Origin of the sequence: Aeromonas sp. 9A (genome assembly GCF_963900955.1) — a bacterium.
Classification (GTDB): domain Bacteria; phylum Pseudomonadota; class Gammaproteobacteria; order Enterobacterales; family Aeromonadaceae; genus Aeromonas; species Aeromonas salmonicida.
The window spans coordinates 2,663,083-2,720,753 of the sequence record NZ_CAWRFG010000001.1 but is presented as its reverse complement, the minus strand read 5'-3'; the positions used below and the strand labels follow the sequence as shown (position 1 = coordinate 2,720,753).

At 57.6% G+C, this 57,671-nt stretch carries 50 protein-coding genes (2 of these 50 only partly in view); 23 read left to right on the top strand and 27 right to left on the bottom strand.

Translation table 11 applies throughout. The features are described from left to right. From proQ to rmf, 12 genes are all read left to right on the top strand, one after another. Window positions 1-614 carry the 3' portion of an RNA chaperone ProQ gene (proQ, locus tag AACX78_RS12590; protein ID WP_017412180.1) on the top strand. Its footprint begins 19 nt before the window's first position, so only the last 614 of its 633 coding nucleotides appear in the window; the start codon falls outside the window, past its left edge; the stop codon is at window positions 612-614. Between the two features lie 8 nt (window positions 615-622). Further along, window positions 623-2,638, top strand: coding sequence for a carboxy terminal-processing peptidase (prc, locus tag AACX78_RS12585; RefSeq protein WP_021138725.1), 2,016 nt, complete (start codon window positions 623-625; stop codon window positions 2,636-2,638). 136 nt (window positions 2,639-2,774) lie between these two features. Then, the gene (gene pepN, locus AACX78_RS12580; protein ID WP_159166396.1) at window positions 2,775-5,399 is read left to right on the top strand and encodes an aminopeptidase N; all 2,625 of its coding nucleotides are present in this window, start codon (window positions 2,775-2,777) and stop codon (window positions 5,397-5,399) included. Between the two features lie 113 nt (window positions 5,400-5,512). Beyond that, window positions 5,513-5,734, top strand: coding sequence for a DUF2835 domain-containing protein (locus tag AACX78_RS12575; RefSeq protein ID WP_005315647.1), 222 nt, complete (start codon window positions 5,513-5,515; stop codon window positions 5,732-5,734). Window positions 5,735-6,012: 278 nt separating this feature from the next. Further along, window positions 6,013-10,854: an NAD-glutamate dehydrogenase gene (locus AACX78_RS12570; protein ID WP_159166395.1), complete on the top strand. Its 4,842-nt coding sequence runs from the start codon at window positions 6,013-6,015 to the stop codon at window positions 10,852-10,854. A gap of 46 nt (window positions 10,855-10,900) precedes the next feature. Then, a complete protein-coding gene (pyrD, locus tag AACX78_RS12565; RefSeq protein WP_005315654.1) occupies window positions 10,901-11,911 on the top strand; it encodes a quinone-dependent dihydroorotate dehydrogenase in 1,011 nt (336 codons plus the stop codon). A gap of 87 nt (window positions 11,912-11,998) precedes the next feature. Then, a complete protein-coding gene (locus tag AACX78_RS12560; RefSeq protein WP_021138728.1) occupies window positions 11,999-12,535 on the top strand; it encodes a cell division protein ZapC in 537 nt (178 codons plus the stop codon). A gap of 736 nt (window positions 12,536-13,271) precedes the next feature. Then, a complete protein-coding gene (rlmKL, locus tag AACX78_RS12555) occupies window positions 13,272-15,467 on the top strand; it encodes a bifunctional 23S rRNA (guanine(2069)-N(7))-methyltransferase RlmK/23S rRNA (guanine(2445)-N(2))-methyltransferase RlmL (protein ID WP_165484244.1) in 2,196 nt (731 codons plus the stop codon). Next, entirely contained in the window at window positions 15,467-15,706 is a 240-nt protein-coding gene (locus tag AACX78_RS12550; RefSeq protein ID WP_099993245.1) for a glutaredoxin family protein, read from the top strand. The genes rlmKL and AACX78_RS12550 overlap by 1 nt, the downstream gene beginning before the upstream one ends. A 71-nt stretch (window positions 15,707-15,777) precedes the next feature. Further along, the gene (gene uup, locus AACX78_RS12545) at window positions 15,778-17,688 is read left to right on the top strand and encodes an ATP-binding cassette ATPase Uup (protein WP_087755692.1); all 1,911 of its coding nucleotides are present in this window, start codon (window positions 15,778-15,780) and stop codon (window positions 17,686-17,688) included. An 8-nt stretch (window positions 17,689-17,696) separates the two neighbouring features. Then, a complete protein-coding gene (locus AACX78_RS12540) occupies window positions 17,697-19,331 on the top strand; it encodes a DUF3466 family protein (protein ID WP_159166394.1) in 1,635 nt (544 codons plus the stop codon). 159 nt (window positions 19,332-19,490) lie between these two features. Next, window positions 19,491-19,670 carry a ribosome modulation factor gene (gene rmf, locus AACX78_RS12535; protein ID WP_005315693.1) on the top strand — a complete coding sequence of 60 codons (180 nt, stop codon included), beginning with the start codon at window positions 19,491-19,493 and terminating at the stop codon, window positions 19,668-19,670. A gap of 84 nt (window positions 19,671-19,754) precedes the next feature. Here the strand turns inward: rmf and fabA are convergent, their stop codons facing one another. The 4 genes from fabA to AACX78_RS12515 form a co-directional block, all read right to left on the bottom strand. Further along, entirely contained in the window at window positions 19,755-20,315 is a 561-nt protein-coding gene (gene fabA, locus AACX78_RS12530; RefSeq protein ID WP_005315696.1) for a 3-hydroxyacyl-[acyl-carrier-protein] dehydratase FabA, read from the bottom strand. An 80-nt stretch (window positions 20,316-20,395) separates the two neighbouring features. Beyond that, window positions 20,396-22,372 (bottom strand): Lon protease family protein, encoded by a 1,977-nt coding sequence (locus AACX78_RS12525; protein ID WP_159166393.1) that lies wholly within the window; start codon window positions 22,370-22,372, stop codon window positions 20,396-20,398. Window positions 22,373-22,634: 262 nt separating this feature from the next. Beyond that, entirely contained in the window at window positions 22,635-23,912 is a 1,278-nt protein-coding gene (locus tag AACX78_RS12520; protein WP_159166392.1) for a tyrosine-type recombinase/integrase, read from the bottom strand. A 300-nt stretch (window positions 23,913-24,212) separates the two neighbouring features. Continuing rightward, a complete protein-coding gene (locus tag AACX78_RS12515) occupies window positions 24,213-24,533 on the bottom strand; it encodes a YebG family protein (RefSeq protein ID WP_021138886.1) in 321 nt (106 codons plus the stop codon). Window positions 24,534-24,704: 171 nt separating this feature from the next. On the opposite strand from AACX78_RS12515, the gene AACX78_RS12510 reads away from it, so the two are divergent. Further along, complete coding sequence (locus tag AACX78_RS12510) at window positions 24,705-25,601, top strand: esterase/lipase family protein (protein ID WP_159166391.1); 897 nt, start codon at window positions 24,705-24,707, stop codon at window positions 25,599-25,601. 36 nt (window positions 25,602-25,637) lie between these two features. Here the strand turns inward: AACX78_RS12510 and AACX78_RS12505 are convergent, their stop codons facing one another. Continuing rightward, on the bottom strand, window positions 25,638-27,608 hold the full coding sequence (locus AACX78_RS12505; RefSeq protein ID WP_159166390.1) for an SDR family oxidoreductase: 1,971 nt from the start codon (window positions 27,606-27,608) through the stop codon (window positions 25,638-25,640). A 245-nt stretch (window positions 27,609-27,853) separates the two neighbouring features. Between AACX78_RS12505 and AACX78_RS12500 the strand changes: the two genes are divergently transcribed. The 4 genes from AACX78_RS12500 (at window position 27,854) to AACX78_RS12485 (ending at window position 31,205) form a co-directional block, all read left to right on the top strand. Next, window positions 27,854-28,432, top strand: a complete 579-nt coding sequence (locus AACX78_RS12500) for a phasin family protein (RefSeq protein WP_159166389.1) — start codon at window positions 27,854-27,856, stop codon at window positions 28,430-28,432. A 93-nt stretch (window positions 28,433-28,525) separates the two neighbouring features. Continuing rightward, window positions 28,526-29,710 carry a patatin-like phospholipase family protein gene (locus tag AACX78_RS12495; protein WP_021138890.1) on the top strand — a complete coding sequence of 395 codons (1,185 nt, stop codon included), beginning with the start codon at window positions 28,526-28,528 and terminating at the stop codon, window positions 29,708-29,710. 1 nt (window position 29,711) lies between these two features. Then, window positions 29,712-30,362 carry a TetR/AcrR family transcriptional regulator gene (locus tag AACX78_RS12490; RefSeq protein ID WP_159166388.1) on the top strand — a complete coding sequence of 217 codons (651 nt, stop codon included), beginning with the start codon at window positions 29,712-29,714 and terminating at the stop codon, window positions 30,360-30,362. Window positions 30,363-30,404: 42 nt separating this feature from the next. After that, entirely contained in the window at window positions 30,405-31,205 is an 801-nt protein-coding gene (locus tag AACX78_RS12485; RefSeq protein WP_159166387.1) for a hypothetical protein, read from the top strand. Between the two features lie 80 nt (window positions 31,206-31,285). On the opposite strand, the gene AACX78_RS12480 is transcribed toward AACX78_RS12485, so the two are convergent. Together AACX78_RS12480 and AACX78_RS12475 are read right to left on the bottom strand one after the other, a co-directional pair. Beyond that, window positions 31,286-32,716 carry a WS/DGAT/MGAT family O-acyltransferase gene (locus AACX78_RS12480; RefSeq protein WP_159166386.1) on the bottom strand — a complete coding sequence of 477 codons (1,431 nt, stop codon included), beginning with the start codon at window positions 32,714-32,716 and terminating at the stop codon, window positions 31,286-31,288. A 303-nt stretch (window positions 32,717-33,019) separates the two neighbouring features. After that, window positions 33,020-33,397 carry a polyhydroxyalkanoic acid system family protein gene (locus AACX78_RS12475; RefSeq protein WP_085941456.1) on the bottom strand — a complete coding sequence of 126 codons (378 nt, stop codon included), beginning with the start codon at window positions 33,395-33,397 and terminating at the stop codon, window positions 33,020-33,022. A gap of 230 nt (window positions 33,398-33,627) precedes the next feature. Between AACX78_RS12475 and AACX78_RS12470 the strand changes: the two genes are divergently transcribed. Further along, the gene (locus AACX78_RS12470) at window positions 33,628-34,371 is read left to right on the top strand and encodes an FFLEELY motif protein (RefSeq protein ID WP_159166385.1); all 744 of its coding nucleotides are present in this window, start codon (window positions 33,628-33,630) and stop codon (window positions 34,369-34,371) included. A 75-nt stretch (window positions 34,372-34,446) separates the two neighbouring features. Here AACX78_RS12470 and AACX78_RS12465 read toward each other — a convergent pair whose 3' ends face one another. From AACX78_RS12465 to prpB, 3 genes are read right to left on the bottom strand one after another with little or no spacing between them, the layout of a single operon-like run. After that, complete coding sequence (locus AACX78_RS12465; protein WP_159166384.1) at window positions 34,447-35,892, bottom strand: bifunctional 2-methylcitrate dehydratase/aconitate hydratase; 1,446 nt, start codon at window positions 35,890-35,892, stop codon at window positions 34,447-34,449. A gap of 10 nt (window positions 35,893-35,902) precedes the next feature. Further along, on the bottom strand, window positions 35,903-37,030 hold the full coding sequence (gene prpC / locus AACX78_RS12460) for a bifunctional 2-methylcitrate synthase/citrate synthase (RefSeq protein WP_125598537.1): 1,128 nt from the start codon (window positions 37,028-37,030) through the stop codon (window positions 35,903-35,905). Between the two features lie 11 nt (window positions 37,031-37,041). Beyond that, a complete protein-coding gene (gene prpB / locus AACX78_RS12455) occupies window positions 37,042-37,929 on the bottom strand; it encodes a methylisocitrate lyase (RefSeq protein WP_159166383.1) in 888 nt (295 codons plus the stop codon). Window positions 37,930-38,076: 147 nt separating this feature from the next. On the opposite strand from prpB, the gene AACX78_RS12450 reads away from it, so the two are divergent. The 4 genes from AACX78_RS12450 (at window position 38,077) to rsmF (ending at window position 43,512) form a co-directional block, all read left to right on the top strand. Beyond that, on the top strand, window positions 38,077-38,709 hold the full coding sequence (locus AACX78_RS12450; protein WP_159166382.1) for a paraquat-inducible protein A: 633 nt from the start codon (window positions 38,077-38,079) through the stop codon (window positions 38,707-38,709). Continuing rightward, complete coding sequence (locus AACX78_RS12445; RefSeq protein WP_005311518.1) at window positions 38,687-39,295, top strand: paraquat-inducible protein A; 609 nt, start codon at window positions 38,687-38,689, stop codon at window positions 39,293-39,295. Before AACX78_RS12450 ends, AACX78_RS12445 begins: the two co-directional genes overlap by 23 nt. Window positions 39,296-39,397: 102 nt before the next feature. Beyond that, window positions 39,398-41,950, top strand: a complete 2,553-nt coding sequence (locus tag AACX78_RS12440; RefSeq protein WP_159166381.1) for an MlaD family protein — start codon at window positions 39,398-39,400, stop codon at window positions 41,948-41,950. Between the two features lie 131 nt (window positions 41,951-42,081). Further along, the gene (gene rsmF / locus AACX78_RS12435; protein ID WP_159166380.1) at window positions 42,082-43,512 is read left to right on the top strand and encodes a 16S rRNA (cytosine(1407)-C(5))-methyltransferase RsmF; all 1,431 of its coding nucleotides are present in this window, start codon (window positions 42,082-42,084) and stop codon (window positions 43,510-43,512) included. Window positions 43,513-43,714: 202 nt separating this feature from the next. On the opposite strand, the gene AACX78_RS12430 is transcribed toward rsmF, so the two are convergent. The 15 genes from AACX78_RS12430 to yceD form a co-directional block, all read right to left on the bottom strand. Then, window positions 43,715-43,987 (bottom strand): RepB family protein, encoded by a 273-nt coding sequence (locus AACX78_RS12430; protein ID WP_159166379.1) that lies wholly within the window; start codon window positions 43,985-43,987, stop codon window positions 43,715-43,717. A gap of 169 nt (window positions 43,988-44,156) precedes the next feature. Further along, the gene (locus tag AACX78_RS12425) at window positions 44,157-45,185 is read right to left on the bottom strand and encodes a site-specific integrase (RefSeq protein ID WP_159166378.1); all 1,029 of its coding nucleotides are present in this window, start codon (window positions 45,183-45,185) and stop codon (window positions 44,157-44,159) included. Window positions 45,186-45,477: 292 nt separating this feature from the next. After that, the gene (locus AACX78_RS12420) at window positions 45,478-46,257 is read right to left on the bottom strand and encodes a TatD family hydrolase (RefSeq protein WP_159166377.1); all 780 of its coding nucleotides are present in this window, start codon (window positions 46,255-46,257) and stop codon (window positions 45,478-45,480) included. A gap of 25 nt (window positions 46,258-46,282) precedes the next feature. After that, window positions 46,283-47,230, bottom strand: a complete 948-nt coding sequence (gene holB / locus AACX78_RS12415; RefSeq protein ID WP_159166376.1) for a DNA polymerase III subunit delta' — start codon at window positions 47,228-47,230, stop codon at window positions 46,283-46,285. Next, on the bottom strand, window positions 47,215-47,856 hold the full coding sequence (tmk, locus tag AACX78_RS12410; protein ID WP_059112037.1) for a dTMP kinase: 642 nt from the start codon (window positions 47,854-47,856) through the stop codon (window positions 47,215-47,217). Before tmk ends, holB begins: the two co-directional genes overlap by 16 nt. Further along, window positions 47,856-48,857 (bottom strand): endolytic transglycosylase MltG, encoded by a 1,002-nt coding sequence (gene mltG, locus AACX78_RS12405; RefSeq protein ID WP_021138904.1) that lies wholly within the window; start codon window positions 48,855-48,857, stop codon window positions 47,856-47,858. Before mltG ends, tmk begins: the two co-directional genes overlap by 1 nt. After that, window positions 48,847-49,707 carry an aminodeoxychorismate lyase gene (gene pabC, locus AACX78_RS12400; protein WP_159166375.1) on the bottom strand — a complete coding sequence of 287 codons (861 nt, stop codon included), beginning with the start codon at window positions 49,705-49,707 and terminating at the stop codon, window positions 48,847-48,849. Before pabC ends, mltG begins: the two co-directional genes overlap by 11 nt. A 15-nt stretch (window positions 49,708-49,722) precedes the next feature. Then, window positions 49,723-50,964 (bottom strand): beta-ketoacyl-ACP synthase II, encoded by a 1,242-nt coding sequence (fabF, locus tag AACX78_RS12395; RefSeq protein ID WP_021138906.1) that lies wholly within the window; start codon window positions 50,962-50,964, stop codon window positions 49,723-49,725. Between the two features lie 82 nt (window positions 50,965-51,046). Further along, the gene (acpP, locus tag AACX78_RS12390) at window positions 51,047-51,283 is read right to left on the bottom strand and encodes an acyl carrier protein (protein ID WP_005300909.1); all 237 of its coding nucleotides are present in this window, start codon (window positions 51,281-51,283) and stop codon (window positions 51,047-51,049) included. 157 nt (window positions 51,284-51,440) lie between these two features. Next, a complete protein-coding gene (gene fabG, locus AACX78_RS12385; RefSeq protein ID WP_058394355.1) occupies window positions 51,441-52,175 on the bottom strand; it encodes a 3-oxoacyl-ACP reductase FabG in 735 nt (244 codons plus the stop codon). A gap of 13 nt (window positions 52,176-52,188) precedes the next feature. Then, the gene (gene fabD / locus AACX78_RS12380; RefSeq protein ID WP_159167520.1) at window positions 52,189-53,124 is read right to left on the bottom strand and encodes an ACP S-malonyltransferase; all 936 of its coding nucleotides are present in this window, start codon (window positions 53,122-53,124) and stop codon (window positions 52,189-52,191) included. A gap of 72 nt (window positions 53,125-53,196) precedes the next feature. Continuing rightward, a complete protein-coding gene (locus tag AACX78_RS12375) occupies window positions 53,197-54,156 on the bottom strand; it encodes a beta-ketoacyl-ACP synthase III (protein WP_021138909.1) in 960 nt (319 codons plus the stop codon). A 7-nt stretch (window positions 54,157-54,163) separates the two neighbouring features. Next, a complete protein-coding gene (gene plsX / locus AACX78_RS12370) occupies window positions 54,164-55,183 on the bottom strand; it encodes a phosphate acyltransferase PlsX (RefSeq protein WP_159166374.1) in 1,020 nt (339 codons plus the stop codon). 9 nt (window positions 55,184-55,192) lie between these two features. Beyond that, window positions 55,193-55,360: a 50S ribosomal protein L32 gene (gene rpmF, locus AACX78_RS12365; protein WP_005311492.1), complete on the bottom strand. Its 168-nt coding sequence runs from the start codon at window positions 55,358-55,360 to the stop codon at window positions 55,193-55,195. A gap of 19 nt (window positions 55,361-55,379) precedes the next feature. Then, window positions 55,380-55,901 carry a 23S rRNA accumulation protein YceD gene (gene yceD / locus AACX78_RS12360; RefSeq protein WP_005311491.1) on the bottom strand — a complete coding sequence of 174 codons (522 nt, stop codon included), beginning with the start codon at window positions 55,899-55,901 and terminating at the stop codon, window positions 55,380-55,382. A gap of 303 nt (window positions 55,902-56,204) precedes the next feature. On the opposite strand from yceD, the gene AACX78_RS12355 reads away from it, so the two are divergent. Next, window positions 56,205-56,786 (top strand): Maf family protein, encoded by a 582-nt coding sequence (locus AACX78_RS12355; protein WP_159166373.1) that lies wholly within the window; start codon window positions 56,205-56,207, stop codon window positions 56,784-56,786. An 86-nt stretch (window positions 56,787-56,872) separates the two neighbouring features. Here the strand turns inward: AACX78_RS12355 and AACX78_RS12350 are convergent, their stop codons facing one another. Both AACX78_RS12350 and rluC read right to left on the bottom strand, forming a co-directional pair. Next, window positions 56,873-57,520 (bottom strand): HAD family hydrolase, encoded by a 648-nt coding sequence (locus AACX78_RS12350; RefSeq protein ID WP_159166372.1) that lies wholly within the window; start codon window positions 57,518-57,520, stop codon window positions 56,873-56,875. Next, window positions 57,520-57,671, bottom strand: the end of a protein-coding gene (rluC, locus tag AACX78_RS12345) for a 23S rRNA pseudouridine(955/2504/2580) synthase RluC (protein WP_005311488.1). Its footprint extends 793 nt past the window's final position; 152 of the gene's 945 nt are visible here — the last part of the coding sequence; its start codon lies off the right edge, out of view; the stop codon is at window positions 57,520-57,522. Before rluC ends, AACX78_RS12350 begins: the two co-directional genes overlap by 1 nt.

The window sequence follows — 57,671 nt, the reverse complement described above, 5'->3', positions numbered from 1 at the left end:
TGAAGAACAGTAAAGAGATCGTTGCCTACCTGGTCGAGAAGTTCCCGGCCTGCTTCATCGCTGAAGGAGAGGCCAAGCCGCTCAAGATTGGCATCTTCCAGGATTTGGCCGAGCGTCTCGCTGACGATGCCAGAGTCTCCAAGACCATGCTGCGCTCTGCACTGCGTCAATACACCTCCAGCTGGCGTTACCTGCATGGCCTCAAAGCCGGCCAGGCCCGTGTCGATCTGGACGGCAACCCGGGCGAGCTGCTCACCGAAGAGCACATCGAACACGCCAAGCAAGCGCTGAAAGAGAGCAAAGAGCGTGTCTTTGCCAGCCGTCGCACCAACAATAAAGAAGAGAAGGCCAAGCAGCCCCGTCGTCCTGCCCCGCGCAAGGCTGATGCTGCCGCCAAATCTGACAAGCCCAAGGCCGCACCCAAGGCAGTCGTTGCCGATGCGCCTCTGGTGAAGGTCGATGCCGCCAATCTGAAAGTGGATCAGGGTGTCAGGGTCGTGCTGGGCAAGTCTCCGGTGCCGGCGACCATCAAGGAAGTGACCAAGGATGACGTTCAGGTCCAACTGCAGACCGGCATGATGCTGCGGGTCAAATTTGAGCATCTGGTTCTCTAAGGAGACAAATGTTGAAGCATGGCGTAATTCGTTTTTCCCTCGTTGCCTGTAGCCTGGCGCTTGCCGGGCTTGCACAGGCCATCGAGCCGGTGCTCAAGGAAAGTGATTTGCCTGTGTTGGCTCAAGAGAGCCAACATGCTACGGCTAGCAAGCGAATTGCCAATCTGTTTACCCGCTCGCATTACAAGCAGTTCAAGCTGGACGATGCCTTTTCCTCCGTGATTTACGACAAGTATCTGGAGAATCTGGACTACAGCCGAAACCTGTTTTTGGCCTCTGATATCAGCCGCTTTGAAAAGTACCGTAACGGCTTTGACACCGATCTCGAAAGAGGACGGCTGGCGCCTGCTTACGAGATGTTCAATCTGAGTCAGCAGCGGCGTTATGAGCGGTTCGAATACGCCCTCAAACTGCTCGATACCCCTTTCGATTTTACCCAGCCCGACAATTACCTCTTTGATCGGGAAGGGGCGGCTTGGCCCAAAGATGAAGGCGAACTCAACGAGTTGTGGCGCCAGCGGGTCAAGTTCGATGCCCTGAGCCTCAAGCTCAGCGGCAAGGAGTGGCCCGAGATCAAGGAGCTGCTTGGCAAGCGTTACAACAACGCCATCAAGCGGATGTCCCAGACCGAGAGCGAGGATGTGTTCCAGCTCTTCATGAACTCCTTCGCCCGTGCCATCGAACCGCACACCAGTTATCTCTCCCCGCGCAGCGCCGATCGCTTCAACACCGAGATGAACCTCTCGCTGGAAGGCATCGGAGCCGTGTTGCAGGCAGAGGATGACTTTACCGTCATTCGCTCCCTGGTGCCGGGTGGCCCGGCTGCCAAGTCCAACCACCTCAAACCCGATGACAAGATCACCGGGGTAGGGCAGGACGACGGCAAGATTGTCGATGTGATTGGCTGGCGTCTTGATGACGTGGTCGAGCTCATCAAGGGACCCAAAGGCAGCAAGGTCAAGCTGGAGATCCAGCGCGGCAAGGGCGCCGGCGTCAAGACCGAGCAGATCGAGCTGACCCGCGACAAGGTGCGCCTGGAAGACAGGGCCGCCAAGTCCAAAGTGATCACAGCGGAAGGCAAGAAAATTGGGGTGCTCGAAATCCCGAGTTTCTACGTCAACCTGCACGATGATGTGATCAAGGAGATCTCCAGCCTCAACAAGCAGAAGATCGAAGGCCTGATCGTCGATCTGCGCGGCAACGGCGGCGGTGCGTTGACCGAAGCCTCTGCCCTGAGCGGTCTCTTCTTTGCTGGCGGGCCCGTGGTGCAAATTCGTGATCACATGGGCCGTATCACGGTCAATGGCGATGACGATGGCAACATCTATTACGGTGGCCCCATGTCGGTGATGATCGACAGGTACAGCGCGTCTGCATCCGAGATCTTTGCCGCAGCCATGCAAGATTATGGCCGCGCCCTGATCCTCGGCGAAAACTCGTTTGGCAAAGGCACAGTGCAGCAGCATCGCAGCCTCGCCAAGGTCTATGACTTCTACGAGCAGCCCCTGGGTCACGTGCAATACACCATTGCCAAGTTCTACCGGATCAACGGTGGCAGCACCCAGAACAAGGGCGTCGCTCCCGACATCGGTTTCCCCACTGCGGTAGCACCGGATGAGACGGGTGAAAGTCGCGAGTTCAACGCCTTGCCCTGGGACAAGATTGCCTCGGCCAGTTACGAAAAACTCGGTAACTTCGCCAGCCTCTTGCCCAAGCTGAAAACGGCCCACGAGGCACGGATCGCCAAGGATCCCGAATTTGCCTATGTGATGCAGGACATCGCCGACTACAAGGTGGAGCAGGACAAAAAGTCTGTCTCCCTCAATGAGGCGGAACGTCTGGCAGAGCAGGCCAAGCAGGACGAGAAGGCGCTGTTGCGCACCAACGAACGTCTGGCACGCCTTGGCAAACCTGCGGTGAAGAGTCTCGACGAATTGCCGGCGGATTTTGAAGCCCCCGACGAGTATCTGATCGAAGCGGCCAATATCACGGCGGATCTGGCCAAACTCAGCAAACAAGGCTGACGTTGGCTTGGCAATAACAGGTACACAAGGGCGACTCAGGTCGCCCTTTCTTTTGCCTGAATGCAAACTATTTGACCCTGCCAACCGGTTGTGACAGCCTCTGACACGTCAATTACAAGCGTGGAAGCAAACAATAATGACCGATCACTCCCAGGCCATGACGGCCAAATATCGCCAGGATTATCAGGCTCCGCTCTACTGGATCGACAGCATCGATCTGGATTTTCAACTGCAGGAGCCGCTGACCCAGGTCACCGCCATCTCCCGTCTGCGCCGTAACGGTGAACATAATGAGCCGCTGGTACTGGATGGTGAGGGGCTCTCCCTGCACAGTGTCAGCGTGGATGGCGTGCCTTATCAAGAGCACGAACAGGGGGAGAATACCCTGACCCTGTTCAACCTGCCGGCTGAATGTGTGCTGACCATAGTCACCCTGCTGGATCCTGTCGCCAACACGGCGCTGGAAGGACTCTACAAGTCAGGTGATGCCTACTGCACCCAGTGCGAGGCCGAAGGTTTTCGCCGCATCACCTATTATCTGGACCGCCCCGACATACTGGCCCGTTACAGCACAAGGATCACTGCCGACAAGGCCAAGTATCCCTTCCTGCTTTCCAACGGCAACAAGGTCGACAGCGGTGAGCTGGATGGCGGTCGCCACTTCGTGCAGTGGCAGGATCCCTTCCCAAAACCCAGTTACCTGTTTGCCCTGGTGGCCGGTGACTTTGATGTAGAGCGCAGCCACTACACAACCAAGAGCGGCCGCAAGGTGGCCCTCGAGATCTTCGTTGACAAGGGCAACCTGGACAGAGCCGGTTTCGCCATGGAGAGCTTGATTAACTCCATGCGCTGGGACGAGCAGCGCTTTGGCCTCGAGTACGACCTCGACATCTATATGATCGTCGCGGTGGACTTCTTCAACATGGGCGCCATGGAGAACAAGGGGCTGAACGTCTTCAACTCCAAGTTCGTGCTGGCCAACCCGGCCACCGCCACCGACAGCGATTACCACGGTATCGAGCGGGTCATAGGTCACGAATACTTCCATAACTGGACCGGCAACCGGGTCACTTGCCGCGACTGGTTCCAGCTCAGCCTCAAAGAGGGGCTGACGGTGTTTCGGGATCAGGAGTTCTCTTCCGATCTGGGATCCCGTGGTGTCAACCGCATCAACAATGTGCGTACCGTGCGCGGTCCGCAGTTTGCCGAAGATGCCGGCCCCATGGCCCACCCCATCCGCCCGGATGTGGTGATCGAGATGAACAACTTCTACACCCTGACCGTCTACGAGAAAGGGTCGGAAGTGATCCGCATGCTGCATACCCTGTTGGGAGAAGACAATTTCCAGGCGGGTATGCGCCTCTATTTCGAGCGCTTTGACGGTCAGGCGGTGACCTGTGATGATTTCGTGCAGGCGATGGAAGATGCCGGAGGCCGAGATCTCGGTCGGTTCCGCCGCTGGTATAGCCAGTCCGGTACCCCTGAGCTGACAGTGACGGATGAGTACGATGCTGCCAGCGGCGTCTATCGCCTGCATGTGAGCCAGCACACGCCGCCGACTCAGGATCAGCCGCAGAAACTGCCGCTGCACATCCCCCTCGACATCGAGCTGTATGACCAAAATGGCGCCGTCATCCCGCTGCAATATCAGGGCAAGGAAATAGGCCAGGTGCTTGACGTGCTCGAAGCAGAGCAGACCTTTATCTTCGATAAGGTGCCAGTCAAGCCGGTTCCCTCTTTGCTGCGGGACTTCAGCGCGCCGGTCAAGCTGCATTATGACTACAGCGACGAGGCACTGGCCTTCCTGATGTGCCATGCCCGCAACGAATTTGCCCGTTGGGATGCGGCCCAGATGTTGATCAACAAGGCGGTGATGGCAGGGGTTGTGCAGGTGCAGCACGGACAGGGAGTCGACGTCTCCGAGACCCTGCTGGCAGCCTTTGTCGCCATCCTGGATGACGCCTCGCTGGATCCGGCACTCAAGGCCGAGATCCTTGCCCTGCCGGGGGAAGCTACCCTGGCCGAGCTGTTCGAGGTAGCCGATATCGATGCCATCCATCAGGTGCGGGATGCTATTCATGCTCGTCTTGCCGCCGCGTTCGGCGCTCGATTGGCAACCACCTATGCGAGCCTGCAACTGCAAGGCTATCAGGTGGTGCATGCCGATATGGCAAAGCGTGCGCTCAAAGGGGTTGTGCTCGGTTATCTGGCGGCCCTGGATGCCGCGCACGCTGATGCGCTGGTGCGCCAGCAATACGCCAATGCCGACAACATGACCGATACCCTGGCGGCGCTGCAGGTGGCCAACGGCTATCTGCTGCCGTGCCGTTCCGAACTGCTGGCCGATTTTGAAGGAAAATGGGCCAGGGATGGGCTGGTACTGGACAACTGGCTGCGACTGGTGGGCAGCAAACCGGCGACCGATGTCCTCAGTGAGGTTCGTCAGGCGATGGCTCATCCCACCTTCAGCATTCGCAACCCGAACCGGCTGCGAGCACTGATCGGCAGTTTTGCCATGAGCAATCAGGTGCAGTTCCATGCCATCGATGGCAGTGGTTACCGTTTCCTGACCGATATCCTCATCGAGCTCAACGAGGTCAATCCCCAGGTTGCTTCTCGCCTCATCACACCGCTCATTCAGTTCAAGCGACTGGATGAAGGGCGCAAGGCCCTGATCCGCGCAGAGCTGCTCCGGCTGTTCAGCCTGGACGGACTGGCACGGGATCTGTTCGAGAAGGTGAGCAAGGCGCTACAGCAGTAAGTGTTGACGGGGCAGGGGAGCCTGGCTCTCCTGCCCTTTTTGTTGAAAACACCATCGAGCAAGGCGCCGCAGTGACCGCATCATGGTCGGGCGCTATCGAGAAGGAGTCAGTGTTGAAGCAGTTTACCTTTCGGCTGTCACTCAGTAGCGATGACATACTGTTGATGTATCAGGGGCACGCCAGGCGGCTGGTGGTACGTACCGAACAGGGGCTCACCATAGAGCTGGCCTTGGAAAAAATCCGGCCATTTGTCACTATCAGTGGGGTATACGGCTATTTTCGGCTGAAAACACAGGATGATTATCGCTTTATCAGCCTGGAACGCATAAGTTAACAAAATTCGAACAGGATCCCGAGTAATTATCTGCTTTCAGTCACTATCTATCCGGTAAATCCGTAATCACCCAGTGGGATTTTCTGTTTTTTGCCAAATTGGCAAAATATTTCACAGCTCAAGCCGTGATCTGCCCCTTGTTTTTAACAAGTCGTTATCACCTTTGCTCGCCTTCCTTGATCCAAGACATTACACTTCGCAGCAACTCTGTACCGGTGGGCATCCAGGGTGGATGTCTTTCCGTCGGTGGTTCATGTCGTCCGATAAGGAATATAGCAATGGCATTGAAAGACGCCCCTACCTCAGTTCTGCTCGAAAACGTTCTCAGCCTGATCCATCAGAAGTTGCCCAAGAAGAGTGCCTCCCTGGTCGAATGCTTCGTTGCCAAGTTCTATGGCAACATGGCCAGCACCGATCTGCACGATCGCAATGACAGCGATCTCTACGGCGCCGCGCTCAGCCTGTGGAATGCGCTCAACCAGCGTACCAGCACACAACCCTACATCCGGGTCTACAACCCCGAGCTGACCCGCCACGGTTGGCAATCTCCCCACACCATAGTCGAGATCATACTGCAGGATTCTCCCTTCCTGGTGGACTCCATCCGGATGGCACTCAAGCGTTTGAACATCACGGCGCACATGATGCTGCACCAGCCGCTGCACCTTATTCGTGGCAACGAAGGCAAGATCCGCGCCATTCTGGATCTCGACAATACGGCCGGACAAACCTCGGTCGAAACCGCCTTCCTCATCGAGATCGATCACCTGACCGGTGATGAGCAGATGGATGCGCTGGCTGCCGAGCTCAACTCGGTTGCCGGGGAAGTGGCACTGGCGGTGGGGGACTGGCAACCCATGCTGGGTCGCCTGAACGAGATCATCGACGAGCTGCCCAAGCGCAAGAACCCGGTCAGCAAGGAGGAGGTCAACTCCTGTGTAGCTTTCCTCAAGTGGGTCGCTGCCCACAACTTCACCCTGATGGGATATCGCCGCTATGACGTCAAGGCGGTGGAGGGCGATCACGAGATTCTGCCGCTGCCGGAATCCAGCCTGGGCCTGATGAAGAACTCCATCAAGGATGAGGGGCAGCGCCTTGGCAATATGCCGGCCAGCGCCCGCCATGCTGCGTTGAGCTCCGATCTACTTATTCTCACCAAATCAAACAGCAAGTCCCGCGTCCACCGCCCTGCCTATGTGGATTACATCGGCATCAAGCGCTTTGACGAGCACGGCAAGGTAGTAGGGGAAGATCGTTTCATCGGTCTCTACGCTTCTTCCATCTACAACACCAGTGCTACCCAGATCCCGCTTATCAGCCACCGGCTGGAACGCATCATGGCCTCCTCCGGTCACGAGAAGGGTTCACACGCCTACAAGGCGCTGCTCAACGTGCTGGAAACCTACCCCCGCGACGAGTTGATCCAGGCTCGTGAAGAGGAGCTGCTGGCCACCGGTCTCGGTGTGCTGGAGATGCAGGAGCGGGACATGTTGCGCTTGTTTGTGCGCCGCGACGTCTACGGTCGTTTCTTCTCCTGCATGGTCTATGTCACCAAGGAGCGCTACAACACGGCGCTGCGAGTCAAGACCCAGCAGATTTTGCAGAAATATTTCGGCAGCAGCGAAGAGGTGGAGTTCAACGTCTACTTCTCCGAAGGTGTGCTGGCGCGGACCCAATACATAGTGCGGGTCAACAATAACAACGTGGATGTGGACGTGAACGAAGTACAGAACAACCTGATTGAAGCGGCCCGCAGCTGGGACGACCGACTCGACTCCGTGCTGCTCTCCCATTATGGCGAGGCCCGTGGCAATGCCTTGCGTGGCCGTTTCAGCAGCGCCTTCCCCCGTGCCTACAAGGAAGATGTGCTGCCGGGCTCCGCCGTGGCCGACATCATGGCGCTGGACAATCTGAGCGAAGCCGAACCGCTGGGCATGCTGTTTTACCGCGCTCAGGAAGAAGAGAACGATCGCCGGGTTCGCCTCAAGCTGTTCCATCGCACCGAGCCCATTCACCTCTCCGATGTGCTGCCCATGCTGGAAAACATGGGGCTGCGGGTGATCGGTGAGACCCCGTATCAGGTGCGTACCCCTTCAGGGGATATATTCTGGATCCTCGACTTCTCCATGCTGCTGCGCGGTGAACAGCCCTTTGATCTGGAGCAGAGCCAGCAGCGCTTCCAGGAAGCCTTCGCCGCCGTCTGGAACAAGGGGCTGGAAGATGACGGCTTCAACCGTCTGGTACTGGGGGCCGGCCTCACGGGTCGTCAGGTTTCTGTGCTGCGTGCCTATGCAAAATACATGCGCCAGACCGGTGTCTCCTTCAGCCAGTCCTATATCGAAGAGACCCTCACCCGTTATCCTGACATCGCCCAACTGCTGTTTACCCTGTTCGAGCAGCGCCTCGATCCTGCCAGCAAGCAAGATGCCAAGGTACAGGCCAAGCTCCATGATCAACTGGCAGCCAAACTGGATCAGGTCGCGAACCTGGACGACGATCGCATCATCCGCCGCTTTGTGGAGATGATCGACGCCACCCTGCGTACCAACTACTACCAGCTGGACAAGGCTGGGCAGATCAAGCCCTACATCTCCTTCAAGCTTGCACCGGCCAGCATTACCGACATGCCGTTGCCGCTGCCCAAATTCGAAATCTTCGTCTACTCGCCGCGGGTGGAAGGGGTGCATCTGCGCTGGGGCAAGGTGGCCCGTGGTGGCCTGCGCTGGTCCGATCGCAAGGAAGATTTCCGCACCGAGGTGCTGGGTCTGGTCAAGGCGCAGCAGGTGAAGAACACCGTCATAGTGCCGGTGGGCGCCAAGGGCGGCTTCTACTGCAAGCAGATGCCGGTGGGGGCCGCCCGTGCCCTTATCCAGGAAGAGGGCAAGGCCTGCTATCGCCTCTTCATCCGCGGTCTGCTCGATGTGACCGACAACATTATTCAGGGCGAGGTGATCCCGCCCAAATCCGTGGTGCGTCACGACGAGGATGACTACTACCTGGTGGTGGCGGCTGACAAGGGGACGGCCACCTTCTCTGACATCGCCAACGAGATAAGCCAGGAGTATGGCCACTGGCTGGGCGATGCCTTCGCCTCCGGCGGCTCGGTCGGTTATGACCACAAGAAGATGGGGATCACGGCCCGTGGTGCCTGGGAATCGGTCAAGCGTCACTTCCGTGAAATCGGCATCAATTGCCAGACCACCGACTTCACCTGCGTAGGGGTGGGTGACATGGCCGGCGACGTGTTCGGCAACGGCATGCTGCTCTCCGAGCACACCCAGCTGGTGGGTGCGTTCAACCACATGCACATCTTCATCGACCCGACCCCCGATGCCGCCAAGAGCTTCGTCGAACGCAAGCGCCTGTTCGAACTGCCTGGCTCCAGCTGGGATGACTACAACCGTGACCTCATCTCGGCAGGGGGGGGCATCTTCCTGCGCTCGGCCAAGTCCATCAAGCTGAGCCCGCAGATCCAGACACTGCTTGGTACCGACAAGGCCAGCATGGCCCCGAACGAGCTGATCAAGGCGCTGCTCTGCCTGAATGTGGACCTGCTCTGGAACGGCGGTATCGGCACCTATGTGAAGAGCGCCCGCGAGAGCGACGCTGAAGTGGGGGATCGCAGCAATGATGTGCTGCGGGTCAATGGTCGCGACCTGCGTGCACGCATCGTCGGTGAGGGTGGCAACCTGGGCTTTACCCAGCTCGGTCGGGTGGAATACGCCAGCCAGGGTGGGCGCATCAACACCGACTTCACCGACAACGTGGGCGGGGTGGATTGCTCCGACAACGAGGTCAACATCAAGATCCTGCTTAACCAGCTGGTGGCTGCCGGTGATATGACCCTCAAGCAGCGCAACCAGATGCTGTATGAGATGACCGACGATGTGGCACAAATTGTCATTACCAACGCCTACCGCCAGTCCCAGTCCATCTCGGTCACCAGTTTCCGTGGCACCGAGCAACTGAAAGAGCAGCAACGTTTCATCCAGGGGCTGGAGCGCGAAGGCAAGCTGGATCGGGGGCTGGAGTTCCTGCCCTCCGATGAGGAGTTGTCCGAGCGGATGGCGGCAGGGCAGGGCTTGACCCGTCCCGAGCTGGCGGTGCTGGTGGCTTATGGCAAGATGGTGCTCAAGGAGCAGCTCAACTGTCCTGAGATCACCGAGGAGCCTTTCCTGGCCAACATGCTGGTCACCAGCTTCCCGGCCAAGTTGCAGCAGCAGTTTGGTGCAGCGCTTGCCCAGCACCCGCTGCGTGGCGAAATCATTGCGACCCGGGTGGCCAACATGCTGGTCAACGACATGGGGCTCAACTTCGCCAGCCGGATGAAGGACGAGACCGGTGCCTCTGTGGCGGAAGTGGCTTGCTGCTTCGCCATGGCCCGTAAGGTATTTGGCCTGGGGGCCCTGTGGCGTGACATCGAAGCGTGTGACAACCTGGTGGATGCCCAGACCCAGCTCGAGCTGATGTTCTACAGCCGCCGCATTGTGCGTCGTGCTACTCGCTGGTTCCTGCGTGCCCGCAATCGCAGCTGGAGCATCGCTGAGAACATCGCCTTCTTCCGTCCGGCGTTCGAGACATTGGGCTCGCACCTCTACGAGGTGATGGACGAGAGTGAAGTGGTAGAGCACAGCCAGGCCGTAGCAGCCCTGGTGGCCAGACAAGTGCCCGAGTCCATCGCCCGTCAGGTGGCCCATATGAGCAGTCTCTTCTCCAGCCTGGATCTGGCGCAGATTGCCGCTGAGCACAAGACCGACATACTGCGTGCCGCCAATGTCTACTATCGTCTCGGTGCCAAGCTCGATCTGCACTGGTTCCTTGAGCAGGTCAACCATCAGCCGGTGGGTAACCACTGGCAGGCAATGGCACGGGCATCGTTCCGTGAAGATCTGGACTGGCAGCAACGCAGTCTCACATCTGTGGTACTGGAAGGGTGCAAAGAGCAGGGAGAATGCGCTACCATACTGGCCGACTGGATTTCGGAGCATGAGCAACTCTTGTCCCGTTGGACCCATATGTTGGCCGACTTCAAGACCACGAGTACCCACGAGTTCGCCAAGTTCTCGGTGGCCTTGCGAGAGTTGAACCTGCTCCAGTTGAATTGCCGAACCTCGGCATAACCCCGAAAGCCCCGGCCAGTTGCCGGGGCTTTTTTAAGGAGCAAAAATGTTGTACCCCCTCGCCAGGCATTTCTTGTTCAAGTTCAATCCCGAACAGGCCCACGATCTCTCCATCAAATATTTGCCCCGCCTTCTCGGTACGCCACTTGATTGTTTCTTCCGCCATTCATTGCCCAAACGCCCCGTCACTGTCATGGGGCTTTATTTTGCCAATCCGGTCGGATTGGCAGCCGGGCTGGATAAAGACGGGGAGTGCATCGATGCATTTGGGGCCATGGGGTTTGGCTTTATAGAAGTCGGTACCGTCACTCCCAAACCCCAGAGTGGTAATGACAAGCCCCGTCTGTTCCGGGTTATTCCGGCAGAGGGGATCATCAACCGCATGGGATTCAACAACAAGGGTGTCGATCATCTGGTGGCGCAGGTCAAGAAAGCCAAATACCAGGGTGTCATCGGCATCAATATCGGCAAGAACAAGGACACTCCCATAGAGCAGGGCAAGGACGATTATCTGATCTGCATGGACAAGGTCTATGATCATGCCGGCTATATTGCTGTCAATATCTCTTCCCCCAACACTCCGGGCCTGCGTTCGCTCCAATACGGTGATGCCCTCGATGAGTTGCTTGCAGCCCTCAAAGTGCGTCAGCAAGAGCTGGCCGCCCAATATAAAAAGTACGTGCCGCTCGCCGTTAAAATTGCACCGGACTTGAGTCTGGATGAAATTAATCAGGTCGCGGCATCCTTGATCAAAAACGGGATCGATGGCGTTATTGCTACCAATACCACCCTGGATCGGGAGATGATCTATGACATGCCCCATGCCGGTGAAGCCGGTGGCCTCAGTGGGCGTCCGTTGCAGCACAAGAGCACAGAGGTTATTCGCCAGCTGGCCAAGGCACTGGACGGTGCACTGCCCATCATAGGGGTAGGGGGTATCGACAGCGCCATGGCTGCGCGGGAGAAGCTCGCTGCGGGTGCCAGTCTGGTCCAGATTTATAGCGGCTTTATTTATAAGGGCCCGAGTCTGGTCAAAGAAATTGTGACTCATATTTAAGAAATAAACGGGTGCCCTTTATTTAAAGTTGCTGAAATTCTCGACATGGAATAAAGTCGAGTAACGACTTTCAGTAAGGGCACCCCCATGTGTATCCAACCCAATGACAATTGGCAGTGGCATTATGATGCTCATGATGATCGTCTGATGCTGGATTTATCCGATCGCATGATATTCGCTACTGAATATAAAGGGCGACAATTGGTGCCCAGCTCCTTCACCACCCAGCCTTTTTGTGTGGATGATGCCGCCCTCTATTATCAATTGATGGACAAGGCTGTCGAACTCGACTGGAGTACGCCACATCAGGTCCAGCTGGTACTCAATGCCATCGCTGTCAGTCGCTTTTATAAACCACTGATGCCACAAAGCTGGTTCTTTGGTGAGGTCCACCCTTTTATTATTCCTGAAACTGGATCCTTGGTGTGCATGAATACACCTCATGGCAAGGGGGAGTTCATGGTGATCGAAGCAGGTGAACAGGCCAGCGTGTGCCTCAATCTGACCGAGGATCTGATACTGACTACCAGCAAGATCCTGCCGCGCTTTGGTGTGATCAAGGTGATGAACAACCGCATGACCGCCAGAGTTGCAACCCAGACACAATATCGTCAGGTGAGCTGATACCCATCCAAGCAAATGTGCTCAATATTTAGTCTTTTTTTGCTCGTCCGATATTTTTTGCCCCTTTGTTGTTGCTCCTCAATGCCCCTCCTACTCAATGCCCCTCCTATTTGGTGAATAGCCCTTTTCTGTCGCGCCATAGTACTTTTTGCCTCTCATGTTATGCCCACAAAAAAGCCCTCCTACCAAACATGATAAGAGGGCGTAAAACACACACGACAGAAGGAATGGATGGTTTGTTTCAACAGCCGGGTCATGTTAGAGGGAATTGTTTCTTCTGAAACCTGATAGATATGACAGTCCGGCATAAATAGGCTATCGCTAGCCAGCGCCCCAAAAATAGCCCTCCCGGTTTACGGACGATAACGGGAGGGCAAAACACGGGGTTACAGAAAGGACTTGCTCTGTCGGAAAGATAATAACGCAATGAGTTTTGTTTGACGCCTGTCAGATATGGCAATCCCTGTGAAGAACGGTAGGCCATTCATACCCGGATATAGACGCCATTACCTAGCGTCTTGCTCTGACGAGGCAATGAATATCCGGGACCATCTGATTACCGCTCGTCTATAGCTGACCCACATGAGCATCACATCTCCATCAGGTCCCTATATGTCAATTGGCCAAGCCTTCTTGCGTATGTCAGATAAATGGGGAGTGGGGAGCAGGCTTGCCTGTACCTGTCTGTCGCGCCAGCGCGAAGCTTTTGCTGCTCCGGATCGGCTCTTAAGGTATAATGCGGCACTATTTTTATGGCATCCCCGTGAGCGTGATGAAAGAATTTTTTGCAACCTGCCCCAAGGGGCTGGAAAACCTGTTGGCCGACGAGCTGACCACCCTGGGCGCAGAGCAGGTCCGTGAGACTGTCGCCGGCGTTCACTTCAAAGGCGAACTGGCCATTGGTTACAAGGCCTGTCTGTGGAGCCGTTTTGCTTCCCGCATCGTGTTGGTGCTGTCCGAATTCCAGATGAACGACGATCTGGATCTCTATCTGGGCGCCCACACCATCCCCTGGGAAGAGCACTTCTCCGGCACCTCCACCATAGCGGTGGACTTTACCGGTACCAACCCCGCCATTCGCAATACCCAGTACGGTGCGCTGAAGATCAAGGATGCCATCGTTGATCGCTTCACCAAACGTGGTCATGTGCGCCCGGATGTGGACAAAAAGGCGCCGGATATTCGCATCATGGCGCATCTGGGCAAAGGCAAGGCCAATATCACGCTGGACTTGTCAGGCCCGGCGCTGCACCAACGTTTCTATCGTCAGGGCACAGGTGAAGCACCGCTCAAAGAGAACCTGGCCTGTGCCATGATTGCCCGTAGCGGCTGGGCCGGTGAGCCCATGATGGACCCCATGTGTGGCTCCGGCACCTTGCTGATCGAAGCGGCCTTTATCGCTGCCGACATGGCGCCGGCGCTGCGCCGCGAGCGCTTTGGTTTCGATCGCTGGCTGCAACACGACAGCGAACTCTGGCAGAGCCTGATGATGGAAGCCCAGGTGCGCGCCAAGCGTGGCATGCAGCGTTGTGAAGTGAAGCTGTTTGGCTGCGATGCCGACCCCCGTGTGCTGATGAAAGCCCGCGACAACGCCAAGGCGGCCGGTGTGGCCCACCTCATCACCTTCAAGCAAGCCGATGTGACCCAGCTTGAAAATCCGCTGCCGATGCCGGCCGTTGTTGAAGGGGAAGCGAGTCAGGAGGAAGCCCGTCAAGTCGGCATGCTTATCTCCAACCCGCCCTATGGCGAGCGTCTCGGCGAGTTTCCGGCCCTGCTCGAAGTGCATCAGGCACTCGGCGATGCCTTGCGTCGTGGCTTCCAGGGCTGGCGCGTCTCTATTCTCTCTGCCTCGCCCGAGCTGCTGAGCTGTCTGCGTCTGCGTGCCGACAAGCAATATCGTCTGTTCAACGGGGCGCTTGAATGTCAGCTGCGCAACTACCAGATTGCGCTGGACTCCGTGGCCTCCCAGAAAGAGGTGGCGCAGGACTTTGCCAACCGTCTGCGCAAGAATCTTAAAACCCTCGAGAAATGGGCGAGCAAAGAGGGCATCGACTGCTACCGCCTCTACGATGCGGACTTGCCTGAATACAACGCCGCCATCGACCGCTATCAGGATTACCTGGTGGTGCAGGAGTACGCCGCGCCCAAAGACATCCCCGCCCAGAAGACCCGCCAGCGTCTGCTTGACATGGTGCAGGCAGCCATCAAGGTAACCGGCATGGACGGCGAGAAGGTGATCCTTAAGGTGCGTGAGCGTCAAGAGGGCAAGCAGCAATATCAGAAGCTCGCCGCAGAGCAGCACCGGATGGAAGTGCAGGAGTACGGTGCCCGTCTTTGGGTCAACCTCTACGACTACCTGGATACCGGCCTGTTCCTTGACCACCGTCAGACTCGCCGCATGCTGGGCCAGATGGCCAAGGGCAAGCGCTTCCTGAACCTGTTTGCCTATACCGGCAGTGCCACAGTGCATGCGGGTCTGGGCGGTGCCAGCGAGACCACCACGGTCGACATGTCTCACACCTATCTGAACTGGGCGCAGGACAACATGCGTCTCAACTCGCTGGTGGGCCGTCAGCACAAGTTTGTGCAGGCTGATTGCCTGAAGTGGCTGTCGGAAGCGGATGATCAGTACGATCTTATCTTCATCGATCCGCCCACCTTCTCCAACTCCAAGCGGATGGACGAGAGCTTCGATGTGCAGCGCGATCACCTGCTGCTGATGCAGCACTTGAAGCGTCTGCTGGCGGCCGATGGCACCCTGGTGTTCTCCAACAACAAGCGTCACTTCAAGATGGATCTGGCCGGGCTCGAGGCCGCGGGCCTCAAGGCGCAGAACATCACGAGCAAGACGCGTCCGAAGGACTTCGAGCGCAACCAGCATATCCATAACTGCTGGATCATCACCCACGCCGACGTGCCAGCGGAGGCTTGATGCTGACCCTGTTTCACACCGACGGCTGCCACCTGTGCGAACAGGCATGGCAGCTGGTGGAAGAGGCCGGATTGGCCAGCCAGACCCGCCAGTGCGACATCATCAATGATGCCGAATGGCTCGCCGCTTATCGGGTACGCATTCCGGTGCTGCGCGATGAGGCCGGTCGCGAACTTGGCTGGCCCTTTACGTTGGCAGAGCTCGGTGTCTGGGTAACTGCGCAGGCCAGTCACGGCTGAGCACGAATAGAGAAAAAGGGGGGCAGAGAGTATCTGGCCCCGCTTTTTTCATCAGGTAATAAGGAAGAAACATGGCTTTATTAACATTGCACGGCGCTTGTCTGTCGTTCAGTGATTTCCCGCTGCTCGACAATGCCGAGCTCAGTATTGAGCGTGGTGAGCGTCTCTGTCTGGTCGGGCGCAACGGGGCGGGCAAGTCCACCCTGATGAAGATCATTGCTGGCGAACTGCCGCTCGATGACGGGCGCATGGTACAGCAGCAGGATCTGAAAGTGACTCGCCTCGAGCAGGATCCGCCTGCATCGAGTGACCTCACTGTGTTTGACTACACGGCCGAAGGGCTGGCCGGTGTCGGCGAGCTGCTCAAGCAGTATCACCATATCTCCATGGAGCTGGCCCACGATCCGAGCGATGCCAACATACGCATCATGAGCGATCTGCAAGAACAGCTCGACTATCAAAATGGCTGGCAGTTCGAGACCCGCATCAGCCAGGTGCTGACCCTGCTGAACCTCGATCCCGACGCAACCCTGGACAGTCTGTCCGGTGGCTGGTTGCGTAAAGTGGCCCTGGCCCGTGCGCTGGCCTGCGATCCGGACCTGCTGCTGCTCGATGAGCCGACCAACCACCTGGATATCGAAGCCATCAACTGGCTGGAAGATTTCCTCAAGGATTTTCGCGGCGCCATCGTCTTCATCTCCCACGATCGGGAGTTCATCCACAAGCTGGCGACCCGGATCATCGATCTCGACCGCGGCGTGATCACCTCCTGGCCTGGCAACTACGACGAATATCTGCAAGGCAAGGAAGAGGCACTGCGGGTTGAAGAGCTGCAACATGCCGAGTTCGATCGCAAGCTGGCCCAGGAAGAGGTGTGGGTACGTCAGGGCATCAAGGCGCGCCGTACCCGCAACGAAGGCCGGGTACGTGCCCTTGAGGCGATGCGGATGGAGCGTTCCCAGCGTCGCGAGCTGCAGGGCAAGGCCAAGCTGCAAATGGACGATGTGAACCGTTCCGGCAAGCTGGTGTTCGAAACCGAAGGGCTGGGGCTGGACTTTGGCGATCGTACCCTGTTCCAGGGGCTGGATCTGCAGGTGCTGCGTGGCGACAAGATCGCCCTGGTGGGTCCCAACGGTTGCGGCAAATCCACCCTCATCAAGCTGTTGCTGGGCCAACTCGAGCCCAGCCGTGGTCTGGTCAAGGGGGGCACCAAGCTGGAAGTGGCCTACTTTGACCAGTATCGCGATCAGCTCGATCCCGAGCAAACGGTGATGGACAACGTGGGGGAGGGCAAGCAGGAAGTGATGGTGCGCGGCCGCTCCCGTCACATTCTGGGTTACCTGCAGGACTTCCTGTTTGAACCCAAGCGGGCACGTACCCCTGTGAAAGCCTTGTCAGGGGGCGAAAAAAACCGTTTACTGTTGGCCAAATTGTTCTTGAAGCCCAGTAATTTACTGATCCTCGATGAACCAACCAACGACCTGGATGTCGAAACGCTGGAATTGCTGGAAGAGCTGCTGGCGGACTATCCTGGCACCCTGTTGCTGGTCAGTCACGATCGACGCTTTATCGACAATACAGTGACAGGTTGCTGGTTGTTTGAAGGAGATGGACGTATCAGCGATTACGTGGGCGGTTATGCCGACATGATGGCGACGCGGGCCCAGCAGAGCACTCAGCTGGCGGCAAAAGCGGCTCAGGTCAAAACGCCAGAGCCTGTCGCTGTGGCAAGCCCTGCTGCCTCTAAAGTCAAAAAACTCTCTTACAAGTTGCAGCTGGAGCTGGATAATCTACCAGCCCGACTGGAACAACTGGAGACTGAGCTGAATGCTCTGCAGGCGGAGGTAAACCATCCCGGTTTCTTCGCGTTGCCGAGCGATCAAACCCAGCTCAAACTGGATGCCCTGAATGCAGCAGAGGCTGCATTGGAACAAGCCTTCTCCCGTTGGGAGGAGTTGGAAGCGTTGAAACATCAGGACTAAGGAAGTAGATGAAAAAGCAATTATCCATGCTGGCCATTCTGGTCAGCACCAGCCTGCACGCCCAGGCGGCACAAAGCCCCTTTTTCACCATTGTCGACGGGTCTGACAAGGGATATGCCAGCGCGATCAGTGCCGATGGCAACGGGCTAGTCGGGATCAACACCAAAAACGACATGGCCGAGCACTTCTCGACTGTGCGGTTTGCTGACTTCCTGGTCGATCGTTTCCGTTTTGAGCAGGGCTGCATGCTCTCCAACTCGGTTTGCAACGCCTTCTGGAACGACAAGAGCAACTTTGCGTATCAGTGGCGTGTCGACTTTCTGGCCAAAACCGATCAGCGCAGCAACGTCGGTGACCAAGTCAGCAACGAAACTGATGGCTTGGTTACCGCTTTGGGTGACGTAGCGGGCACTCGCGTGGGCTACAAGATGGATGGCAAGCTGCGCACCGCATTTGCTATCGTCGAGGAAGGCAACGCCGTCAACCTCAAGGATGGCGCCAGCACCCACAGCCTGAGCGTGCCGACCAGCATCAAAAAGCTGGATAACGGCCAGTACCTGGTGACCGGCACCGCTGCCACCGGCAAGAACATCGCCGTCAATTCCGAGACCTACAACTGGTGCTTCTCCGGTAACGACGGCCAGTATGGCGACTACCGCTACTGCCCGGGCCTCAACACCCAGGCCAGCTTCTGGTTGCTCAACAGCACAGGCACCTTCAACAAGCTGATCCAGGCCAACGAGTATTCCCGTGGCCGTAACGAAGTGATCCAGACGGCGTCTGCCCTCGGGGTCGCTAACGTCAATGGCAGTTTGTTCGGTGTGGGTTACTCCTCCACCGGTGAAATTGGCAGCAACTACCTGGATGGCCGCAACCTGGCGGCATACTGGACGCTGGATCTGGCCGGTGGCAAGGTCGGTACCACCCAGACCATACCGCTGGCCGAAGGCGAGCCGGGCAAGGATGACGCCAAGCTGCAACACAGCTGGGCTGTGGGGGTCAATGACAACGGTTATGTGATTGGCAACCAGCGCTATCGCATCAACAAGGGTCAAAACCGCCCGGTCGAGATGTTTGTGTTCAACTTGAACACCAAACAGACGGCGAGTGTACCGTTGCAAGACAGCCCAATCAGCGGTGCAGGCTCGGAAGCTGCCGCCATCAACAACCACAACATGGTCGTGGGCTGGCGTGATTCTCGTCACCAGACCCAACCTGTGGTCAATGGCACCAACCGCATGCAGGAAGGTTTCCTGCTCAACGCCGCGACCGGTAAAAATTGGTATCTGAACGATCTGATTTGTGGTCTCGACGATGCTGGCGCCAAAAAATGCGCCCAGAACGGCTACTACTACCACATCGCGTATGCCAGCGGCATCAGCACGAATGGTACTGTCGCTGCGACGGCTTTCCGCTATAACAGCGAGAGCGATCTCAACAATCGTACCAATTCAACCATCGTCAGCGTGAAGCTGACGCCAGCCGTTGCCGATTACAAGAACGACGAGCCTGCAAGCTATGTGGTCGCCAATGCGCCGGTCAATAACCAGACCGGTCAGGATGGTGGCAGTGGTGGTGGCAGCCTGTTCTGGCTGACGCTGCTGGCCCTGCCGTTTACCTGGCTGCGCCGTTACCAACGATAAAATGGGATGTCACTAAAAATTAATGTGGTTCAGTGTCTTGTGTCACAATGACCGGATAGCATGACATTTTTTGTTTGACCCTGCCCACCTCGTGGGGTAAAGATGAAAGCGACCGATGAAAAATTGGTCGCTTTTTTTGTTCCACGAAGAGGGTCGTAGATGATGAAGAGACAAAAACGGGACCGTCTGGAAAGAGCTCGCGCTCGTGGTTATCAGGCTGGCGTGGTCGGCAAACAGAAAGAAGCGTGTCCGTACCAATGCCTGGATGCCCGAGGGCATTGGCTTGGTGGTTGGCGAGACGCCATGGAAGGGCGGGGTTCAGGCCTCTTCATGAAGTAATTGGTACTTCATCACTCATTACAAAAGGAAAGGGGCCATTGAGGCCCCTTTACGTTATCTCTGCGTTACCACTAAATCAGTCGATCAGAATGCAGTGGTATCTTTGAACAGGCCCACTTTCAGATCGCTGGCGCTATAGATAGGACGGCCATCGACTTCCACGACGCCATCGGCGATCCCCATGACCAGCTTGCGGTTGATGACGCGCTTGAACGTGATCTTGTAGGTCACTTTCTTGGCGGTCGGCAGGATCTGGCCAGTGAATTTCACTTCACCCACACCCAGTGCACGGCCTTTACCCGGACCGCCTTTCCAGCCGAGGAAGAAGCCGACCAGTTGCCACATTGCATCCAGACCCAGACAGCCTGGCATAACGGGGTCGCCCGGGAAATGGCAGTCAAAGAACCAGAGGTCCGGCGTAATGTCGAGCTCTGCCAGGATCTCGCCCTTGCCATGCTCACCACCGTTGTCGTTGATCTTGACGATGCGATCCATCATCAACATGTTGGGGGCGGGCAGCTGACTGTTACCCTCACCAAATAATTCGCCACGGCTGCAGGCGAGCAGCTCTTCACGGGTAAACGAGTCTTTGCCTTGTTCACACAGGGAAAGGCGGGGATCAATGGTGGTATTGTCTACGGTCACGCTGTTTATCCTTCATATGGGTCAAAGCCGGGCCAATTTAGCGTACACTTGTGCGCTAAACAACTCCGATCTCTTCTTTATTACAGGCTGAACAACCGGCCCAGCAGGCGGCGGATCAAGCCCCCCTTGAACGCGGTGCCATTCAGTTCGTCCAGTCGCTGCTGGATCCGGCCAAACAGGGTATCCGGCATGTCCGGCTCACCCGCTACACAGCCAGTCAGCAGCTCGATGGCCTCTTCCACATGGTCCACAGGATGAATGTGGAACTGACCTGCTTCGACGGCGGCAATCACCTCGTCTGAGAGGTTCAACTGCTGGATGTTGGTGCCCGGCAGAATGATGCCTTGCTTACCTGTGATGCCATGGATCTTGCACACCCGGAAGAAGCCTTCAATCTTCTCGTTCACACCACCTACCGCCTGCACATTGCCGAACTGATCGACCGCGCCGGTGACGGCAAAGTGTTGATAGATGGGCTGGCGGGCGAGGGCAGAGAGGAGGGCGCACAGGCCAGTCAGAGAGGCGCTGTCACCATCGATCTCATGATAGGACTGCTCGAACACCAGATTGGCAGAGAGCGGCGAGGGGGTCTCTGCACCAAATTTGTTGGAGAGATAACCATGAATGATCATCATCGCCTTGGCGTGGATATGGCCAGCCAGCTCAGCTTTTCGTTCGACATCCGCAATGTCGCCATCGCCCAGATGCACGGTCGCGGTGAGACGCACAGGTTCGCCAAAATCATAGGGATGACCCGAGACCTGAATGACGGACAGGCCATTGATCTGGCCGATCTCCTCACCATCGGTTTGCAACAGGATCTGGCCGTCAATGACGCCCTGATCAGACTGTTCAACCAGATAATTTAGTCGGTAGTCCTGCTCTTCAAGGGCCAACCGGATATGCTCATCAGTCACGGTTTCGGCTTCCATTTCGCGGGCCAGGCTGTCCGCCATGCGCATGATGGCACCGAGCTGTATCTCGGACAGAGAGAGCCACTCCTGATGGTCACACAGGCGACTGGCATGGCGACAGAGGGCGGCGAGGGCGGCCGGGGTGAAGTCCAGCAGTGTCCAACGCTCACGTAACCATGCCAGATACTGCAGAAATTCGGACAGGTCTTCATCAATGTTGACCTCTGATACCAGATCCGCACGAAGGAAGATGCGTTCGGACATGTCCCTGTCCAGCATCTGGAACTCGGATACCTCGAGGCGGTCACCGACCAGGATCAGCTTAAGCTTGATGGGAGTCGCTTCCGGGGTAAAGAAGGGGGTCAGTGTCTTGCCTTCCTGATAGGCGTTCCAGTCCAGCTCACTTTTCTGAATGGCATTCTTGAGCTTAAACCAGAGGTGTGGCTGATCCAGCAGCTCGTCGAGTTGCAATATCAGATAGCCGCCGTTGGCCTGACGCAACAGACCAGGCTCCAACAGATGCTGGTTGGCATAAACAGAGCCTTGTTCAGTTTGATAGTTGATGGATCCGAACAGGGTATCCCAGTTCAAATCCCGGCCATAAACCACCGGAGCTTCCTGGTCTTCATGGTGGATCAGCAGGTTGATGAGCACGGGGTGCTGGAATTCGAGTCCTTGGGCCACATGGGCCGCCAGATCGGAAAGAAAGTCATCGATCTTGGGATCGTTGTTCTGCTTGCGCATGATGCGAGTGACCAGACGCTCGGCATCCAGATGGTGGCTCATCAGTTTGAGCAGTTCACCCACCATTTCGCAAAACTCGATACCGGTACCAGGTTGCAGACGCAACCAGATCGGTTTGAACGGGTTGTTCAGGTTTTCCGTATAGCAGAGATCAAACAGGTCACCATCCTTGCCATTGGAGGCGGCGATCAATGTCTGGCACACACCTTCATAGTCAGCGCCGGGGAAACCATTGAGCAGCATGACCGGGCAATCACCATCAAAACTGGCGAGGCGCTTGATGCCGGAAATCACTCTGGGTTGCAAGGCGGCGAAGGGAATGGGTTCTAGCTCACTAAGTGTAGGGAACTGTTCAATCGCGAAAGCGGGTTTTAGTTGTTCTGATGTTAATTCAGCCACTTAAGATATCCGGTCGGAGATAGGATCATTTGTTTCCATTATACACAGTTCAATTTATGGGAACAGGAAACAAGATATTCAATTTAACATAATATACATTATGCGCGGTTTTGTTTAAAAGATGAAACACGCTACCGAGTTGGTGCTCATCATGGTTCATGACGTCAGCTCTTGTTCCTATCTGCGCGCGTGTTCGGTTGGCCACTGTATCACTCACATTGATTTGTTATCTCTCACTCTTCATCGACATACCAACACACGTTCATTCATGCAACCTATCAAGCGGTTTATGGTTGGCGCTTTCGTGTCGTTCACTGTTGCCGGTGTGCAGATATTTGGAGGTGGTGTCGATGCTGTCATGACCCGCGTCAGCTTGAACATGGGATAAGGGTCGACCATTGAGATTGATGTCATGGGTAATGCCGGTGTGGCGAATGGAGTGCGGCGTCAGATTGCACATCTCGGCGGCGTCCTGGGTAAAACCATCCTGTTCGGCCAGATTGGCGGCAGTCTGGATCACCGTCATCACCAGTTCACGTAGTTGACGGATACCGAGATTGGCATTGAGCTCTCCCTGTTCACGGCCATGCGCGGCTGCTTTATGGCGTACAAAGAGTGGTGTTTGTTCATTGGGGGCTGGCAATGGCGCTAGCCCCAAAAAAGTGCGATAGCGCTTGAGCGCTTCCAGCAAGGCCTGAGACACCGCCACAGTACGCCGTTTGCCGCCCTTGCTGCGTGGAATGTAATAGCCCCAGACGCCGGTTTTACCGTCACGGCGAAACTGGCCCATGACGGGCGTAAAACCCGGCCTGGCCGCCACCTCCGAGATGCGCAGATAACAGGCGTACATCAGGCTTATCAGGAAGCGGCTGCGCTCGTGATGATCCGGTGATTCGGTTGCCAGTCGCTCGGCCGCTTGCATGACATAGGACCACTGCAGCTCGGTGAAGGCCTGGCCCTGATCATCTGGTTCCTGCTGGACCGGTCGCTTGACTCGTTGCAACAGCAACGCCGGATTCCTGTCCATGTACTCTTCCTGGATAAGAAACTGGAAGAAGGCCGACAAAATGGCGAGTTTGGTCTTCATTGCCTGCTCACTCAGGCGATACGGCAGTTCACGTCCCAGCTCCCGTTTGCCGAGGAACGGCCGCCACAGCGGATTGGGCAGCCGTTCTCCCCACTCCTTGTCGAGGATGAACTGCGCCACATTGCGGTAGGCAATCAGCTGGTCTGGTGGCGCCTGGCAATAGTCGAGATAGCGCATCATGATGCGCCGGGTCAGGTCTTTCGGGCTGATGACCAGCTCGCTGAAACACCAGTGCAGAAATGTCGTCAGCTCGCTACGGTACGTTTTGTAGTTGTTCTCGTTATGGCGTTGCTCCAGCAGCCAGTCGACCGCCAGTTCGTAGACGAGGCCTGCATCGGGCATGTCGTTCAGGCTGAGGTTGGCCAGATACTGATTGACCTGGGGATTGCCCGCCTCCAGGTGAGCCAGGCCGTCAAACAGCGGCATGGCGGGTGGAAGTAACATTGAGGTCATGGTGGCACTTGCTTGGTCTATAGGATGGGAGCCGTGTGCTCTGTTCAAAAGCTGATGCCGATAAATGGGGTTATCGGCATCATGATGTGACAAAAAATCCAGCTGTGTGCGATGCCGCATCGGCTGTTGTAACCCGTTTGGGCGACTTTTTATGTTTATTCAATGGATATGCACCCTTGTTCGAAATTTCTCGGGGTAAATATCCGTAAAATTGACTGTAAATTCTTAAATTGTGAATATCTTGGGGTGTCTGAGCTTGCTGTTTCACTGTTTCAACCTGGCGCCCTACTCCCCTTGCCTTCACGCCACGCTCTTGAGGGATTTTCCCTTGGGTTTGTCAGCGTCAGCCTTCTCTTCCATTGGTTGGGGATCCTCTTTGGTACTCCCCTGCGCCTTGCCACCGCGCAGTACGTTTTGCAGTACGTCACGCTGTTCGGCCAGGTAGAAGGCCAGGGTCTCTTGCTGTTCGGGTTCCAGATTGACAGGTGCCCCCGCCAGCAAGGTCATCAACTCGTCGGCGGTATCCAGCAGCTTGTCATAGGCATCCGCCTCTTTCTTGCTGGCAAAGGTCATCTTTTCCACTCCCCCACGCACGACAACATATTTGATTTCAACAGCCATAATGGCGTCCTCCTCATGATAGTGAACACAAGTATATGTACGGATATACAGTATTGCAAATATCCAGATAAAGCGGGTGATGATGAGAGGCTGTGGCCGATTACGCGGCCATTATCACATTGATGAAAGGGTCATTTGACATCCGCTTTAAGCAAGCTGGATGATGGGCTCATGACGATCACAAGACAACTGCTCATACTGCTGCTGGTTGAGGTGATGCTCCTTGGGGGCATCGCGCATCTGGTCATTGGCCTCTCCCCCCTGCTCTCCCTGCTGTTTGTGGTGTTGACGCTATTGGGGCTGCGCTGCCTGGTGGTATTGCTGACCTGGGGGTTCTCCCGCTTCTATCCGGCACCGGCCATCGGCCTGCGAGCCTGGTTACGCATGGTGGTTTGGGAGATGCTCGCCTATCTGTTTACCTTCACCTGGCTGCTGCCATTTGAGCGGCTGCTGATGGCGCCGGACAGGCTTCCCCCCTCCCCCCTGCCCTTGCTGCTGGTTCACGGTTACGGTTGCAGTCGCGGGATCTGGCGGGTACAAAGAGCCCGTCTGGAAGCGGCCGGTCACGTGGTCGCCACCGTTACCCTGACTCCTCCTTTCGGTCATCTCGATGACATGGTACCCCTGCTGGCCAAGCGTATCGATGAAGTGCTGGCTTCCACGGGGGCGGCTCAGCTGGTGTTGATTGGCCATAGCATGGGGGGGCTGGTGTGCCGTGACTATCTTGCCCTGGCAGGCGGCGGCAAGGTGGCGCAGCTTATTACCCTGGCGACGCCCCATCAGGGCAGCCAGCTGGCGACCATTGCACTGGGTGACAACGCGCGGGAGATGGAGCCAGGCTCCGGTTGGCTGCAACGCTTCGCCGCTGTGCCGCTGTGTGTGTCCGGGATTTCGGTGCGCACCAGTCATGACAACTTTGTGTTGCCCCAGTCCCGTCAGCGGATGGAGGGCATGGAAGATATTGAGCTCGCCGCCCTTGGCCACCTCTCCCTCATCTACTCGCGCCGTACCACGGCCCTGCTGCTGACCCTGCTTGCCCGCTCCCAGCCACAAACGAAAAGGGCCTGATTGCTCAGGCCCCGCTTTATCGAATGCTTCCTCAAATCAGAAGTGAATGCCCTTGATCAGGGTAGATACCGCCATCTGATCCGCAGAGGCCTTGGACTCGCCGCCCTCTTTGGGATCCGAGAAGGTGCGGAAGCTGGTGTTCATGATCACCTGGGCCACCCGTGGTGCCAGGGCATGGATCACCTGACCGAACACCCCGAGACGGGTGGCCAGTCGCACATGCTTGTTGATGATGGTGTCGCACACCAGATCGGCAGCCTCTTCCGGCGTCATCATGGGCACCTGTTCATACACCTTGGTCGGCGCCACCATGGGGGTTTTCACCAGCGGCATGTTGATGATGGAGAAGTTGACTCCCTTGTCGGCAAACTCGGACGCCGCGGTACGCACCCAGGCGTCGAGCGCCGACTTGGAGGCGACGTAGGCGGAGAAGCGCGGCGCATTGGTCAACACCCCGATGGAGGAGATATTGATGATGTGACCCTTCTTCTTCTCGATCATGGTGGGCAGCACCCCCATGATTACCTTGAGGGTGCCGAAGTAGTTGAGTTGCATGGTGCGCTCCAGATCGTGGAAACGATCGAAGGAGTCCTCGATGGCGCGACGGATGGAGCGGCCGGCATTGTTGATGAGGATATCCACCCCGCCGTGTTCGGCCACTATCTGTTTGGTAATAGCCTCCCCTTGGGCGAGGTCCGCCATGTCCCCCTGATAGACCTGCAGGGTCAAGCCTTGCTCGGCAAACTCGGCCTGGGTCTGTGCAATCTTGTGCTCGTCCCGGGCAATGGTCAGCACTGTTGCGCCCGCCTCGGCCAACTTTCTTGCGGTGGCCTTGCCGATGCCGGAGGTGGCGCCAGTGATCAGCACCACCTTGCCCTCGACGCGGCCGCGCAGAGTGCGGTCGATGAACAGCTCGGGGTCGAGGTGACGCTCCCAGTAGTCCCACAACCGCCAGGCGTAGCTGTGCAGCGGCGGCACTTCAATGCCGGTTCCTTTCAGTACTCGCTGGGCTTCGCGGTTGTCAAAGCGGGTGGGATAGTTGATGAGCCGGAAAATATCCTTGGGCAGACCGAGATCGGCGATGGCTGCATCGCGAATGCGGCGCACCGGAGTCAGTGCCATCAGCATGGCCATCAGGTGGCGGGGAATAAAGCTGAACAGGGCCGCATTGATGCGAATGGCGGGCTCGGGCGCGTGGGCAGCGCGGGAGAAGGTGCTCAGCATGTCGCCAACCCGCATCGGATGGGAGTCGGTCAGGTGAAATGCCTTGTTGTCCTCTCCGTCCAGATGGGCGATGTGATCGATGGCATCCACCACGAAGTTGACCGGCACCAGGTTGATGCGACCCCCTTCGACGCCGATGGCGGGCATCCAGGGCGGCAGCAGGCGCCGCAGCTTCTGGATGGTCTTGAAGAAGTAATAGGGGCCATCCACCTTGTCCATCTCGCCTGTGTTGGCATCCCCCACCACTATACCGGGTCGGTAGATGCGCCAGGGGATGGTGCTCTCCTTGCGCACTATGCCCTCGGCCTCGTGCTTGGTCTGGAAATAGGGCATGTCGAGGTGTTCTGCCTCATCGAACATGTCTTCACGAAACAGGCCGTCGAACAGACCGGCCACTGCGATGGAGCTGCAATGATGGAAGCAGCGAGCACCGAGTCGTTCAGCCAGTTGCAGTGCCTGACGGGTGCCCTCAGTGTTGACCTGCTGCTGAATGCCCGCCTTGGCGTTGAGGTCATAGATGGCAGCGAGATGGAGGAAGTGATCGATATTGCCGACGAGAGGTTCCTGCTCGGTGGCGCTCACTCCGAGTTGGGGATGGGTCATGTCTCCGACGATCGGGATGGCCCTTTGCTCGTCGACTCCCCAGTAAGCCAGCAATTCGGGTACCCGCTCAAGATGGGCTGCGCGCATCAAGAAATGCACCCGGCTATTCGGGCGCTGCAGCAGTTTTTTTATCAGTCGGCGGCCGATAAAACCGCTGCCCCCCGTGATGAAATAGTCCATGATATTTATTCCCTTACTGATTGGGCTGTTAGTTGTCGTTAGATATATCACGCTTCAATTGGAAATATGCATTCGAACATCATCTTCGTGACCGAGACCAAAATTACCACGACTGCCTGTTCCGTTATTAGGTAGAACCCTCTATTTTTTCCCCATAGACTGAGAATGAAAGCTCAGTAATGCCACAACGAATGTTCCAAGGTTGTTGTCATTACCTCATCCCACTCTCCAGTAAGGAAACAATCATGGCCAAGAAATTGAAATCGCTGGCAAGCTCGGTGACCGACAACCAGCTCACCTCGACTATCAAAGAATCCACCCAGCAGATCTGGCTGGCGGGCTTGGGTGCCTATGCCAAGGCACAAGAGGAAGGGGGCAAGATCTTCGAAGCCCTGGTGCAGGAAGGCGAAGCATTGCAGACCCGCACCCGTCAGAGTGCCGACGAAAAGATCGCGGCCATCACTGACAAGACCACAGGTACCTGGGGCCGTCTGGAACAAGTGTTCGAGGATCGCGTGGCCCGCGCCGTTGCCAGCCTCGGTATCCCGACCCGCAAGGATATCGACAAGCTCTCCAAGCGCATGGCCGAGCTGACCGAAGTAGTACAGCAACTGGTCGATGCACAGGATGACACGGTTGCACCGGCTGCCGAAGCCAAACCTGCCGCCGCCACTGTCGCCAAGAAACCGGCGGCCAGGAAGCCACCGGTGAAAAAGGCTGCAGCCCCCATCGCCAAGGTGAAAGAAGAGGTCAAGGCGTTGGCGTCCGAGGTAGAGAAAGTCGCCAAGGATATCAAGGAGAAGGGCGAGACCACCCTCTCCTGATCTGACCGGCCAGACCTGCTTGGCCTGGCATAGTGATTGACCGGCCCATGCCCTCTTGCTGGGCCGGTTTTGCTTGAGAAGGGAGGCTGTGTCATGAGCACGATTGCGATTGCCCTCGCCGGAGGGGGTCCTCTGGGGGGGATTTACGAGATCGGAGCCTGCGCCGCCCTGGCTGACAGTATCAAGGGGCTGCGTTTCGAACAGGCTGATATTTATGTGGGGGTCAGTTCAGGAGCCGTCGTTGCCTCGGCGCTGGCCAATGGAATTTCCCCCGACAAGCTGGTGCGGATCCTGCTCAGCGATGACAGCAGCGAGTTTTTCGACCCCTCTACCCTGCTGCGCCCCGCTTTCGGTGAATACCTTGACCGACTGACCTCACTGCCGCCATTGGCGTGGGAGTGTCTGGCCGATTACCTCTCCGCCCCCTGGAACAAAAGCTTGCTCGGCTCCTTGCAAGGCATGTCCAAAGCGATTCCGACCGGTTTGTTTGACAGCCGCGGGGTGGATCGCTTCTTGACCCAATTTTTCTCTCGCCGTGGCCGCAGCAATGACTTTCGCAAACTCAAGAGCCGCCTGTTCGTCATCGCCACCGAGCTCGACACAGGCCGCGCCGTGGCATTTGGCAGCCCGGGGCTTGATGACGTGCCCATTTCGGCGGCGGTACAAGCTTCTGCTGCCCTGCCCGGCCTGTTTCCACCGTCATTGATCAATGGCCGTCACTATGTGGACGGTGCGCTGATCAAGACGCTGCATGCCTCTGTGGCGCTGCAGGAGGGAGCCGATCTGGTGTTTTGCATCAATCCGCTGGTGCCGTTCGATGCGGGGATCGCCAGCGAGCGCCCTGCCAATCTGGTGGACAGTGGTTTGCCTGTGGTACTGGCCCAGACCTTTCGCGCCATCATACATTCGCGCATGCACGTGGGAATGGATCGCTACAAGCATCAGTACCCGGATGCCGACGCCTTGCTGTTCGAGCCCTCCCAGGCTGATGGCGAAATGTTTTTTGCCAATGTGTTCAGCTATCGGGACCGCCGCCACCTGTGCGAGCACGCCTTCCAGCATACCCGTCGTGATCTGTGGCAGCGCCGGGCCGAACTTGGCCCCATCCTCGCCAAACATGGGCTTGAGCTCAATCTGGGGGCGCTGGCCGATCAGCAGCGCTCCCTGCTCACTCCGGGAACTGGCTCGGTAGCGGCACTGGATGCCTCCCTGACCCAATTGCAACATTGGTTGACCCACCGTTATGGCGGCAAGGGCCGCCGGCAACCGAAGGAGTAGCATGGACAGCAAACCAAAGCGGCGAACGCGGGAGCGGATCCTGGCCACCGCCCTCACCCAGTTCAACCTGCTGGGTGAGCCGACCGTCACCACCTCCGCCATCGCGGCCGAGCTGGAGATGAGTCCGGGCAATCTCTATTACCACTTTCACAACAAGGAAGAGATAGTCAACGCCCTGTTCGGCGAATTCGAACAGGAGATGGCTCATCTGCTCGACACCGTCACCCCTCCGCTGGATGAAACAGAAGATATCTGGTTCTTCTTGCACCTGATGTTCGAACTCATCTGGAAATATCGCTTCTTCTACTATGACATCAGCACCCTGATGAGCGGCAATCACAAGGTGGAGCTGCGCTTCTCTGCTCTGCTTCGGCGCAAGGAACAGACCGCTGCTGCCATTTGTCACAGCCTGTCCGGCAGTGGCTTGCTGCAGGGCAGCGATGCCCAGATCGCTGCCCTGGCGGCCAATATCGCGCTGGTGGGCACCTTCTGGATCTCATATCAGCGCGCACTGCACCCGCGGGCCGATGCCGACATCGCCCTCGGGGTGTTTCAGGTAATGCAGCTGGTGGCCCCCCGTCTTCGGCCCAATGCCCGTGCCCATCTGGATGCCATCGCCACCCATTACCAGCCCGCCACGACGGCGGGTTAACAGAACTGTGTTTTTGATTGTGTTTTTAACAGGGAGAATCATATGACCACTTCACAACCCAACTTGTCCGACTTCACCCCCTTCCCCTGGCCGGAGGCGGCCTATGACTATGCCGGGGAGCGCCTTGAGCAGAACTGGGCTCGCCTGCATCAGGGGGATGCCGAACCCTGGCCTCAAGACGCTCAGGTGCAGGCGGCCTGGCGTGCCTACCATGCCGGCGACTTCGGTCAGGCGGTGGCATTGGGGAATGCGGCGGGGGACGCTGGCCTCAACGTGGTGAACAAGGCGCTGGTGATCCACGCCAGCTACCTGCTGGATGACAAGTATGCCAAGCGGGCGGCATTCGAGCTGGCCGCCAGCAACGCCGAACAGTTGCAAAAGCGTCAGCCCGACAACGTCAACGCCTGGTATTTTCACGCCCTGGCGCTGGGTCGCTATAGCCAGGTGATCTCGGTCTCCAAGGCCCTGTCACAAGGGATAGGTGACAAGATAAAAACCAGTCTGGAAAAAGCACTGACACTGGCCCCCGAGCATGCCGAGGCCCACATCGCCTTCGGTGCCTGGCATGCGGAGATCATCGACAAGCTGGGCGCCATGATCGGCGGGATCACCTATGGTGCCAAAAAAGACGAAGCTGAGCGTCACTTCAAGGCTGCGTTGGCCATACTGCCCCACTCCGCCATCGCCCGCATGGAGTACGCCAATGCCATGGTGATGATGCATGGCAAGAGCAAGATGGCGGCGGCCGAAGCGCTCTATGCCGAGGCTGCCGAGTGTGAGCCCATGGATGCCATGGAGCGGCTCGATGTGGAAGCAGCCCGTGAGGAGCTGGAGGACGAATAACGCCGCCTTGTGGCCATGAAAGAGGCCAACCCAAGGGTTGGCCTCTTTGTTTTCCGGTAAGACAGCTTGCTCGGTACGCCTTAGCCTCCTTGCAGCAGTTGCTCGAGTACCTCAGGGTCATAGATCAGATCCGGTTCCATCAGCACCAGCAACAGCAGTTGTTCAAACTCCAGGGCAAAGCGGTCGACGATAAGATCGGGATCCGGCACCCGCTTCTTGTCGGTGATGAGGCCAAGTTGCACCTTGTTGTCATAGGAGAGGATGGAGACACCGACACCTATGTCACCCGCCTGGGGCACCCAGAACAGGGGCTGGCGCAGACGGGCACCGGCCAGATAAAGGGTTTGCTGGGGACCGGGCACATTGGTGATGACGGCGCTGGCCTTGGCCGAGAGAATATCGATGGTCTGCTGTTGCAAGGCCTTGGGGGCCATACCCATTACCTCCAGCAGGTTCAGCACCACGGCTGGTTGCAGGGAGGACTTGAGCGCCTGCATCCGCTCTCGCACCGCATGCAGCCGTTGCAGCGGGTGTTCGATATCCAGAGGCAAGTCCAGGGCCACCAGCCCGAACCGGTTGCCAAGAGCACCGTTGTCGTCGGGGGCGCGCATGTTGACCGGCACCAGTGCCCGTATTGCGACGCCATCGGCGTCATCCCCTTTCTCAATCAGATAGTGGCGAAGCGCTCCTGCTGTGGCGGCAATCAGCAGATCGTTGACCGAACAGCCGAGCACCCGTCCTACCGCCTTCACATCCGGTAGCGGTATCTGTTCAGACCAGGCCACCCGCTTGGTGCAGCCTGTCTCCCCTTTCAGCCGGGTCTTTGCATCGTCGGAGAGGGTGGCGATGGTGTAGAGCTCGGCGGTCACATCCCGACTTATCTTGAGGTAGTCCATCGCCTTGGTGGGATGGGTCAGTACTTCGACATACTTGGACCAGAGGGTGCCGGTCAGCTTGAGACCGGCTCGCAGCAGGCGACTGCCCTGATGAGCGTCGTGGTCGTCATCATGGTCGCTGGCCAGGGGCTCGGGCTGTGGGCGCGGCGCGGACACAGGGCTCTCATCCATCATGGTGAGCAGAGCGCGCACCAGGGAGAATCCATCTCCCATGGCATGATGAAAGCGAACCACCAGCGCCTGACCACCGAGGGAGGTATCCACAAGGTGCATCTCCCACAGGGGGCGCTGATGGTTGAGCGGGGTGGAGGCAAAGTCGGCCACCAGCCGCTCCAGCTCGGCCTTGCCAGCCTTGCCCGGCAGGATCACCCGCTTGAGGTGCAAATCGAGATCGAAATCGGGATCGTCACGCCAGTAGTACTCACCCCCCTCCAGGCTGGCCTTTTGGTGAAATCTGGGCTGTACCCGTATGGTGTACTCGAGACTGGTACGCAGCTGGGCCTCGTCGAGCTGACCGTCAAACATCAGCACACCGACGATTTGCATCAAATTGTTGGGTCTGTCCATCCGCAGCCAGGCGGTATCGACACAGGAGATAAGTTCACACGGTGACATGGTTTTTTCCTACCGTTTCGCTTATTTGTCCGCCATCTTCCCATGAAGACTGCAATATCGATGGCGAACAAACAGGAGTCGTATATGTTGGTGCCAATACGCTTCGATTAATTATTTCTGCCTGGGCAGAATGAAACGTGGCGACGTGAACATGGCATCGTAAAAAAATAATTGTTCCGCTCGTCTTGCCTCCGGTTTATTTGTTATTCGGAGGTCTTCGCATCGTTCATTTAATATACAGATGTGCTGTCTGGCATCTATTTTCGGCGACAGACAGAGCGAGTGTTGATGTTCCTGTGCGGCTTATCCCTGACTGGGACAAGGCAGGCGGTTATCGACATATTCGAGGATCTCCTGCTCCAGCACGCTGCGTACCGGCAGCAGCATCAGGCCGAGACGCACCTCCAGTTGCAGGTTTGTGTCGGTCAGGCAGAGAAAGCCATTGACCCCGGCACCGCGAAACAGCAACCGGGTCTCTTCCTCATCTTCCCATTCACAGTCGAGTTGGTACTCCTCGCTCATGTCTTGTGCAATGGCTTCGGCGGCGAGCCGCACACCGGCCAGCCCCAGGGGGTGCTGGCGATTGACCTGGATGGTCGACAGGCTGCTGCCGACAAGGGGATCGTATAGGAACATGCTAACTCTCTGAGCGATGACAACATTTATTGATATTAAACACATGAATCAAACAAGTGAAAGCCATTTGCAACATAATTGGGACTCACTTAACAAAGCCGCTTGAGCAAGGGCTCCACGCATTTATCCCCTGCCCGCCCGCGAGTTACACTCAAGGAGGAAGGATGTATCGGCGCGGTAGTGCACGCTACTATCCGTCTCACTATCCACTTATCATGTTCCCTGTTTTTATCCGTCCACCAGGCCATTCGTTGCAGGTCACCAGAGAGCTGAATATGACCCAAGAGACACGCCTATCCGATGATCCGCAGTCCGAAGACGAGAGCACACTGGGGCGGCTCTATCGTCAGCTCAATCGGGTCGCCTCCCTGCGCGAGCAGATGCGTAACCATCCGGAAGATCAGCAAGACAGAGACAGATTGCGTCAATGGCAGGCAGATCGCTTGGGGCGTACCCACAGGGATCTGCTGGAGAGCGAACGCTATGGCCCGGCCGCCGAATTTTTCCTGACTGATCTCTATGGCCCCGTGGATTGTGCCCGGCGCGATGCGGACGTGATGCGCGTCATGCCGACCGCCGAGCGATTGTTGCCGGAATCGGGCCTCAAGGTGCTGGCCCAGGCGATTGAGCTTGACGCCCTCTCCGAGGAGCTCGACTACCTGATGGTGGTGGCGCTGCGTCGCAGTGGTGCCATAGGCCGGTTGACGGCAGCGGCGTATGCCCTCGCCTATCGGGAGGTGGGCGAACCCGAGCGGCGCGCCCATCAGATAACCCTGGTCACAGAGCTGGGAATGACGCTTGACAGGTTGGCCCGCAAGCCTTTCCTTGGCACCACCCTCAAACTTGTCTCTGGGCCGGCTCATCTGGCGGGGCTCGGCGAGCTTTTCTCTTTTGTCGAGCGCGGCTACCGGGTCTGCCATCAGATGGGGCGGGCCAACGAGTTTCTGGAAACCATCGCCAGCCGGGAAACAGCCATCATGACGGCGCTGTTTGACGGGGATGCCAGCGTGCTGGCCTGACTGGCGGCGCATGACGCTCCAATAAGAAGCGGGCCCCTGCGGCCCGCGTCTATTTCTGGTGGGGAAACCTGCGGATCAGATCACCAGCAGATCCATAAAGGCGTGGACCGGTGTAGCGGCCAGTTGCTGGCCATCCTGGCAGAGGGCGAGAATATCGTGCACCCGTTTGGCCGGGAAGCGTGTCGCCAGATTGTGCTGGAATTTTTCCACCAGCAGGGGTATCCCCTCCTCCCGACGACGACGATGGCCAACCGGATATTCCACCTCGACCTTGGCGCTGTGGCTGCCATCCTTGAAGAATACCTGGATGGCATTGGCGATAGAGCGCTTGTCTGCCTCCAGGTATTCGCGGCTGTAGCGCTTGTCTTCCTGTACCACCATCTTGGCGCGCAGGGCATCGATACGGGGATTGGCGGCCACGTTATCTTCATAGTCCTCGGCTATCAGGCGCCCGAAAATGAGCGGCACGGCTACCATGTATTGCAGGCAGTGATCCCGGTCCGCCGGGTTGTTGAGTGCCCCCACCTTGCTGATGATGCGAATGGCCGACTCATGGGTGGTGAGCTCGATGCGGTCGATCTCATCCAGTCGTGCCTTCACCTCCTCATGCAACTTCATGGCGCACTCGACGGCTGTCTGGGCATGGAACTCGGCCGGATAGGCGATCTTGAACAACACGTTCTCCATCACATAGCTGCCATAGCCCTGATGCAGGGCGAACTGGTTGCCCTTGAACAGCACATCGTAGAAGCCCCACTTGGGTGCGCTCAGTACGCCGGGATAGCCCATCTCGCCGCTCATGGTGATGAGCGCCAGACGCACGGCGCGCGATGTCGCATCCCCGGCCGCCCAGCTCTTGCGTGACCCCGCGTTAGGGGCGTGGCGATAGGTGCGCAGGCTCTGGCCATCGACCCAGGCCTGGGAGATGGCATCGATCACCTGATCGCGATTGCCCCCCAGCATATGGGTCACCACGGCGCTACTGGCGACCTTCACCAGCACAACGTGATCCAGGCCAACCCGGTTGAAGGAGTTCTCCAGCGCCAGCACGCCCTGGATCTCGTGAGCCTTGACCATGGCGGTCAGCACATCGGCCATGGTGAGCGGCGCTTTGCCCTCGGCGACGCGAGTGCGCGACAGCCAGTCAGCGGTAGCCAGAATACCCCCCAGGTTGTCGGAAGGATGGCCCCACTCGGCGGCCAGCCAGGTGTCGTTGTAGTCGAGCCAGCGAATGATGGCGCCTATGTCCCAGGCCGCCTTGACCGGATCGAGACAGAGCTGGGTGCCGGGCACCCGGGCACCAAAGGGCACGACCGTGCCCGGCACGATGGGCCCCAGATGCTTGGTGCACTCGGGAAAACGCAGCGCCAGCAGGCCGCAGCCCAGGGTATCCATCAGGCAGTAGCGGGCTGTATCGAGCGCCGCCTGGCTGGTAATGGGGTGGTTGCAGACATAATCGGCAATATCGACCAGCACCTGATCGGGAGAAGGTCTGTGGTTGACGTCGACGTTGGCGGACATCGTGATTTCCTTATCGTTGTTGCAAAGAGACGAAATGACGGGGGGCCGGGCCGACGTAATCGGCGCTCGGGCGAATGATCCTGTTGTGTTCCCGCTGCTCCATCACGTGGGCACACCAGCCGGTGACCCGTGAGCAGACGAAGATAGGCGTGAACAGCTTGGTCGGGATCCCCATGTAGTGGTAAGCGCTGGCGTGGAAGAAATCGGCATTGGGGAACAAGGCTTTCTCCTCCCACATCACCTTCTCCGCCTCGCAGGAAACGCGATAAAGACGTGAGTCTCCCACCGCCTCGGCAAGTTTTTCCGACCACTCCTTGATGATGACGTTGCGGGGATCCGAGGTGCGATAGACGGCGTGGCCAAAGCCCATGATCTTCTCCTTGGCGATGAGTTTCGCCTGCAGCTCGCGCCGGGCCTGGGCTTCATCCTGCCATGGCTCGATCATCGCCATGGCGGCCTCGTTGGCACCACCGTGCAGCGGCCCGCGCAGGGTACCGATGGCGGCGGTAATACAGGAGAACATATCGGAAAGCGTGGAGGCACAGACCCGGGCTGCGAAGGTAGAGGCGTTGAACTCATGCTCGGCATAGAGAATGAGGGAGACATGCATGACGCGGCGCGCCAGCTCGCTCGGGGCTTTCTGGTGCAGCAGGGCCAGGAAGTGGCCACCGATGCACTCCTCATCGGTATCGAGCGCAATGCGCAGCCCTTCGTGGCTGAACTTGTACCAGTAGAGCAGTATGCCAGGGAAGGCCGCCAGCAGCCGATCAGCCACTTCATGCTCGTGCTCGAAGCCATCTTCCGGCTCCAGATCGCCGAGCATGGAACAACCGGTACGCAACACATCCATGGGATGGGCAGTGGCAGGGATGCGCTCAAGCACCTCCAGCAGGGCGGTGGGCAAGGTGCGCAGGCGACGCAGCTCGCGCTTGTAGTCCACCAGCTGTTGTTCACTGGGCAAGGCTCCCTTGAGCAGCAGATAGGCAACCTCTTCAAACTGGGCGCCCTCTGCCAGCTCCTTGATGTCATAGCCGCGATAGGTGAGCCCGGTACCGCTCTTGCCCACGGTGCAAATGCTGGTTTCCCCCGCGCTCTGACCCCGCAGGCCGGCGCCGCCCAATGGCTTCTGTTGTCCCATAACCTTGCCTCCTAATCCCTGGATGTGAACAGACGATCCAGTGTCTGCTCGTAATGGTGATAGCCGAGGAAGTCATACAGGGCTTCCCGGGTCTGCATTGTGTCCACGACGGCTCTTTGGTGGCCATCCTGGCGAATGTGCTGATAGACGTTGAGCGCGGCCTGATTGGCCGCACGGTTGGCACTCAGGGGATAGAGCACCATGTCGACCCCATGCTTGGCGAGCGCCTCTTTATCAAACAACTCGGTCTGGCCGAACTCTGTCATGTTGGCGAGGATGGGCACCCCAGCCGCCTGCTTGAAGCGATCATATTGACCGAGCTCGGTCACCGCCTCGGCGAAGATCATGTCGGCCCCGGCGGCCACATAAGCGGCGGCGCGCTCCAGCGCAGAACCAATCCCCTCCACTGCCAGTGCATCGGTACGCGCCATGATGACGAAGTCATGATCCTCACGGGCATCTACCGCCGCCTTGATGCGATCGCACATCTCATTGAGGGATACAACCGCCTTGTTGGGTCTGTGGCCGCAGCGTTTCTGGGCGACCTGATCTTCCATGTGTACAGCCCCCACCCCTGCCCGCTCGAAAGCGCGAATGGTGCGGGCGATATTGAAGGCGCCGCCCCAGCCGGTGTCGATGTCGACCAGCAGTGGCACCTTGGTGGCTGCGGTGATCCTTTCTGCGTCGATCAGTACGTCATTGAGGGAGGTCATGCCGAGATCCGGCAGGCCATGGGAGGCATTGGCCACACCGGCACCGGAGAGATAGATAGCCGCAAAGCCGCTACGTTCGGCCATCAGGGCCATGTAGGCATTGATGGTGCCGACGATCTGCAGTGGCCGTTCGTTGGCAAGGGCGGTGCGAAAACGCAGGCCTGCCGAAGGGGTAAGGCTGGACATCATGACTCCTTTCATTTGTCTGGTCTGACTATCTAATATCACGTTTACGTTAACGTCAATCATACTTTCGTGGCAGAACGGTGCCAGGCAAGACAGGGCGCGGGTTTTAGGGTAAATTTCACCAATTCCTTCAACAGGTTGAATCGTATGTCGGATCCCAATCCCGTGATCGTCTGCCCGGCTTGCGACTTGCTGATCGAACGCAAGTTATTGCCAATGCGACGCCACGCTCACTGTCCTCGTTGCCATCAGCATCTGTATGGACGATACGCCTTTCGCCCCTCCCAGTTGATGGCCCTGACCATCACAGGTTTTCTGCTGCTGCCCTCCGCCTTCTTCGAACCGCTTATCTACCTGCGTCTGGCCGGGGTGAACTCGGATGCCAACTTGCTCAAGGGCATCCTGGTGCTGATGGTCGAACACGAATTCTGGGTGGCGGGACTGGTGCTCTGGTGCGCCGTGCTGGCACCGGTGGGCCTGCTGCTCGGTATCTTTTTGCTGTCCTGTGGTCTGGCCAAGCGTTGGTACATACTGGCCCCGACCCTGAAAGCGGTGGAGGTGTTTCGTCACTGGGCCATGCTGGAGGTCTACATCGTCAGCCTGCTGGTCGCGCTGTTCAAACTGATCGATATCGCCGATGTGCGCCTGGGGGGCGGCTTGTTGAGTCTGGGTATTCTGATGCTGCTCAACATGACACTGCTGACCCTGTTTGATCCCGCACCTTACTGGGAGCGGGTGCCACTGGAGGAGCCGGAACATGACCCAGACCAGCGCACGTGAGCTGGGGCTCTGCCGCTGTCACAGCTGCGGTTTGCTGGTTCGCCATCAGGCCGGCGCAGTCTGCCCCCGCTGCCACAGCAAGTTGCAGTTGCGCATCCCCCATTCGCTGGCCTGGTCATGGGGCTTGCTGGCACTGGCCACCTTCATGTTGCTGCCCGCCAATCTGCTGCCCATCACCCACTTCTATAACAAGGGATTATTGCAGTCCGATACCATCTTCAGCGGTATCATGATGCTCTATCGCAGCAAGATGTCGGGGATCGCCACCATAGTGCTGACTGCCAGCATCATAGTGCCGGTGGGCAAAATTTTGGGGCTGGGCTGGATCTGCTGGCAGTTGCAGCGCACCAAGCCGGTGCGGCGCAAGCGTCAGCTCATCATGTATCGCATCATTGATTTTATCGGCCGCTGGTCCATGTTGGATTTGTTTGTCATCTCGCTGATGGTGGCGTTGGTTGATCGCGGCGTGCTGCTCAATGTGCGGGCGGGCCCCGGCGCCACGGCGTTTGCCTGCGTAGTGGTGCTGACCATGATGTCGGCCAGGATGCTGGATACCCGGCTGCTGTGGGACAAAGCGGCCCGCTGATACCCCTTGGATAATCTCCCTTTCTGTTTTTGGACAAGGTGACTTGTTGATGATTTGTTTGTATCTGAAGTGCTGTTCACATCAGCCAATTAAGGAGTCGGTATGATCGGGGCTGAACCCGTCATTGAGAAGCGTCGCTGGTTATCGCCAGTCTGGTTGTTGCCCTTCATTGCCCTCTTGCTGGCGGTCGGGTTCATCTATCAGCAGTTTGCGAGCAGTGGACAACTTATTCGCATCAATTTTGCCCAGGGCAACGGCATTCTGCCGGGCAAGACCCAGCTGCGCTATCAGGGGGTGGCCATAGGGGTGGTGCAGGATCTGGAGCTGGCTGAAGATGGCCACAAGATAACGGTACTGGCCAAGATAGACAGCCGAGCCCGTTCGCTGATCCGCAAAGGATCCGACTTCTGGCTGGTGAGCCCCAAGGCATCGCTGACCGAAATTTCCGGCCTCGATACCCTGGTCTCCGGCAACTACATCAACCTGCAGCCCGGCCGGGACAACAATCCGCTGGAAGAGGAGTTTGATGCACTGGATGGCCCTCCCCCGGGTTATCAGGCTCAAGGGCGCATGTTGCACCTGACTGCTGACTCGCTGGGGTCGGTCGGGATTGGCGCCAGGCTTTATTTCCGTGGTATCGAGGTGGGCAGCGTCATCAATACCCGCTTGGGCCAGGACAACCAGAACGTGATCCTGGATCTGGTGATTGAGCCGCGCTTCGAGCACCTCGTCAAGGCTGATACCCGTTTCTGGAACATCAGCGGCATCAAGGGGTCCTTCAGTCTGGCCGGCGTCAGTGTGGAGGCGGGCAGCCTCACCTCCATCCTCAGCGGCGGCATAGCATTTGACTCTCCCAAAGCATCGCCAGAGCCACAAAAGGGTCAGACCTTCACCCTCTACAAGGGACTGGCCGAGGCCGCTCGTGGTGAGCGTATCGACATAGCCGCGGGGGATCTTCCCATCAAGGAGGGAATGCCCATCCTCTATGAGGGGATCGAGATTGGCCGTATTGACCCCATTCGCCTGACTAACAAGGGCCGGATCGTGACGGCTTTGATCAACCCGGAACAAGCATTTCGGATCACCGGCGAAAGCCGACTGGTCTGGGAGACGGTTTCCCTCGGCGCCAGTGGTCTCAAGCACGCTGATCGCCTGCTGGCAGGGCCTGCCATTCGCCTCGACTATGTGGCGGGGGAAAGGGTCAAAGCCATCACCTTGAGCGGCCAGGATCAGGTCAGCGGCACCCGACTCACACTGTTGGCCGATGATCTGGCGGGCCTCAATGAAGGGGCTCCGCTCTGGTACAAGGGGTTGCAGATTGGTCAGATAAACCAGCTGAGCCTGGATGCAAACGGCAATGCCAGCGTCGCTCTGGTGGTCAATACGCAATATCAGCACTTGCTGAAACGGGCCCGCTTCTATCGTGCCTCGCCGCTGCAGATCGATGCCGATCTCAGCGGTATCAAGGTGGAAACCAGCCCGGCCAGCGTCTGGATTGGCGGCGGTATCAAGCTGGTGCAGGCCGTCACCGGTGAGCGCATCAACCGCCTCTACCCGAGCCAGGAGCTGGCATTGCTCGGTACCCGGGACGCCAAGCCTCAGCGCTGGTTGCTCAAGGCAGAACAGGCAGATGGTATCGGCATCGGCTCACCCGTGCTCTATCTGGGGCTTGAGGCGGGCAAGGTTAAGCAACTGCGCGCGGCCAAAGAAGGGGTGGAGATCGAGCTGGAGATTGACGGCGTTTATGCCCCCCTGCTCTCCCGGCAGCCGCAGTTCTGGAAAAAACCGGCCCTGGATACCCGGGTGCGCGTCGATGGCGTACACGTCAAGGTGGGCAATCTTGCTACCCTGCTGCGCGGTGCCATCGAGTTTGACCGGCTGGGAACCGGCCGCAGCAGCCATCAACTGTTTGATAGCAAAGAGCAGGCGCGGGCGAAAGTGCGCGCCCTCTCCCTGGTGGCCGACAACAATCCGGGTCTGGGGGTCGGCAGCCCGATCCGCTATCGCGGTGTCGACATCGGCAAGATTGAGCAAATCGAGCTGGAGCCATCGCTGGGTCAGGTGATCTTCAAGGCCGAGCTGGATGGTCAGTATGCGGAGCGCTTTATGCAATCCGGTGCCCGCTTTACCCTGGTACAAGCCAAGCTGGGATTGGGCGGCATAGCTCACCTCGATACCCTGATCAAGGGAGCCTTCGTGGAGGCTCAGCCAGGTCAGGGGGCGGGCAAGGACCGTTTTCCCTTGAGTCAGACGGGCCCGGTTGGGCTGGCCTTGACCCTCAAGAGCCCGTCAGTCAGCGGCTTGAGTGTTGGCAGCCCCTTGCTGTTTCGCAAACTGGTTGTTGGTAGCGTCACAGGCGTGGCGTTGGCGCGTGATGGCAGCGAAGTGTTGATCGATGTGAGCGTTGATCAGGAGTATGCCCACCTGGTTCGGGCTAATTCGCGCTTCTGGAACGTCTCCGGCGTCAAGGCCGACATAGGTTTGACCGGGGGCACCATCGAAGTGGAAACCGTGCAGAGCCTGCTGGCGGGCGGCATTGCCTTCAATACCCCAGAGCGGGAGATGGGGCCGACCGTCAAGGCGGGCCATCGTTACCCCTTGCATGGCAAGGCAGAGAAAGAGTGGCTGGAGTGGAGCCCTCGCATTCTGCCCTGATCGTCTCTTTCCTATTACACTAGCCCGGCCATGACGCCGGGCTTTTTTATGTTGCCGGTCGGCACTGTTAAGAAAATTCCTAGCCTTGTGATAGGATATCGCCCCTTATTTTGGGTCAACGAGACGGCGCCGTGCACGACAATACCTATCTTCCCGATCACTTCTTGCACCATATTGCGGCCATCATGCCGGCTCATCTCTCCATGGATGAATTCGTAGCCAGTTGTCGGCGGCCGCTGCGGCGCAGCATCCGGGTCAACACGCTGAAGATATCTGTCTCCGACTTTGTGATGCAGATGCAGCCACTTGACTGGCAATTCGATGCCGTTCCCTGGTGCGAGACCGGTTTCTGGTTGACCCGGGCCGATGAGTCCGTGCCCCTTGGCAATACGGCAGAGCACCTGAGCGGCCTCTTTTATATTCAGGAAGCGAGCTCCATGTTGCCGGTGACGGCGCTATTTGCCAGCGATCAGGTCAAGCGAGATGGCATGCTGCTGGATGCGGCGGCCGCCCCTGGTTCCAAGACCACCCAGATCGCGGCCTTGATGAACAACCAGGGCATGCTGGTTGCCAATGAATATTCCAGCAGTCGGCTCAAGGTGCTGAGTGCCAACATCCAGCGCTGTGGCGTTACCAATGTGGGCATGACTCACTTCGATGCCAAGGTGTTTGGCCAGTGGTTGCCGGAGACCTTCGATGCCATCTTGCTCGATGCACCCTGCTCCGGTGAAGGGACGGTGCGCAAAGATGAAGATGCCTTGCGCAACTGGAGTATCGAGAGCATCGACGAGATTGCGGCGGTGCAGCAAGGGTTGTTGGAGAGCGCCTTTCACGCCCTCAAACCCGGCGGCGTGCTGGTCTACTCCACTTGCACCTTGAGCCAGCAGGAGAACCAGGCGGTCTGTCAGTCCCTGCTGGACAAGTTCGGCGATGCCCTGACCGTAGATTCGCTGGCCGACCTGTTCCCCAATGCGGAGCAGGCCTGTACGCCCGAAGGATATCTGCACGTTTGGCCCCAGATCTTCGACAGTGAAGGCTTTTTCGTCGCCAGATTGCGCAAGCATCACTCAGTGCCCAACACCATGTTCAAGCCGGGCAAACTCGGCAAGTTCCCCTTCTCGCCACTGCCGGCCAAAGAGGCTGAGCCCATGTTGCGCGAGATTGAAGCCAATTTTGGTGTGGTGCCCCAAGGTCAGCTGTTTGGTCGCAATGACGAGATCTGGCTCTTCCCTCACCTGTTTGGGCAGGTGCAGGGCAAGCTGCGTTTCGATCGCATCGGCATCAAGCTGGCGGAGACCTTCAAGAAGGGCTATCGCCTTACCCATGAGTGGGCGCTGGCCTATGGCGACAAGGCGACACAAGGGGTTGTCGAACTCGACAGTGCCAATGCGCGAGAATTCATGATGGGGCGGGACGTCTGGCCCGAGCAGGAGGCCGGCACTGGCGAGGTGATCGTTCGTTATCAGGGGCATACCCTGGGCATGGGGAAGTGGGTCGGTAGCCGGGTCAAGAACGCCCTGCCCCGTGAGCTGGTGCGCGACAACAATCTGTTCGGTGCATAAGCGCCGCGCCTGATCGAGTCTGGAAACCCACACTTCGGTTGAACTTTTATTCGGATCTTGAAAAGCCTTGAGCCTTGTCTAAGCTTAAGGCTATCCGAACACCAGTTAGCGCACGGCTCTGCAAGGAGCCAATTCCCCTATGCCAGGTACAAGGAATTCGTACCTGGCTTTTTTTATGTCCGGACTTTCTGTTTTCTGCCTTTCACTCAAGCACATCCGCTATCTCTTTCTCAATCTGGGGCTGGGATGACAGCTCATGCTGATAGAGCAGATCGATCGCCTGCTCGATGAGCGAAGCCTGGCTGTCTTCAAGGTGCATCCCCAATTCCTGTAACCGCTCGGCGTGGCGATTGCTTATCCAGCACTGCAACCGGCTATGGGTTTCCTGCTTGCGTTTCACATGCTGGCGCTGTCGTTCGGCATTGTTGTGTGGGGCTGCCGCTTGGGGCTCATTAACATTTATTTCCTGGCTCATATGACCTTGCAATGTTCTGTTTTAATGTTTGTTATCTCTAACATGCGGTGCATTGTTGCCTGAACAAGAAAGCTCTCCCCTCCCATCAGGCACTTTGGCAAAGCGCGATAAATATATCATCAGATCAATAAGATATAATTTAACATAAAAAATGCAGTGACGCGGAGTGTCACAACAAGCCATCCAGTGCGTGATCGGAGAACTTGTGGGCATCGTCGAAATACTCCTGCAGGGTACGCATGTCCTTGTGGCGAGTCACCTCAATGATCTTGTTCATGGGCTTGCCGGCGGTGACGGCCGAGGTGATGAATCCCCGTCGCAGGCTGTGGCCACTGACATAAAGATCGTCGATGGCCTGGCCGGTGCGCCGCTTGATCATCAGGTTTATCCCCTGGGGGCCGAGGGGTTCCGACATAAGCTGACCCCAGCGGTTCATGCGACGAAACAGCGCACCCTCGCCGATCCGACTTTTTTTAAGCCAGGTGTGCAGCGCCGAGACGGGGCAATATTGCTTGCCGGGTATGAGCGCTATCTCGGTTTCATGGAGCTGATGTTTGCTCGGCTTGAGGCGAAGCCGGATCCCCTGCCCCACAAAATCGAGATCGCTGACCTCGATTTTGGCCGCCTCCGAGCGGCGCAAGGCACCACTGAACATCAGCAGCAGCAGGGTGTGATCCCGTAAACCGGCTAGGTTGGAGGTGTCGATTTCATCGAGTACCCTGGCCAGCGGTTGCAGGGTTAGCGCCCCCGTCTTGCGCTTGCGGTTATCGCCAAGACGCACTATGCCACGCATCATCTCCTTGATTTCGGCATGCTCGGTCGGCATGGGATGAATGCCTTTCTGCTTGAAGGCGTAGCGGATCCCGGCCAGTCGCCTGACCAGGGTCGCAGGTTTACGTGGTTCACCGTTGCGCAGCTCCCCTTTCCCTTCCTCTTTATCCAGCCACACCCAGTCCGCCAATATGCCATCGGCCTGATCCGCCAGAAAATTCATGATGTCGTGATGAGTGGTTTGCAGCGGGTCAAGCCCGTGGAGCTGGCACCAGAATACGAAAATACGTGTATCGGCCTGATAGGCATTGAGGGTGGAATCCGCTTTGGCACTGCGCAAGAAGCGTCTCGCCCGACTATTGAGCTGAGGATCGAACACAGCCTGCAATGACTGATAAACAGGGGGTGAGACGGTTGGGTAAGCCACGTAAGTCTATGATTCAATGCGGGGTTTGGGAGGATCTTACAGGATTCTTCATATACATCAAGTATCGATAATGAATATTATCGATACTTATAGAACTGCTAATTAAACCCCCCCCTGAACCTCGATGCTCGCCTGCAGCAATATCATCTGTAATGAACCGGTTTATCAGCGACCTCATCGCGCTGACATTAAATGCGTTGTGAGAGATAACAAGTGGCATGGACAGTGATAACGAGGGGAAGTGTGCGGATAATTTTAAATAAAGAGGCCCCTTTATCCGGGGCCTCGTCGTCTATTTTTTTGCCAACTTGAACAGTTCAAAGAAGTTTCGGCTGGTCACCTCTGCCAACTCGGTCAGCGGCATCTGACGAAGGTCGGCAATAAACTGGGCAACATCTCGCACAAAGGCAGGTTCGTTCTCCCTCCCCCTATGAGGCACAGGGGCGAGATAAGGAGAGTCTGTTTCAACCAGCAAGCGTTCCAGCGGCAACGCCTTGACCACGGCTTGCAGCGCGGATGCATTCTTGAAGGTCGCTATGCCGGAAATGGAAATATAAAAACCCATCTCCATCGCGGCCTGGGCCATCTCCAGGGATTCGGTGAAACAGTGCAACACACCGCCCACCTGGTCGGCCCCCTCTTCACGCATGATCTGCAGGGTATCTTGCTGGGCATCACGGGTGTGAATGATCAGCGGCTTGTTCAAGGCACGAGCGACCCGGATGTGTTCGCGGAAGGAAGCTTGCTGCACCTCCTTGTTTTCCGGCGAGTAGAAGTAGTCGAGCCCGGTTTCCCCTATGGCCACCACTCTTTCATCGCTGGCCTGCGTCAGCAACAGCTCGGCATCGACACCGGGTTCCTGATTGAGCGGATGCACGCCACAGGAAGCAAACACCTGGGGATAAGGGGCGATCGCCGCCAGCATGGTCGGAAACTGTTCCTGGGTGACACTTACACACAGAAAGTATCCCACGTCCTGCTGCGCAGCCTTGGCCAACACGTCGGCCATGTCGGTCTGCTTGCTGCCATAGCTGAGGCGATCGAGGTGGCAATGGGAATCAACGAGTAACATAAAGAACCTTTGCGTCTTGTCAGATTTATAACCAGCGGCTGAGCCAGTTCATCAGATGAATGGTGGCATTGGAGAGCTGGCCAGGTTGGCAGGCGGCCTTGAGCGCCACGAGCTGCTGCTCCGCCTCCAGCAACTTTTCGCTGGAGTTGCCCTCGGCCAACTGCTGGCTGAGGGCCGCCAGATCCGGCATCGCCAGCTGATGATGACCACAGCCGGCCTGAGTCTTGAGTGCATCGCACAAAAACAGCTGCAACCAGTGCAGCCTGACCTGAGTTTCATCCGCCAGCTGGCTGCAGACATGGGTGGCCCGAGTCGGGGTCAGTGACAGGGAGACGAAACTCTCCAGCAACTCCCGGCGTTTGCCATCCTGCTGCTCTTCGATGTAACGTAGCACCCGCAGCGGGGCTCCCTGGCAGATCCGCACCTGAGCCAATGTGGCCTGGTGACCCTGTTCGGCCAGCCAGCGCACCGTCTCCCCTTCCGTCGGCAACTGGCAGACGTGCTTGTGACAGCGGCTCAGGATAGTGGGCAACAGACGGGAAACCTGGGAGGCAATCAGCAGCAAGAGACTATCGCCGGCCGGCTCTTCCAATGTCTTCAGCAAGGCGTTGGCAGCGGACTCCGTCATGCGCTCCGCATCCGAAATGATCACCACTTTGCCCCGGCCAAGCTGGGCCGAGTTCTGCAAGCGAGCGCAGATCTCGCGAATAGCTTCGACCCCTATGGTCTTGCTGTCGACTGTAACGGTACCAAGATCCGGGTGATGTCCCTTGTCAAACAGCTGGCACGAGTGGCACTGGCCACAGGGCTCTCCGCGATCCGGTTGCTGGCAGAGGTGCAAGCGCGCCAATCGTTCTGCAAGCTGTTCCTTGCCAAGACCAGGATCGCCGAGCAACAACCAGGCATGACCCAGCCGACCGGCCTGGGCCGTCTGACTCAGGGCATGCCAATCCGGGATCAGCCAGGGATACATACGTGCTCGTTCGACAGGTAGTGATCCAGTGCGGCCTCGATGGCCGTTTTGACCTGATCCGGAGTTTGTCCGGCATCGATCACCCGGATGGAATCATCCTTGGCGGCCAGTTCGAGATAACGGCTGCGAGTGCGCTCGAAGAAGCTGAGCTGCTCCAGTTCGATCCTGTCCAGCTCGCCACGATGACGGGCTCGCTGCAAACCAAGGGCAGGATCGATATCGAGATAGAGGGTGAGATCCGGTTTGAAGTCACCGAGCACCGCCTGCTTGATGGCGCCGATGAGCCCCGCATCGATGCCACGGCCACCGCCCTGATAGGCCTGGGAGGAGAGATCGTGACGATCCCCCACCACCCAGCGACCCTCAGCCAGAGCTGGCTTGATCCGGGTCTCGACCAGCTGCACCCGGGAGGCATACATCAGCAACAGCTCGGCTTCGATGGTAAGGCGCTCGTCGTGCACCTCCTTGACGATGGCGCGCATCCGCTCGGCCAGCGGGGTTCCCCCGGGCTCACGGGTGCATTCGATCTGGTCGATGCCGTGGCGTTGCAGATAATCGGTAACATAACGTACCGCGGAGCTCTTCCCTGCCCCTTCCAGTCCTTCAATCACGATAAATTTAGACATTAGGGTTTCTTCAATATGTATTCGCGAACCGCCCGATTGTGTTCATCGAGGGTCTTGGAGAAATAGTGGGCACCGCCCCCTTTGGCGACGAAATAGAGATAGTCGGTCGACTTGGGGTTGAGGGCCGCTTCGATGGAAGCCTTGCCGGGCATGGCGATGGGCGTAGGCGGCAGGCCATCGATCACATAGGTGTTGTACGGATTCACGTCCGTCAAATCGCTGCGGCGGATATTGCCATCGTAACGATCCTTGACCCCGTAGATGACGGTAGGATCTGTCTGCAGCTTCATGCCTAGACGCAAGCGGTTGACGAACACGGAGGCGATCTGCGCCCGCTCGTCCGGCTGGCCCGTCTCTTTTTCGATGATGGAAGCCATGATCAGCGCTTCATAAGGGGTCTTGTAGGGCAGATTGGCCTGGCGCTTGTCCCAGCTCTGTTGCAGGAAGGCTTTCATGTCCTGATAAGCGCGACGCAGTATGGAGATGTCGCTAGCATGGGTGGTATAGGCGTAGGTCTCCGGCAGGAACCAACCCTCCAGCTTGCCATTGTCGATGCCAAGCTCGTGAGCCAGATCAGCTTCAGATTGCTCCACGGTCAGCCGCTCCAGATAGGGCGCGCCGGAGAGCTGCTTCAGCCAGTCCTCAAAACGGGACCCCTCGACGAAGGTGAGGCTGAAGTGAAACTCCTTGCCCGATGCAAACAGAGAAAGGGTCTCTTTAAGTGGCGCCCCTTCCTTGATCTCGTAGGTACCGGATTTGATGGCAACCAGCTCGGGGTGACCGCGCAGCCAAAGCCGCACGGCCCAGGGACTGGTTTCCCCCTCCCCCAGCTCGGCGATCAGGCGCGCCGCATGGGCCCCTTTCTCGACGGTAAAGAGGCGAGTCGGCCCCTTGTTGGTGAGCGTCTCCACCTGCTGCCACTTGTGATATACATAGCCCCCGGCCACGGCAACTGTCAGCGCCGCGCCCGCGAGCAGGGTGTAAAGCCGATTAAACTTCAATGACCAAACGCTCCTGTAAACGGCGGATCAATACCGGGCTCGGATACTGAGTATCCCCAATGCCGGTCACCGGCACTATGCCCATCAGGGTATTGGTCAGCCACACCTCTTCGGCCTGCCACAGTGACTCCAGCGGAGCCTCCACGACACGCAGTTCAATACTCATCTGTTTTAGCATCGCCATCACATGGCGCCGCATGATGCCATCAATACCGCAGTGGGAAAGATCCGGTGTAAACACCGTCTTGCCACGGCGCCAAAACAGATTGGCACTGACACCTTCTACCAGAAATCCCCGACTGTTCAAGACTATACCTTCGACTCCCGAACGCGTCGCAAGTTCGCTTTTCAGCAAAACCTGTTCCAGCCGGTTCAGGGTCTTGAGTCCCGCCAGCATGGGGGCGTCGCCGAGCCGTTGCTGGCAAACCAGCAGGGGAATGCCGTTTTGCTGCCAACCCTGATAATGGCTCGGGTAATCGGCAAGGGAGACGATACGGGTAGGCGCCTCGCAGGCACTGCCGTCATAACCGCGCCCGCCCGTTCCCCGGGTCAGCATCACCTTGGCGACAGCCTGCGTCTGGCCGGCAGCCAATTGCGCCGCCTCCTGGGTCAAGGTTGACCAGTCCATTCCGGTAAATCCGAGTCTGGCACTGGCCTGCTGCAGCCGTGCCAGATGGGCAGGCCACCAGACGACCTGACCGTTTCTGACCAGCATGGTGGTGAAATGACCATCCCCATAGGCCAGCCCACGATCCCTGGCGGACACAGTATCTGTCTGCATTCCATTGATAAGCAAAAGGATCCCTCCGATAAAAAAGGCCCGATACCGGCAGTATCGGGCCCGAGTCATCCGCCCTGGGGCGAATTATACGCGTTTGAAGATCAGTGAGCCATTGGTGCCGCCAAAACCGAACGAGTTGGACAAGGCATACTCAAAGTGACCAGGTTTGGCTACGTGGGGCACCAGATCCAGATCGCACTCTTCATCCGGATTGTCCAGATTGATGGTGGGTGGAGCCACCTGATCACGCAGCGCCAGCACTGTGATGATGGCTTCGATAGCACCCGCCGCCCCCAGCAGATGGCCGGTCATGGACTTGGTGGAGCTGATCATCAGGGCGCTGGCATGCTCGCCAAACACCTGCTTCATGCCACGCAGCTCGGCCACATCACCCAAGGGAGTAGAAGTGCCGTGAGCATTGATGTAACCAATCTGCTCGGGAGCGATACCGGCATCCTTGATGGCATTTTTCATGGCGCGCGCGCCACCGCTGCCGTCAGAGGGAGGTGCCGTCATATGATATGCATCGCCACTCATGCCAAAGCCAACCAGCTCGGCATAGATCTTGGCGCCACGGGCCTTGGCGTGTTCATACTCTTCCAGTACCAGCACACCCGCGCCATCACCCAGCACAAAACCGTCACGATCCTTGTCCCACGGGCGACTCGCCTTCTGGGGCTCGTCGTTGCGGGTAGAGAGTGCCTTGGCAGCCGCAAAACCGCCCATTCCCATGGGGGTAGAAGCCTTTTCGGTACCGCCGGCTACCATCACGTCCGCATCACCGTAGGCGATCATGCGGCCAGCCATGCCGATGGCATGGGTGCCTGTGGTACAAGCAGTAGTCACCGCTATGTTGGGGCCTTGCAGTCCCTTCATGATGGAGAGATGACCGGACACCATATTGATGATGGTAGAAGGCACGAAGAAGGGGCTCAGCTTGCGCGGGCCACCGTTGATCAGGCTGGTATGGTTCTGTTCGATAAGACCCAGACCGCCGATACCGGAACCTATGGCCACACCGACCCGCTCTGCATTGTCTTCATTGACAACCAGACCCGCATCATCGAGCGCCTGGATCCCCGCCGCCACGCCGTACTGGATGAAGAGATCCATCTTGCGGGCTTCTTTGCGGTTGATACCGTACTGTTCGGGATCAAACTCTTTGACCTGGCCTGCGAAACGGGTCGCAAACTCGCTGGCATCAAAATGTTCGATAGGAGAAATGCCGCTCTGCCCGTTGAGCAGGGCTTGCCAGCTGGATTCAGCAGTGTTGCCCACCGGGGAAAGCATCCCCAAGCCGGTCACCACGACTCTGCGTTTTGACACTGAGGTAGTCTCCGAGAGGTATTTTGAAAGGGAGTAAACATAAAAGAAGCGGCCCTTGGGCCGCTTCTTTCAGAACAGGAACTTATTCCTGATTAGCGGTGATGTAATCGATAGCCGCTTGAACAGTAGTGATCTTTTCGGCTTCTTCATCAGGAATTTCGGTATCGAATTCTTCTTCCAGCGCCATTACCAGTTCAACGGTATCCAAAGAGTCAGCGCCCAGGTCGTCGACGAAGGAGGCAGCGTTCTTGACGTCTTCCTCTTTAACACCCAGTTGTTCGATGATGATTTTCTTTACGCGTTCTTCGATGTTGCTCATGACCTGAATTTTCCTTTAAAAATACGCTATTGCGTCTGGTTGGGGTAGTTTATTCAATTAACGTCAGTTTGCAAGTAGCTTGCCTCTGGTCAAACCACGAAATTCGCCAAACTTCGGCGTACTATCGCAAATTTGAACAGATCTCACGACAAATTGATTACACCATGTACATCCCGCCGTTAACATGCAGGGTTTCGCCAGTGATATAGGCGGCATCATCAGACGCCAAGAATACCACAGCTGCGGCAATTTCTTTTGGATCACCCAAACGGGCTGCTGGCACCTGATTCATGATGCCGGCACGTTGTTCGTCATTCAGTGCCCGGGTCATGTCGGTCTCGATAAAACCGGGCGCAACCGCATTCACTGTAATGCCACGGGATGCCACTTCCCGAGCCAACGATTTGGTAAAGCCAACCAGACCCGCCTTGGCGGCTGCATAGTTGACCTGGCCTGCATTGCCCATGGTTCCGACCACGGAGCCGATGCTGATAATCCGGCCATGACGCTTCTTCATCATGGCGCGCAATACTGGCTTGCTCAGACGATAGAGGGAAGTCAGGTTGGTGTCGATGATTTCATTCCACTCGTCATCTTTCATACGCATCAACAGGTTGTCGCGGGTGATGCCGGCATTGTTGATCAGGATATCGATGTCGCCGAAACGCGCCTTGATGGCCGCGAAAACAGTCTCGATGGATTCAGGACTGGTCACGTTCAGTGCCATGCCACAACCCTGCTCACCCAGATAGGCGCTGATAGCCTCTGCGCCGCTGTCGCTGGTCGCTGTGCCGACGACTTTTGCGCCACGGGCCGCAAATGTCTCGGCAATCGCACGGCCGATACCACGACTGGCACCGGTCACCAACACAACCTTATTGGTAAAACTCATTATCTGCTCCTGTTTACTTGAACTGGGCCAGCGCCAGCTCGAAAGAGGCTACATCGTTGGCATGGATACCTTCCACGCGCTTGTCGATGCGCTTGGCCAGCCCGGTCAATACCTTGCCCGGCCCCATCTCGATCTCGAGGGTGACACCTTCATTGGCCATCCGCTCCACCGTCTCGGTCCAACGGACCGGACTGAACAGCTGACGCACCAGCGCTTGCTTGATGGCGGCCGGATCCTGTTCACAGGATACGTCGACATTATTGATGACTGCGATGGTTGGAACCTTGATCTCGATCCCGTCCAGCGCAGCCGCCAGTTTTTCTGCGGCAGGTTTCATCAGTGCACAGTGGGATGGCACCGAGACCGGCAGCGGCAATGCCCGCTTGGCGCCAGACTCTTTCATCAGTACGTTTGCGCGCTCAACCGCTTCCTTGTGACCGGCGATCACCACCTGGCCCGGGGAGTTGAAGTTGACCGGAGAGACCACCTGACCTTGCGCCGCTTTTTCGCAGTTGGCGGCGATGGCTTCGTTATCCAGACCTATGATGGCCGCCATGGCACCGGTCCCTTCCGGTACGGCTTCCTGCATGGCCAAACCACGCAGTTCAACCAGTTTGACCGCATCGGCGAAATCCAGCGAGCCACTGCACACCAGTGCAGAGTACTCACCCAGACTGTGGCCGGCCATCATGGCGGGGGTCGCCCCACCCTGCTGTTGCCACAGACGCCACAGGGCGACGGATGCCGTCAGCAACGCTGGCTGGGTACGCCAGGTTTTGTTCAGATCTTCAACCGGACCATCCATGACCAGGGCAAACAGGTCATAACCCAGCACCTGGCTCGCCTCGGCGAAGGTTTCCTTGATCACGGCGTGTTGCTCGGCCAGCTCGGCCAGCATGCCAACGGCTTGGGAGCCTTGTCCCGGGAAGGCAATGGCAAATTGGGTCATCATTGATTCCTTTAAGGTAAGACAAAACGAAATCGGTCACGGGATGATGCTTGGGCGCCATCCCGCTGAAGATCAGAGGCGGATCAGCGCCGAACCCCAGGCGAAACCACCGCCGAAGGCCTCCAGCAGTACCAGCTGGCCCGGTTTGATCCGGCCGTCACGCACCCCTTCATCAAAGGCAATGGGCACGGAGGCAGCAGAGGTGTTGCCGTGTTTGTCGAGGGTCAGCACCACTTTATCGAGGCTCATGCCGAGCTTCTTGGCGGTCGCGCTGATGATGCGGAAGTTGGCCTGGTGCGGTACCAGCCAGTCGAGTTCGCTCGGCGCTATGCCAGCGGCTGCCAGCGTCTCGGTCACGATCTCGCTCAGCCGCGTCACCGCCACCTTGAACACATCGTTGCCCTTCATATACATGTAGGCTTCGAGCTCGGCGCCCGGCATGCCGCGACGAGGGTGCGGCAGCTTGAGCAGATCGCCATAACGGCCATCGGCATGGAGGTGCGTTGAAAGGATCCCAGGCGTCTCGCTTGCACCAACAATCACAGCCCCGGCCCCGTCACCAAACAGTATGATGGTGCCACGATCTTGCGGGTCACACATGCGGGACAGCACATCGGCACCAACAACCAGCACATGGCGGGCGGCCCCGGACTTGACGAACTGATCGGCAATGGAGAGCGCATAGGTGAAACCGGCGCAGGCGGCGGCCACGTCAAATGCAGGAATGCCTGGCACACCGAGTAATCCCTGCAGCTCGCAGGCGGCAGCCGGGAAGGCGTTTTCGGCGCTGGTGGTGGCCAGCACTATCATGTCGAGATCGGCAGCGGTCAGACCCGCAGCTTCCAGGGCGCGCAGGGCGGCCTGGTGAGACAGGGTGGCGACAGTTTCGTCGGCACCGGCAATACGGCGTTCACGGATCCCGGTACGTTCCACGATCCACTCATCACTGGTTTCAACCATTTGCTCGAGATCGGCGTTGGTACGCACTGAACTCGGCAGATAACTGCCAGTACCCAGAATTTTGCTATGCATAGATTTCTTATAGATCCCTGTCGGAAAAGACAGATTCAAGGCGATCTGCTATTTGCAATGGAAGTTGATGCTTGGCCTCTTGTGCGGCCAGCAGGATCGCATTACACAGAGCGTGCCGTTCGGCTCGCCCATGGCTTTTTACCACAATGCCGCGCAATCCTAACAGACTTGCACCGTTATACTGGTCGGGGTTCAGGTAAGAAAAACGTCGTTTGAACATAAATCCGGCGAGTCGGCCAAGAAAACTGCGTTTTTTGCGGGGATATCCGGCCAGCTGGGCCATCATCCGCACTACCCCTTCCGCCGTTTTGAGGGCGACATTGCCAACAAAACCATCGCAGACAATAACATCACACTCGCCGCTGAAGATGCGATCCCCCTCGACAAAGCCAACGAAATTGAGTGCGCTGCACTGACGGAGCAGCTCTGCGCTGTGACGCACCAGGTCATTGCCCTTTATCTCCTCCTCCCCCACGTTGAGCAAGGCAACCCGGGGCGACGTAATGCCTTCAACCTTTTCGGCTACCACCGACCCCATCACAGCGAACTGCAACAGGGTGTCGGCATCGCAGCTGACATTGGCGCCGAGATCCAGCATCACGGTACGCTTGCCGCTCAAGGTCGGCAGCGCCTTGATGAGCGCAGGTCTGTCGACACCGGGCAAGGATTTGAGTACACACTTGGCCATGGCCATCAGGGCACCGGTATTACCGGCACTGACGCAGGCATCGGCCTCACCGGCTTTCACCAGATTGAGCACAACCCGCATGGAGGAGTCTTTCAGAGTTCTCAGCGCCACGATCGGCTTGTCGCCCATGCCAACCACTTGGGATGCATGTACGAAACGAACGCGAGGATGAGTCAGCAAGCCATGTTGCTGCAATAAGGCAGTGGTCTGGTGTTGATCACCAACCAGAATGAGTTTTAGCTGGGGCAAAAGAGACAGTGCCTGCACAACGGCAGGCACTGTTTCCGAGGGGCCAATATCTCCCCCCATTATGTCTAGCGCGACAGTTTGCGTAGACAAAGGCAATCCTTAAGCGATTACCTTTTTACCGCGGTAGAAACCATCGGCAGTCACATGGTGACGACGATGAATTTCACCACTGGTCTGATCAACAGTCAGAGCTGCACTGGTCAGCGCATCGTGTGAACGACGCATGCCACGCTTGGCACGGGTTTTACGGTTCTGTTGTACGGCCATTGTAGGCTAACTCCTAGATTCACTTACGTTTAAGCTCTTCAAGAACTGCAAAGGGATTCGGCCGCTCATCAGCAGGTTCGATATCACCCCAAGTCATGTCCATGTTACCGCGAGGGCACGCATCCATTGGATGCATTGCCACCTGAGGCAACGAGAGGATGAGTTCATCCTCCAGAACTTGATGAAGATCTATCTCGCCGTTTTCGTCCAACTCAATGGGCTCATAAGCTTCCGGCAGTTCTTCCTCGTTTGTTTTTTCAAACAGCGGAGTGTAGATAAAATCAGCTTCACAAAGGTGCTCGAATGTCTCTCCACAACGCTGGCAAACCAGGTCAACCTTGGCATGGGCAGTGCCTTTCATAACGGTCAACTTCTGGACATCTTTGCCAAAGTGCAGTGATACATCAACATCACTCTGCAAGCCTGCGGTTGATTCCTCCAGCCTGGGCATCTGCGACTTTTCCACTATCCCGACATAGTCGAGCAGCTTCAAGGCATTACGGACTGGATCAACCTTAACGGGCAACTTCACCTTTTGCATAGGGCGCGAATATTATAGGTCCAACAACTGATAGTCAAAGGAAAAAGTCCTTACCGCCGATGATTTTAACCATACAAGTCCCTGAGATGCCGGGACTTGTTCTCATCGGTGGCTGATTATGCCATAAACCTGAGGATCCTACACAGGATCCTGTCCGGATTTACTGCTCACTCAGAATGACAACCCAAGTGCCATCCACATCATTGCTGGTCCAGCATGAAAACCTCATCGGAGATTTGCCCAGCTCACAGCGTGGCGATACCATCGGCACCTGACTGCATCGAATCAGGACATCACAACACAATGCCAACACAGCTTATCCTCGCCTCCACGTCCCGCTATCGCAAAACCCTGTTGGAAAAACTCGGCCTTCCCTTTGAATGTGCAGCACCCGAGGTGGATGAATCCACCCTGCCCGGCGAGTCTGCCGAGACGCTGGTGGCGCGGCTGGCCTATGCCAAGGCGAATGCCATTGCCAACCAGCGTGATCAGGGACTGATCATAGGGTCCGATCAGGTGTGTGTCTGCGACGGTCAGATCCTGGGCAAGCCGGGCACTGTGGAGAAGGCGGTGGCACAACTGATGGCCGCACGGGGCCGCAGCATCACCTTTTATACCGGCCTGTGCGTACTGGATGCCGCCAGCGGCAAAGCAGAACAGCTGGTGGAGCCCTTCACTGTGCACTTCCGCACTCTGGATGAGACCGCCATTCGCCGCTACGTGGCAGCGGAGATGCCCCTTGATTGCGCGGGCAGTTTCAAATGTGAAGGTATGGGGATAGTGCTGTTCAAGGGGCTGGAGGGGCGCGATCCCAACGCTCTGATCGGCCTGCCCCTGATCGGTCTGATCGAGCTGCTGGAACGCCACGGCCTCGCCCTGCCCTGACGGGAATGGCCTATCACGACGAGCCAAACGAAAAACGGGAACCCAGGCTCCCGTTTCGTCATCTATTCAACTGGCATATGGCAAGACTAACCCAGCAGCAGCTTCAACTCGTCCATGGTATCGACGACCGCAAGCGGATCATGTGTCTGCAAGCGCTTCTTGTCGTGCACACCCCAGCTTACGCCGATCCGCGGCATGGCGAGCGCTTCTGCCATCGCCATGTCGTGGATGGAGTCACCGATCATTACTGCCTGATGGGGAGCAAAGCCCAGCTCATCCAGAATTTGCGTCAACATCAGAGGATCGGGTTTGGAGTTGGCCTCATCCGCGCCACGGGTGGCAGCAAACAACGGCCGCAGGCCGGTATCATCCAGCACCCGATCCAGGCCGCGGCGAGACTTGCCCGTCGCCACCGCCAATGCAATTCCCTGCCCGTGCCAGTGATGCAGCAGCGCACTCGCCCCGGCAAACAACGGACTCGGTGTACCGTCATGCAGATAGTGATGACGATAACGGGCGATCAGGGCATTGGCCCGCTCGCCCCCCGGCGCCAGGTCAAACAGCAGTGGAATGCCGACCTCCAGGCTGAGCCCTATTATCTGATGTGTCTGCACCGCAGTGGGCACCGGCTCGCTGCAATCGCGCGCCGCCCCCGCGACGCAGGCAACTATCCGCCCCACCGAGTCCATCAGGGTACCGTCCCAGTCGAAAATAGCGAGTCGGATAGCCTTCATCAGCGTGCCAACTTGTTGAGGAAATTGTCGAGTTCAGGCGCGAGCGGTGCCTCGATCAGCACCTCGCGGCCATCAACCGGATGAGTGAATGTCAGCTTCCAGGCGTGCAAAAATAGCCGTTTCAGCCCTTGGCTGCGCATTTTCTCGTCAA

What these genes read in the sequence shown, in the direction of transcription:
- holB (WP_159166376.1), bottom strand. Translation starts at nt 47,230, where the DNA reads ATGTATCCCTGGCTGATCCCGGATTGGCATGCCCTGAGTCAGACGGCC.
- AACX78_RS12375 (WP_021138909.1), bottom strand. Translation starts at nt 54,156, where the DNA reads ATGCATAGCAAAATTCTGGGTACTGGCAGTTATCTGCCGAGTTCAGTG.
- yceD (WP_005311491.1), bottom strand. Translation starts at nt 55,901, where the DNA reads ATGCAAAAGGTGAAGTTGCCCGTTAAGGTTGATCCAGTCCGTAATGCC.
- AACX78_RS12350 (WP_159166372.1), bottom strand. Translation starts at nt 57,520, where the DNA reads ATGAAGGCTATCCGACTCGCTATTTTCGACTGGGACGGTACCCTGATG.
- AACX78_RS12510 (WP_159166391.1), top strand. Translation starts at nt 24,705, where the DNA reads ATGACGATCACAAGACAACTGCTCATACTGCTGCTGGTTGAGGTGATG.
- AACX78_RS12570 (WP_159166395.1), top strand. Translation starts at nt 6,013, where the DNA reads ATGGCATTGAAAGACGCCCCTACCTCAGTTCTGCTCGAAAACGTTCTC.
- AACX78_RS12430 (WP_159166379.1), bottom strand. Translation starts at nt 43,987, where the DNA reads ATGAGCCAGGAAATAAATGTTAATGAGCCCCAAGCGGCAGCCCCACAC.
- AACX78_RS12355 (WP_159166373.1), top strand. Translation starts at nt 56,205, where the DNA reads ATGCCAACACAGCTTATCCTCGCCTCCACGTCCCGCTATCGCAAAACC.
- AACX78_RS12500 (WP_159166389.1), top strand. Translation starts at nt 27,854, where the DNA reads ATGGCCAAGAAATTGAAATCGCTGGCAAGCTCGGTGACCGACAACCAG.
- AACX78_RS12465 (WP_159166384.1), bottom strand. Translation starts at nt 35,892, where the DNA reads ATGTCCGCCAACGTCGACGTCAACCACAGACCTTCTCCCGATCAGGTG.
- uup (WP_087755692.1), top strand. Translation starts at nt 15,778, where the DNA reads ATGGCTTTATTAACATTGCACGGCGCTTGTCTGTCGTTCAGTGATTTC.
- AACX78_RS12550 (WP_099993245.1), top strand. Translation starts at nt 15,467, where the DNA reads ATGCTGACCCTGTTTCACACCGACGGCTGCCACCTGTGCGAACAGGCA.
- AACX78_RS12440 (WP_159166381.1), top strand. Translation starts at nt 39,398, where the DNA reads ATGATCGGGGCTGAACCCGTCATTGAGAAGCGTCGCTGGTTATCGCCA.
- AACX78_RS12490 (WP_159166388.1), top strand. Translation starts at nt 29,712, where the DNA reads ATGGACAGCAAACCAAAGCGGCGAACGCGGGAGCGGATCCTGGCCACC.
- AACX78_RS12515 (WP_021138886.1), bottom strand. Translation starts at nt 24,533, where the DNA reads ATGGCTGTTGAAATCAAATATGTTGTCGTGCGTGGGGGAGTGGAAAAG.
- acpP (WP_005300909.1), bottom strand. Translation starts at nt 51,283, where the DNA reads ATGAGCAACATCGAAGAACGCGTAAAGAAAATCATCATCGAACAACTG.
- fabG (WP_058394355.1), bottom strand. Translation starts at nt 52,175, where the DNA reads ATGAGTTTTACCAATAAGGTTGTGTTGGTGACCGGTGCCAGTCGTGGT.
- AACX78_RS12470 (WP_159166385.1), top strand. Translation starts at nt 33,628, where the DNA reads ATGACCCAAGAGACACGCCTATCCGATGATCCGCAGTCCGAAGACGAG.
- AACX78_RS12520 (WP_159166392.1), bottom strand. Translation starts at nt 23,912, where the DNA reads ATGACCTCAATGTTACTTCCACCCGCCATGCCGCTGTTTGACGGCCTG.
- AACX78_RS12560 (WP_021138728.1), top strand. Translation starts at nt 11,999, where the DNA reads ATGTGTATCCAACCCAATGACAATTGGCAGTGGCATTATGATGCTCAT.
- prc (WP_021138725.1), top strand. Translation starts at nt 623, where the DNA reads ATGTTGAAGCATGGCGTAATTCGTTTTTCCCTCGTTGCCTGTAGCCTG.
- prpC (WP_125598537.1), bottom strand. Translation starts at nt 37,030, where the DNA reads ATGGGACAACAGAAGCCATTGGGCGGCGCCGGCCTGCGGGGTCAGAGC.
- AACX78_RS12480 (WP_159166386.1), bottom strand. Translation starts at nt 32,716, where the DNA reads ATGTCACCGTGTGAACTTATCTCCTGTGTCGATACCGCCTGGCTGCGG.
- rpmF (WP_005311492.1), bottom strand. Translation starts at nt 55,360, where the DNA reads ATGGCCGTACAACAGAACCGTAAAACCCGTGCCAAGCGTGGCATGCGT.
- prpB (WP_159166383.1), bottom strand. Translation starts at nt 37,929, where the DNA reads ATGTCCAGCCTTACCCCTTCGGCAGGCCTGCGTTTTCGCACCGCCCTT.
- rlmKL (WP_165484244.1), top strand. Translation starts at nt 13,272, where the DNA reads ATGCGGCACTATTTTTATGGCATCCCCGTGAGCGTGATGAAAGAATTT.
- AACX78_RS12450 (WP_159166382.1), top strand. Translation starts at nt 38,077, where the DNA reads ATGTCGGATCCCAATCCCGTGATCGTCTGCCCGGCTTGCGACTTGCTG.
- AACX78_RS12420 (WP_159166377.1), bottom strand. Translation starts at nt 46,257, where the DNA reads ATGTTACTCGTTGATTCCCATTGCCACCTCGATCGCCTCAGCTATGGC.
- pyrD (WP_005315654.1), top strand. Translation starts at nt 10,901, where the DNA reads ATGTTGTACCCCCTCGCCAGGCATTTCTTGTTCAAGTTCAATCCCGAA.
- AACX78_RS12485 (WP_159166387.1), top strand. Translation starts at nt 30,405, where the DNA reads ATGACCACTTCACAACCCAACTTGTCCGACTTCACCCCCTTCCCCTGG.
- AACX78_RS12445 (WP_005311518.1), top strand. Translation starts at nt 38,687, where the DNA reads ATGACCCAGACCAGCGCACGTGAGCTGGGGCTCTGCCGCTGTCACAGC.
- AACX78_RS12475 (WP_085941456.1), bottom strand. Translation starts at nt 33,397, where the DNA reads ATGTGTTTAATATCAATAAATGTTGTCATCGCTCAGAGAGTTAGCATG.
- pepN (WP_159166396.1), top strand. Translation starts at nt 2,775, where the DNA reads ATGACCGATCACTCCCAGGCCATGACGGCCAAATATCGCCAGGATTAT.
- pabC (WP_159166375.1), bottom strand. Translation starts at nt 49,707, where the DNA reads ATGACTCGGGCCCGATACTGCCGGTATCGGGCCTTTTTTATCGGAGGG.
- rmf (WP_005315693.1), top strand. Translation starts at nt 19,491, where the DNA reads ATGATGAAGAGACAAAAACGGGACCGTCTGGAAAGAGCTCGCGCTCGT.
- AACX78_RS12495 (WP_021138890.1), top strand. Translation starts at nt 28,526, where the DNA reads ATGAGCACGATTGCGATTGCCCTCGCCGGAGGGGGTCCTCTGGGGGGG.
- fabD (WP_159167520.1), bottom strand. Translation starts at nt 53,124, where the DNA reads ATGACCCAATTTGCCATTGCCTTCCCGGGACAAGGCTCCCAAGCCGTT.
- AACX78_RS12540 (WP_159166394.1), top strand. Translation starts at nt 17,697, where the DNA reads ATGAAAAAGCAATTATCCATGCTGGCCATTCTGGTCAGCACCAGCCTG.
- AACX78_RS12505 (WP_159166390.1), bottom strand. Translation starts at nt 27,608, where the DNA reads ATGGACTATTTCATCACGGGGGGCAGCGGTTTTATCGGCCGCCGACTG.
- tmk (WP_059112037.1), bottom strand. Translation starts at nt 47,856, where the DNA reads ATGTCTAAATTTATCGTGATTGAAGGACTGGAAGGGGCAGGGAAGAGC.